Here is a 41324-nt window from a genome sequence, read left to right as displayed (position 1 = left end):
CGGCCGTCCGCAGCGGCCCGCATAGCGACTGCTCCTGCTGCGCGCGCCACCAGTCCGCGTAGGCGCTGCGCAGGGCCAGCCGGCGCTCGGCACGGCGCAGCGCGAGCTGCAGTTGCTGGCGCTGGACGGCGAAGCCGCTGGCCTTCACGGCATCGACCTGGCGCTTCAGGCTGCCCAGCAGGGGATAGCGCATACCCAGGGACAGGTTGCGCCCGTAGTAGTTGGCCACCACGTTGTCCACCACCAGCTCGTGATAGTCGCCGATCCCACCCCCGGCGAACACCTGCCATCCCTTTTCGCTCTCGCGGGCGCTGCGCTCGCTGCGCGCCGCGTCGAGGTCCGCGTATTCGGCCTTGAGCGCAGGATCGTTGTCCACGCCGTTCAGCATGTCGGCCAGCGGCAAGGGCGCCGCATGCGCCAGCGTCATGCAGAACGCCGCCATGGCAATCGATGCGGCTCGCAGCATGTCGCGTCGCAGTAGAGATGGAATCCGTTTCAAGCGATTTGCTCCCACATCCGGCAAGCTGGCACCCGGCATCAGAACCTCGTTGCCTTCTTCAATACCCACCAGGGTGCCATGCTGCTTTCTTCATGCCCGCGCCGGATCGCTTCATTGAGGATCGCCACCGCGCTCCAGCTACGCATCACCATCATGAAGAGCGGGAACAGCGGCAGCACGAGCCACAGCCGGCAATCTTGCCTGGGCCGCTCCGACACCATCAGCAGCATGCCGATGAACAGGATGGTGGTGAGCGAGAAATACAGGGCATAGATCAGGCAGAACAGCAGCAGCACGGCCTGCCACGGCAGCGTGACTGCGGCCAGGATCCAGTACCCGGTGATGATGAAGGGCAGCACCAGCTGGAAGAAGAAGCCGCTCAGCAGCGTCATCAGGAAATTGGGCCAGCCGAGCAGGCGCGGGGTGATGCTGTGCTTGTGCTTGCGGATGTAGAGGAAGAACATGTCGCCGTCCCAGCGCAGGCGCTGCTTGAGGAACTGGCGGAACGTCACCGGCGCGTCCGTATGCCCGATCGCTTCGGGCTCGAAGGGAATCCGCAGCGCGCGGCGGCCGAAATAGCTCTTGATCCGCAGCGTGATGTCCAGGTCCTCCGCCGTATGCGTGTCCCAGCCGCCGATCAGTTCGAGAAAGCTGCGGCGGAATGCCCCGAACGCGCCCGAGACATTGTTCACCACATTCCATTCGGCCAGGCCGATCTTGGCCATATGGATGGAGAGCAGGTATTCGAGCGCCTGCAATGCCGTGGTCGTCGACGCCCAGGCGTTGCGCACGCGCAGGCTGCCGGCCACCGCCGGCACGTCGGGGTCGGCGAAATGGCGCACCATGGCGCTGACCATATTGTTGTCGAAGGAGGTATCGCCATCGAGCGCCATGATGATCTCGCCGCTGGCCTTGGCGAGACCGGCGTTCAGCGACGACACCCGCCCGCCGCGCTGCCATTTCGCGATCGGCCTGACGGAGCGCCGCGGATGGAGCGTGCTGTCCAGGCGGAAATTTCGCACGGCGTCCAGCGTTTCCTGGTTCACGGCTGCACCGTCGATCACCGGGATCATTTCGATGTATCCCGGGTAGGTCTGCTCGGCAAGGCTGGACAGGGTCTTCTGGACATCCGGCCCTTCGCTGTAGCAGGTGATGATGCAGGAAACCCTGGGGTGATAGCGGCTGACTTCCGGCGTGCTGCTGCACTTGCGCGTGAACCACCGCAGCACGCCGGCCAGGACCAGCAGGTTCAGCGGCAGCTCGAGCAGCGCGAAGTACGGGAACAGCATCAGGAACAGCCCCGTCATGCCGCCTGAACGGAAGAGTTCGTTCAGGAAGTCATGCCACAGGGCGATGAACGCGGCCATGCTTCAGCTCAGGTCGCCGGCCAGGCGCGCCATCAGCAGTTCGGCGTCCTCGCGCTCCAGCAGGTCGTCGGGCGCGCTCGCCGATACCACGCGCAGTTCGATCTCGTTCGCGCCGGACTCGGCGAAGAGCTCGCGCAGCTTCAGGATGCGCTGCCTGACGCTTTCCAGCCCCTCCTTGTCGGTGCACGGCAGCAGCAGCCACAGGCACTCGTCATTGGTGCGGGTGCAGCGGTCGGTGGTACGCAGCCCGGCGATCATGCGCTTGACCAGATTGTCGACCAGCAGGTTTGCGCGCTGCTCGCCCATCTTCGCCAGCGCCTGCGGAAAGTTGACGAAGCGCAGTCCGAGCAGGGAGAAGGCGGGCTCCTTATAGCGGGCCTGCATCTGCATCAGCCATTCCAGCAGATAGCGGAAGGTGCTGATGCTGACCAGCCCGAGCGCGTTGAAGCCCGCGCTGGCCAGCATGCCGGTATTGAAGCCCTGGCGGCAGCGCAGGTGGCCGGCCTCGGTCAGCCGGTAGTTGCGCACCTCGTAGACGCGGAGTTCGTCCGGCGCATGCGTGTGGCCGCAATCCAGGCAGCGCGCCTGCACCTTGGCATCGACGAAGAAGGCGCGGCAGCTACGGCAGCGGTAATTCTCCATCGGCCGGTCGTAGTCGCTGCCAATATGCCGCAGACGGGTCAGGCAGTTCGGGCAGACCAGCACGCCGTCCTTCAGGAACTGCTCTTGCGCGCCGACATGGCCGCACACGAAGCAGTGCAGCGACGGCTCCCGGGAAATGGCGATCGACTGGCAGTCCGGGCAGACGTCGATGTAGTTCAGGCGCCCCGAGCCGCAGCTCACGCACAGGCGCAGCCGGTCCACCAGGACCTGTTCGGCGATGTACCCCTCCTGCGTCATCAACTGGAGCAGCGGCAACGGACTGCCCGCATCCGCGCCGGCCAGCGCTGCCAGCAAGGGATACTCGTAGTGCTCGGGCACCTGCGGATTGCGCACCGCCCGCAGTTGCCGCGGCGGCCGCAGCCAGAGCCAGGCCAGCACGCGCGTCTCGAACCGTTCCTGGATCTGGGCCTCCCCGAGCGCTGCATAGCGGGTGCGCCAGGTCTGCCACTCCAGCAGACCGAGATCCGCCGGCACCGGGCCGTCGCCCAGCGCTTCGCACAATGGGTCTTCGTCCTGGCAGCAGTAGGCCAGCGTGAAGCCGTAGGCCGGATGCCGCCGCATCTCGCGCAGGGCCTCGCCTGCGGCGGAGCCCGGCAGGTCCAGCAGGACCACGTCATAGCGCCGCGCATCGGTCAGCAGGTCGCCGACGGAATCGAAGCGATCGGCACGCACGTGCGCGGCATGTGTCGGAGCGGGTCCGATCAGGGCAAGGTGAAGCGATTCCTGGGCCATATTACTGGGGACATCCAATTGGGTGAGTCCGCTTCTTTTTCATTTTTACATAGGTTCGCATTTAACGGTTGGTTGCGCGTGGCTTGAACCCACCCAGTAACGGTGAGCTGGCGGATCAGGAAAATGATGCCGGCGAAGGGGTAACCAATCGTAAGGAACTGAACCCAATGCAGAAAGATTGCAAGAAGCAGGCGCATGGCTTATGTGCCAGTAGTACAAGGCCGCGGCGATACAACGCGGACGGAATTCTACGGCATCCGGGCGGCAATTCCGAGCCTCCCTTCGGCAGCTAGGGAATTTTGACTATTGACTATAGAGATCGGCGGCCGCGCTACCCCTTGTCGCCCGGAGGGCCGCCGGCGAACAGGCACTGCAGGGCATCAGAAACTGATGCCCTGCAGCTCGAGGTGGGCTGGCTGGAGGCCATGTACGTGCCGCCGGTGCTCGTCGACGACGGCTGCCGCGCGTGGCTGGCCGACACCCTGGCCACCTGGCGGGGGGCAGCGGGGGTGGCCACGCTGTCCGACCTGATCAACCGCATCAACAGCCTCGGTACCGGAGCCTGCCGGCCATTGGCGCCGAGGCCCACGCCGCGAGAGCCGACAACCCAGGCAAAATTCGCCGGATAAGTCACTAGGAACGGGAGGCAGGTAGCACTACGCAACGTATCGCCGACGCGACAGCAGAGATTGCACGCTTGTTGCGTTTGTGCACTCCCGTATCTTCGGTATCCTGCGCTAGGCAACCGATGATGGCAGCCAAGCGCCCCTGATGACCGGCTCGCTGGTTTACGCGGGCGGGTTATCGGTACAGCAGGCACTCGGCCTTGGAAGTGGACAGCTGAAGGGTTGGACCACCCGCGGGACCACGCAAGGCGTCCGCTACCGGGCATTCTTGCCTGAGACCAGCATCGCTCCGAGCAGCGCGTCGGGCGCGTATGATCATCATCCGTGGCGAAACGTTTCATCGACAGCGACCACCATGCCGAAGCCAAAGATCCTGACTTACATCGATGCTGGAACGGTCGGCGGTTCACACCTGATGCGGGCGATCGCCCAGCAACTGGTGCCCGCTGCCCACGAATTCCAGGCGGTAATGGCCGACGACCTCAGGCAGGACCCGACCCTCTTCGATGACGCGGTCCTGTTCGTCATGCCGGGCGGAGCCGATTTGCCCTACTGCGAAGCGCTGAACGGGGCGCCCAACCAGCGTATCCGGCGGTTCGTGGAGGAGGGCGGGGTCTACCTGGGCGTCTGTGCGGGCGCGTACTACGCCTGCCGGGAACTCGCATTCCATGCCGGGATGCGCGGCGCGATCTGCGGCACGCGCGAGCTGAGCTTTGTCGACGCGGTCGCCGTTGGCTCGTTGCCCGAGCTTACCGGTGGCATCCCCTACGACGCCACGCCGAGGACTGCCGCCGCGACCGGAATCCGGACTACAGATTGCCTGTCCGCGGTGCCATTGACGCCTCGCGTCCACTATCACGGCGGCTGCCGCTTCGATTTCGCCGACCCGGCAAGTCCCGCGGCACGGATCCTGGCCGTGTACACGGAGATCGAGGCCGAACCCCCGGTGATCGTGAGTGCGTCCGTGGGCCAGGGGAAGGCGATACTGAGCGGCGTCCACCTGGAAATCTCGGAGCGGGAGTGCAAGGAGGCCCTGCGCGAACACAGCGACATGGCGGCGCACGTGCACGTCTGCGACCGGCTTGCCGAGACGGGGAACGAACGGCTGGAGGTGTTCCGCCTATTGCTTGCTCATGCCGGACTCGAGCTGCGCCAGGGACGGTGGAAGACAACGCCGGGCTCCTGTTAGCGCCGCACCAGTTCCAGATTGATGCGCCGCATGTACCGGACTCGTCGTCGTTGCAGATTGTCCTGTCGCCATTTGGGGAAGCCCGGGTCTACTCCCAGTCTTCAGAATTCAGAAACTGCTCCGTCCCTCGAGGCCGGTATCGGGCGCCCTCGAACAGCGTGCGTGCCAGGGAGAGGAATTTGCCCGCCTTTGATGACCGGTTGACGGGCTAGGCGCTTCTGCCTTCCGCCTCTCTCTGGATGAATGTGCCGCTCTAGGCACTATCTGATGCAAATTGAGTGCTTCGCTGAGGGCAGGCGCTGCTTTGCTGAGCCGCCGCCGCCCCCATCTCCTGGGGCGTGCGCTACCGCAACGCGCAGGGGCAGGGCCGGGACGGCGCCGTGACTGGCTTCGGCGCGCGATCCACGCCAGGCAGACGGTGGAACATTTCCGGGCCGCGTCGATGGGGTCCCGGCTGCTATGAAATAATGTGCGGATGGCTACCCGATCTCCCCCACGCCGTGCAGCGGCCGATTCGCTTCCAAACGACTATGCGGCCTGGCTCGGCTAGTTGAAGGACGAAGTTCTGCAGGCCCGGCTGCGGACCTCGCTGGCGGTCAATCGGGAACTGCTGTTGCTGTACTGGCGCATCGGGCGCTCGATCCTGCAACGGCAGCAGGCGGCGGGGTGGGGGAAGAAGGTGGTCGAGCGGCTAGCCAACGACCTCCGTCAGGCCTTTCCGGACATGGCGGGCTTCTCGCCGCGCAATCTGATGTACATGCGGGCGTTCGCCGAGGCCTGGCCGGACGAGGCAATTGTGCAACAGCTTGTTGCACAATTGCCGTGGGGCCACAATCTCAAGCTCCTCGAGATGCTGAACGACGCGGAGAGAGCAACTGATACTCCATTCTTGCTCAGAAGTATCTATCATTGCTCGCCATGAGCAAGGTTTATCGGATCAACGAATTCGCAAAGCGCATCGGACGGGCTCCCAGTACGGTGCGCCGCTGGGAGCGCGAAGGCATCCTGGCAAAGCACGGAACCGGCTGCATGCCCTCGAAAAAGCCCATCGCAAAGCTGGTCGCATCGCCAAGGCCGAGCGCATCAGGAAGTGCAACCTCGGACGCGTGAAACTGCAGGCGCGCAGGGACCGCACGAAGCAGCGGTTGCGCACGATTGCCTACCAGTCCGCCCATACCATCGTGGACAAGGCGGCAGCGGTCGGTTCGGAAGATCTGACGTCCCCCATCAAGGGGCGGAGTCAGTGGCGGAACTACAATCGCCGCATGAGCGCATGGGCCAAGGGGGTACTGGCTCAAGCGCTCGATGAAGTTTGCACGCAGCGTGGGGCGACGCACGTCGTCGTCAACGCCGCCTACACGTCGCAAATGGACTCGTTCACGGGCTTGCTGCAAGGCAAGCGCGAGGGCGACAAGTTTTACCGTGCCAACGGGGACGTTCTTCAGGCGGATACCAATGCAGCGCGGAACGTACGGGACAGGATTCACGACCGGGAAATTACCCGGTATATGCCTCACCTCCAAGTGAAGCGGATTCTGCTCGCGCGCTCCTCCGGCGCAACTGAGCGTCAAGGGGCTTCAGTTGGGCGGCGCAAGCCGCGTCAACGAAGTGCGGATAAATCCAATGCTCAACTTTGAGTAGATTATATGGAACAGAACCGCCTGTCCGAGTACTGGAGCATCCTGGATTTCGCCAACCGGGGTTATCTGGGAAGCCTGAGTCAGTTCGTGCGGGAGTACGCGACGCCTATTCAAATCCAGCGCGATCAGCATGTCGTGCAACGCTTCAAGCGAGTGACGGCTCCCTTCCTGTTGCGGCGCCTGAAATCCGACAAGGCCATCATCAGCGACTTGCCAGACAAGAGCGAGCAGGATCAGTTCTGCACGCTGACCAAGGTGCAGACGGCTCTGTATGAATCGGTGGTGCAGGAAGGGTTGCGAACCATCGCAGGGGAATCCGACACGTTCAGGCGCCAGGGCCTGGTGCTGCAAATGATGCTGGCATTGAAGCAGATCTGCAATCATCCCGCGCTATACCTGAAAGGGGGGCAAGTCGATGCAGCGGCGTCCGGCAAGGCCGAGCGATTCCTTGAACTCCTTGAAGATATCCATGCCAGCCATGAAAAGGTGCTGGTATTCACCCAGTTCCGCGAGATGGGCGACTTGCTATGCCGTTAGGTACAACAGCGATATGGCCGAGATCCGCTATTTCTCCACGGCGGTGTCCCGCGAGCCAGGCGGGATGCGATGGTCGAGCGGTTCCAGAGCAACCGGACCGAACGGGTGTTCATCCTGTCGCTCAAGGCCGGCGGAACCGGGCTGAACCTGGCCGCGGCCTCCAATGTCATCCACTACGACCTCTGGTGGAATCCTGCCGTCGAAGCGCAGGCCACGGACCGGGCCTATCGCATTGGCCAGCAGCGCAACGTTCAGGTCCACCGCTTCATCACGCGCGCGACGTTTGAAGAACGTATCAACGACATGCTTCGCGCCAAGCGGGAGCTGGCCGACCTGGTGGTTGGTACTGGCGAACAGTGGATCGGCAATCTCAGTGGGGAGGGCCTCAAGACACTGTTCAGCTTGGCGGAGCGTTGAACGCGCATCGATTGCGTGCTTTTCGGGGCCATCGTACTTTTTGTCCAGAACCTGGTGGCCGGTGGCTGGAAAGCCTGGCGCAGCAAGGGTTAGTCGTTGCTGACCAACTGTGCAACTGCGATGGCGTTGTCACGTTGGCATAACGAGGCCGAGGCGCGTGGGGGGCGTGAACTACTGCATCATGCGGCGGACGGATTTTGGGCGGCTTCAGTGAATTCGCGCATCATCCGCTTCATGGATTCCTTGGATTTCGAGTCAAAACTGGCAATCATCAGCAACTGGCCCGGTGCCATTTGCGCTTTCTGCCGCCCCAGCCCGAGGCGGCCGATCTTGACACCGACCAATCCGCCGATCCACCAGCCGATCATCGCGCCAAGCGCGATGGCGCCAACATACGCAATGGCAGTGGCGCCCGTACCGGCGGAGACTCCGTATCTGAAAATTACCAGCGCGGCGATGATCGCTCCGACAAAAAGTCCGGTGATCGCCGCTCCTTCGCGATACGTGGTCTGGCCGATGTCAATCCTCGGCAATCCGTCAACTGGTTGATTGTCGCGCTGGATAAACCACGGTCCCGCGACGAGTGCCGATGTCCCGGCCAGCTCGCCTAATCGCGCTTGCGCCAGTCCCGCCGTGGCGACGTCATTCAGCCTGAAATACAGCAGCGTACGCATGGTGTGTTACCTCACTCAATCTCAATCTCAATCTCAATTTCGACTTCCGGCGAACCGGCGGATGCTTGCGTAACGATTCCGGCCCAAGCTCCATTGCCCCTTGACCGCGTGGCAGGATGGCGACCGCAGGTTGGGCCAGCCTTCGTTGACAGCGCGATCCCAGTCAATCAGTAGTGTGGCTGCCTGATGCCATTGGGTTGCCGCCAGGCGTATGAATCCAGTTCTCTGGATGCTTCTCTTCGGCAACTGGCCGGCCTGGCGGTCGGCATGTCGGCCGCAAAGGGTTCCAATCGCCGGACATCGATTGCATCGATCCTGGCGAACGACCGATTTCCTTGGTTACCGGGGTAGTGGACGACCGGAGGTCGCCGCGTGGCATCTTGCATGAAGTTTCCAGGAATCCCCGTGAGTGACTTCAGGAGTCACCAGTCCTAAGACGTTGTCGAGGGGGAAGGCCCGGAAACGAGTGGTGGGCAAACCAGAAGCACGCCGCTTCAGGGACGCCGCAACTATCAGTATAGGTGTCCGTTGCATCCCAGGCCAACGCCCTTACAAGATGCCCCGGCAGGCGTTGCGCCACGCACCCGCGGCGCTCGCAAACGCAAACCGGTCGTCCACCGCTGGCACTACACTGAAATGGCATGCCACAGCAATCTTCGCTGTCCGGATCTCTTTGCTTTTCTTCGGATCGTCATCAACGCAAGGCTTGAAATGAACCGTCTCCAATACTCGGTGAACCTCTCCTACGAGGTCATGGATCCCATGGCGGACTTCATGCTGAACATTGAAGCTGCCAGGACTTCGCGGCAGTTCGTCGTTGCCGAGCGACTGACGTTCCCCCCGTCAATTCAGACCACCAACTACACGGATCCGGTGCTGCACAACCGCCTGCTTAGAATGCGCGCACCCAAGGGCCGTTTTGCCATCCGTTATGAGGCAGTCGTCGATATCGATCATCGCCTGGACGACAGCGATCAGTTGTCAGAAGTGCCTGTCGCCGAGCTACCGTTCGATGTCTGGCACTACCTGGCGCCTAGCCGATATTGTGAATCTGACCGCCTGATGGAATTTGCAATGCGTGAATTCGGGGGCATGCAGCGCGGCTATGGCCGCGTCTACGCAATTCGGGAGTGGGTACGCAATCACATGCGTTTTCTCTCGCGCTCCACCAACGAGCGCACGTCGGCGGTCGATACCATCGTGGAACGCACCGGTGTCTGCCGCGACTTCGCCCACCTGATGATTGGGATCTGCCGCGCCCTGAGCATTCCGGCGCGCATGTCCAGCAGCCTGGACTATGGGGCGGATCCGACAATGGGCGCGCCGGATTTTCATGCGGTAGTGGAAGTGTACTTGTCCCACCGGTGGTACCTGCTCGATCCCTCCGGCGTATCGATCCCGACGGGCTTGCTTCGTATCGGCACCGGCCGGGATGCCGCGGACATACCATTCGCGGCGATATTCGGCTCGGTGGAATCGGAGCGGCCCTTTGTCGAAATCCATGCCGTGACCGACACAGCGGCCGGGATTGAAATGCCGGTGTTCACTGCAAAGGCCATCTCCACCTGGTAGCCGGCGCTCGTTGGTCGCTGCTACCGGCTCCGTGGTCGGTAGCGCGTCAACATTTGCTTCCCTTCATGCTCTCGGTTTCCATGGCGGCCTTCCATTCCTCATAGGCCTCGATCGGCTCCATGGACTGATCGACGAACGCGGCGGCGCGCTCTGCGGCGGCCAGCGTATCCACGGCGGAGTCGCCCTGGTTTTCGTCCTCCGTGCTGGGTGGCAGCAGCATGTCTTCGAGCATCGCCGCCAGCTCCGATGTATCCCATGACTCACCCAACTGCGTCTTCTTCTTTATATAGTGCCGGACTTCCGAGTCTTGTCCGGCGGTCAATGGCAGTCCACGGAAGGTAGGCTCTTCGTTCTGATGGATCATGATGTACCTCCGATGATGGGCTACACCTTTGAGTGTACGCGCAATACCGCACCACCACCGGAAGCACGGAAAGGGGCTGGGTCTGCGCCGCCGCTGTATTCCGCCCATTTCTGCTGCTCGGCTCGCTCCCATAGCGAGCCTGTTCGGCGCACGTACCACTACCGACCGGATAGTTTTCAGCGAAATTCATGATGATGGTGCAAACCTAATGGCACACTCCAACCTTGTCGTACATAGGAAGACACTACCTTGCCCCGAGGTTCCGCGTCCGGTGCGACAATTTGCAGAAGGTCCCATCCTCCCACCCCGATCAGGCGAAATCGTCGACCGCCAGACAGCGCTTCAATGCGCTTGACCTTGCCAGTTCCGACCACACCCAATTCGTCCGGTGCCGCAGCGTGCTGCCGGGATCCTTCCAAGCACCAGGAGATAGTCATGGAGCGCATTACCAAATATCGTGGGTTCGCGATTCACGTGGATCTGGTGAGTACATCCGAGGACATGTTCGATGCATGGTTTAGTATCAGTGGTCCGCTTCGACCCCCCGGTGTTGCAGCGATCGGGGAGCGCATCAAATTACACGGCGGGCCGTTTTCTCGTCGGTGGGCACATCTGATCGCAGAATTGGCTGGCAGAGCCGCAATCGATGTCATTCTGGGTGTCGAATAACACGCCCTCGCAGCCGGAAACGTCTGAATAAGTCTCGGCACGATTCGCGCGCCACCTGGGATTCAACGCTTGTGCTCCTGGGTCAAGGGAAGGCCTCAGAAGGTGCTTTCTGAATCAATGCCGTCCATTTCGCCGCTCCGGTATTTGTCTCCCTTAAGGGTAGCGCTACTGTGATGATGAGAGATCACTTGCTGCCAGAGGCCAACAAATAGGTCTACGATGAAGGCGTGGTCACTTTGTAACCCCACAGTCCGCAACCATGATGCTTGCAGGCACTGCGTACCCATCTGAGGCCACGAGAACGCGCCCGAGCGCGCCCCCTCTGGGCGATGGAGCGGTGCCGACCAACCTGAGGCTTGTCCCCGAAGCCACCACGTCCGTGTTGGGCGCACAAGGAGCCAACAATGAAACTGATTGAGCCCGACGAACAACGGGCATTTCTTGCTGTCCTGCAGCATAACGGTCTGGCAGAACATGATTTCGAGCTTGCCGAAACCGATACGACGGACCCAAAGGGCGATGAGAACTTTGGTCTGCAGGGCTATGTCGCCGTAACCAGACGATCAACTCGAGTTACGCGGGAATACCCTATCGGTTACGAGACAGATTGGGTGGAGCACTTCAGCAAAGATCTGGGAGCCGGCGCATTCGACAAGCTGGAATGAGCGATAGGTGCAGTTTCTCGCCGCCGAAGTTGAACTCGGCCACGTCCGATGGCGACAAGGGTATCTAGGATGACGGGGATCTAGCCTACCAGCCTGCGGCGCGACCACACCGGTAGTACGGCTCGACCGCCGCTATCAGACGCTCCCATGGCACCACGCTTTCCATCTCCGCCAGGAAGCGCTGGCGACGATTCACGCGCTTCTTGCCATGGCTTTCCGCTTCCGCAAAACCGATCTGCCGCGTCATCTCCGACTCATCTCTTGGGCATACACATGGCAACGCTTAAAAGCCACCCAACGATGACTTTCGTTCTGAATAAATCAGTCTTTCCTTCAGCCTTTTTCGCCGCCAGGCGTGTCCGATAGCGCAGATTGAAGTGCGCCGAGATTGCCCTCATGGAACTATTGACATGAACAAGTAGGCGGCGAAGATCACGAGGTGTACCACGCCTTGCAGGATGGTAGAACGGCCCATGCCGAGGGTCAGCGTCAGCACGATCAGCGTCAGAAATAGCAATACCATATCCTTGCCACCGAGCCCCAGCACAAGCGGCTGGCCGGTCCAGATGAAGACCGCGGCGACCGTCGGAATCGTCAGGCCGATACTGGCTAGCGCTGAGCCCAGTGCCAGGTTCAGGCTCGTCTGGATGCGATCGCCGCGCGCCGCGCGCAATGCCGCCAGGCATTCGGGCAGCAGCACGAGCGCGGCAATCACGATACCAACCACGGCCGCCGGAGCGCCTGCGGAAAGTATGGCGTTCTCCACCGACGGTGACAGCAACTTGGCGAGCCCCACAACCACCACCAGACAGACAATCAGCAGCATGCCACTTGCCAGCGCCACGCGCGCAGGCGGCGGGGGGAGGTGCTCGTTTTCATCCGAGCTTCCTTCCACCAGGAAGTAGTCGCGGTGGCGTACGGTCTGCACGAAGACGAAGCATCCGTACAGCACCAGCGACATCACGCCTGAAAAGCCCAGTTGTGCGGGCGTCAGCATCGGCCCTGGCATGGAGCTCGTGTAGCTCGGCAACACCATTGTCAGCACCAGCAGCGCGGCCAGCACGGCCATCGCCGCGTTGGCGCCCGGCGCCTGGAAGGCCTGTTCGCGATGATGCAGGCCGCCTACGAACAGGCACAGCCCGACGATGCCGTTGCAGATGATCATCACCGCCGCAAACACGGTGTCGCGCGCAAGGCCCGCATTTTCCGGGCCGGAAGAGAGCATGACCGAGACGATCAGCGCCACTTCGATGACCGTGATGGCAAGGGCCAACACCAACGTACCGAACGGCTCGCCGACCTTGTGGGCAACGACTTCGGCGTGATGAACGCTCGCAAAGACCGAGCCGGCTAGTGCGATGCCCATCAGCGCGATCAGCCAGCCTTGGCCGGACAGCAATGCGCCGGCAGCCAGCGTGACTAAGGCGACACACGGCACAACGATCGTCCATGCAGGCAATTTGCTGGATGTAAGCATCATCTCTGCATTCTCCTTCTGTTCGTGCTTTTTGATGCGGATATCCGCACGAGGCGAACGGAGACGATCGGCGGCTGCAGTGCACAACAAGCATACCTTGGCAATGCCCTTCCCGTTGCACAAAGGTGTTGGTAAGCGGGGCTTGACTGCCTAGAATTTCTCTGTGTGCATTGGCTTGCAGGGAATTTTATTTGGCGAAGAATTTTTCGCAAGAAGACAATGCGGAACCACGAATGTTCGAGGAGATGGAAATGACCGCGCGTAAATTGTCTGCTGTTGGCCTAGTTGCGATGGCGCTCGCTTTTACCGGTGCGAGCGCGCAGCAGATGCAGGAATCGAAAGGCCAACAAGGAGCAGAATCAACCCAGGTTCCGAAAGCGCCGTCGACCGTCGCCGAAGCTAAGGCCATGATTGCCGAGCGTTTCAAGGCGGCGGACGTCGACCATGACGGGAAACTGACCCGCGAAGAAGCCAAGGCGGGTATGCCGGAGGTGTACAAGCACTTTGACAAGATCGATGCCAGGAAGCGGGGTTACGTAACAGAACGTCAAATCGGTGCGTACTGGCAGGCGAAGACCAAGGAACAGATGCAGAAGGAGAATCCCATCTGGAACTGACCTGTTGCCCCGCTGGGATAACGGCCGAAGCCGCCCCGGATCCGGATTGGACCGTCCGACGCTCCGATCTGCGAACGGCGCCGGCGTAAATTCGCGGCTGGGCGTGTTGACCGCCCCGAAACGTGCGATGGTGCGGACGAGATGTGGGCGCGTCAGTGCTCTGCATGACTGCACATCTGGCCAGAGCCCTCTCCCTTCATCCGTGGCAGTCCCCCGGAGGTGTTCATGACACACCTTAGGCGCGTCGTTGGGATGATCTTCCCAGGTGCCTTTTCGTTGCTCGTGGCCATTGCCCTGCCGGCGGGCGCAGGGAACGGGGACACCGTGGCTCAGTTGAGGTCTCGCGGCGTATTGCGCTGTGGCGTGAGCGAAGGGAATCCGGGCTTTTCAACGAAGAACGCTGCGGGGCGCTGGTCGGGTATCGACGTGGATTTCTGTCATGCCGTCGCCGCGGCAGCACTGGGTGACGCAGAAAAGGTCACATTCGTGCCGCTTAAGGCATCGGCGCGATTTCCCGCCCTGCGCACGGGTGTGGTAGACATCCTCAGCCGGAATACGACCTGGACGCTGGCCCGCGAGAGCACGCTGGGCGTGCAGTTCGCCGGGGTTATCTTCTACGACGGCCAGGCATTCATGGTGCCCAGGCGGAGCGGCGTAAAGACCGTCGACGAGCTCGCCGGAGCCACCGTGTGTGTCGAAAAAGGTACTTCCAGCGAGACGCATCTTGTGGGGTACTTCGCCGCCAGGCGATTGCGCGTGACGCCGCTGGTCATCGACTCCGTGAGCGAAGTGGGCGATGCATTTTTCGCGGGACGCTGCCGCGCGTACACAGCGGATGCCGCGCGCCTTGCTGCCGCACGCCTGCGTGCGCCCCAGGGAACGCGGGACTACGTGATCCTGCCTGAACGGATCTCGCAGGAGCCCGTCGGACCTGTCGTGCGCGATGACGACCAGCGCTGGCTGACGCTGGTACGTTGGGTGCTCCTGTCGCTGATCGCGGCCGAGAGAAATGGGGTCACCCAGGCGAACGTGAGCATGCGCATGAGCGATCCCGTGGTGGCGAGCGCGCTGGACCCGGGGGACGATATCAGCAGGGCGATCGGTGTCGATCCCGGTTGGGTCGTGCGTGCCGTACGGAGCGTCGGCAACTACAGGGAAGCATTCGATCGCAATCTTGGGGCGCACAGCCCGCTCAATCTCGAGCCCGGCCTCAACCAGCTTTGGACCCAGGGCGGTTTGATGTACGCGCCGCCGATCCGATAGACGCCGTAGATGCGACAGGTGGACCCTCGGCATGAGCGACCTGCAGATCCATACCGTCCTCGCCGTCTTTGCGGCTGTGATCCTGGCGATCGCCTTCAACGTGATCGACATGGCGATCGCCGCGCTGATCGGAGTGTGCCTGCTGATCGCGCTCGGGATCCTCAACGAGGACGACCTGCTCAGCGCAACGCGAACTTCCGGTGGCCCGCTGAGTTTGCTGTTCGGGGGCATGGTGGTTGCCCGCGTACTGGCCACCACCGGGCTCTTTGATCTGCTGGGAGACATGCTCCTGAGGGCCACCGGTGGCAGCGGCAAGCGTTTCCTGCTGTTGCTGGTCGCGATGATCGCGCCGCTGTGCGCGGTCCTGCCCAACGCGACGACTGTCATCTTGCTGGCGCCTGTCATCATCCGGGTTGCCGTCGCCCTGGAGGCGGACATCGTCGGGCCCATGGTGCTGACCGCGATTGTGAGCAACTCCGCTGGCCTGCTGACGCTGGTGGGGGATCCGGCGACCTTTCTTGTCGGAAGCTCGATCGGCATGACCTTCGGTGAGTACCTGCGCCGCGCGAGCCTGGGTGGAATCATGGCGCTGGCTGTCGTCGTGCCATTCTTTCCGATATTGATGCGGGATATTTGGCGCCTTCGGCGGATGCTGCCGCCGCGCACGCCGTTGCCTCGGCTGGCCCGACCTGTCTACGCCATGTTCTGCGTGGCCGTGCTTGTGGTGATGGTGGCGCTCTTTGTTTTCGGCGAGGACTTGCCAACACGCGTTGTGCCACCGGCCGTCGCTGTCATCGCGGGAGCGCTGGCGCTGCTGGTGGGCTACGGCGCCAAAGTCGAACCGACCGAGAACGTGTTGCGGGACGTCGACTGGAAGACACTGATGTTCCTGGGCAGCATTTTCTGTCTGGTGCAGGCGGTGACCAAGACCGGGGTGCTTCAGCAACTGGCGATGCGGCTTTATGCGTCCTTCGGTACCGAGTTGACGCTTGTTGCCCTGGTGATGATCGCAGGAATCGGCCTGCTCTCGAGCCTGCTGGCCAATGTGCCGGTGGCAGCGGCGTCGATCCTGATCATCAAAGGCTACCTGGTGGCGGCAGAAGTGGTGCCGGAAGCGGCCCTTGGCACTCACTTCTCTCAGTGGCCGGCCTCAACGATTCCGGTCTTCATCGGCATGATGTTTGGTGCAACGCTGGGCGGAAATGCCACGCTTATCGGTGCCTCCGCCAACATCGTGTCCGCCGGCATTTGTTCGCGCCATGGCAAGCCAATCACCTTTGCCACCTTCCTGCGCTATGGCCTTCCCATCACAGCTGCCCAGTTGGCGGTGTCGGCCCTGTACGTCGTCATACTCGCGTGGTTGCTGCGCTGAAGCTGGAACGCGCCCAACCGAGCGAAGGCGCGCGCCTCGGTCCCTTCATCGGATGTGCCCGCAGGGTCTCGCCCAGAGCGCGCCGCCAGCGCCGGTTTTGCACATTTACATGCTGCCTGCCAGCGTCTACGATGCATTTACGCATTGTGCAGCAGGTAGCTGCCGGCTCGGCGCAAGCGCAATGTCCGGCCAGCATCAGGTTCCAATCACAGATCCGCTTCGGATCGTCGTTCAACCCGGAATCGCGCCTCGATGCGTTTGATGAGCCGGGGCGCTTTTACCGTCACCCGGATAGCGAAAGCCAACACTTGCGGAGTGCTAGCCGAAGGATTTCCGCTTCGGTCAGAGCATCGATTGCAACAGCGGGGGCACGTGCCGCGGGGAGGGCAGGTGATGGTTCGCTGCAACGTGATGCTTGCGCCCCGCAACCTGGGCTTCCCGACGCAGGCTATGGAGGAGCGGCGCCGATGAGTATCATCTGGCGTGCCACTGGTTTGCTCGCGGTGTCCATCACCCTCACCGCGCGCTACCTATTCCCGGGCCTGCTCAGAGACGCGCAGGCTGCGCTACGCAAACGCTTCGCCGTGTGGCGCGCTGCCACGCGGGGCACGGCAATGCGCCGCCGTGCGACACCATGCCAGACACCGATCGGCAACGAGACCCCCAGTGTCCATGGCGGCAAGGCCGTCCAGTGGTTCGAGCGGCTGCGCCGGCCGCCTCGCGCACCCTCTCTGGATGGCGACGGCAAGCGCCTGAGCCAGACCGAAGGCGAGTTCTGCAGCGCATTGGAATTCCTGCCTATAGCGATCCTTGTGCTGAATCATGATGGCAATGTCTCGCTGGCAAACGAGCAGGCGGGCAAGCTTTTTGGCTATCGTCGCGAAGCGTTGCCGGGAATGGCCGCCAGCATGCTGATTCCACGCTTTCCAATCAAGGACCATGATGCGTCGCATGATGGCGCGAACGCGGTCGATGGCGGGTATGAAGCCGGGAGGGGCGCCAGGCAGGAACTCAAACTATGCGCGCGCCGCAAGGACGGGACGGAGTTTCTCGCCGAGATCCGGTTCAATCGTCTTGGCTTCAGGAACGCCCATGCGGTGCTCGCCGTCGTCGATTCGAGCCAGCGACAGGAGCAACATCGCAAGCAGCAGGAGCTCGTGCACCTGGCCCGCATATCCACCCTGGGGGAACTCACGGCATCGCTCGCGCACGAATTGAACCAGCCGCTCACGGCGATCCTGAGCAACGTGCAGGCCGCCCTGCGGTTCATGGCGGCGGATCCGATCGATCTTGATGAGGTGCGCGAGATACTGAAGGATATCGTTCAGGACGACAAGCGGGCGAGCGAAGTGATTCGCCGCATTCGTGCACTGGTCAAGAAGAGCGAGCTCGAGATCGTGCCGCTCGAACTTGGCAGCGTCGTGCGTGACGTGATGCAGCTACTGCATAGCGATGCCATCGTGCGCGGCATCGACGTGGCACTGCGCGTTGAAGCCGGCCTGCCGATGGTGCCCGGCGACCGGGTCCAGTTGCAACAGGTGTTGCTCAATCTGCTACTGAATGCGTTTGACGCGATGGAACACTGCCTGTTGCATGATCGCAAGGTCGCCATCTGCGTAGAGAGGGACAGCCCTGGCATGGTGCGCGTGAATGTGCGTGACAACGGATGCGGACTGAGTGACGACAAGTTCGGCGAGATATTCAAGGCCTTCATGACTTCGAAGAAGGACGGCCTTGGCCTCGGGCTCTCGATCAGCAGATCGATCGTCGAGATGCATGGCGGGCGGATCTGGGCCGAGAACAATGCCGGGCAGGGGGCGACGTTCTCCTTCATCTTGCCTACGTTGGTCAGGCCCGCGGCAAGCCATGCTGGCAAAGCGCCATGAGCGGCCCCTGTCCTGTCATCTATCTGGTGGACGACGACGATTCGGTGCGGCGTGCGCTCACGCGCTTGATCCAGTCCGCGGGATACCAGGTACAGGCATACGATTCCGCACGCGCATTTCTTCAACGTGATGGCGCCGCGGACCAGCACGCCTGCCTGGTGCTGGACATGCGATTGCCCGATCTCAGCGGGCTCGAGCTGCAGCGCGAGCTGAATGCGGCGAGTCCGGTGCTTCCAATCATCTTCATCAGTGGGTATGGCGATATCCCGATGACCGTGAGCGCGCTGAGGGCCGGCGCATCCGACTTCCTGCCAAAGCCGGTGGAGGGCCGTGACCTGCTGCGCGCGATCGCACAGGCGCTTGACCGCGCGATCGAGGCAAGGGAGAGCCGGCGGGAATTCGAGTCCATCCGCAGTCGCCTGGAGCGGCTCACGCCCCGGGAGCGGGACGTCATGGCGCTGGTCGTGACAGGTTTGCTGAACAAGCAGATTGCCTGCGAACTTGGCACCGTCGAGAAGACCGTCAAGGTGCACCGGGCGCGAGTGATGGAAAAGATGGGGGCGCATTCGCTCGCCGAACTGGTCCGGATCGCCGACAAGGCCCGCCTGCCCGGTTCTGAGCTCAAAGCCCCGAAGCGCTGAGGCACGGCAGGCCGCCCGCTTGGACCAAGGTCCAATAGCCGCATTTCCCAGGCTCCCTTACTCTTCAGTTGGTAGGGCATTCCTTCGGGAGAATCGCTATCAGCGGGATCATGCACAATGAGCAAAGTCAAGCCATTCGTCGCCATCGTCGATGACGATGAATCGGTGGGCCGGGCCATCAAACGACTCTTGCGCTCCATCGGCATGCAGGCCGACGCGTTTGCTAGTGGTGAGGCGTTCCTCGAACTCGTTTCCTCACTGCCCTCGTATCGCCCGGACTGCGTGATTCTCGATATCCAGATGCCGGGCCTGAACGGGCTCGAAGTGCAGCAGCGCCTGGCGGGCAGCGGCATGCCGGTGATCTTCATCACCGCGTACGACGACATTGCCGTGCGCGAACAGGCGCTGGCGGCGGGCGCGGCGGCTTACCTGCGCAAGCCCTTCAACGACGAACTCTTCGTCAGGACCGTACGCAGCGCCCTTGGCCTGGGCTCGCCGCCCTGACCGGGGAGGGGCGATGGGACCGCTATGGGACCAAAGGCCAATTGCCTTAAGCGCAAGCCAAAGCCAATATGGAATTCACGGCAAGCGGATTCGAGGCAGGCTTGCAGTTCACTCATGCGTTGGTACTCGACAAAAGGAGCGCGCATCATGATCAAGTACGTCCGTAGCATGCTATTCATCCCCATCTTGCTCGTCGCGGCAGCGTGCTCGACCTCCGACAACACCATGTCCGGGTCCGCATCCAGCACGAGCGCCGCGTCGTCAAGCGAGAACAGCAAGCTGGACAAGGACGCGCGCGCGGCGCTACAGCAGCTGCTTTCGACCAACCCGAAGGCCACTGAAATCAACGACAAGGCTGTTGCCATCCTGGTCTTCCCGGACATCCTCAAGGCGGGCCTCATCGTGGGCGCGCAAGGCGGAAACGGCGTGCTGCTCAGCCGCGATGGGAAGACGCTCGGCTATTACAACGCCACCGCGCTTTCCTATGGTCTGCAGGCCGGTGCGCAGTCATTCGGGGAATCGCTGTTCTTCATGAGCGATTCGGCGCTGGCCTACCTGTACAAGAGTGATGGATGGTCGGTTGGTGTCGGCCCGAGCGTTGTCGTCATGGATGCGGGTACGGCGAAGTCGATGACCACGACGACGCTGAAATCCGATATCTATGCGTTTATCTTTGACCAGAAAGGCTTGATGGCCGGGCTGGGGTTGCAAGGCCAGAAGATTACGAGGCTGAATCGCTAAGACAGCAATGATGTTCGACAGGCTTGCGCATCGAGCGTGAGGGTAGTCTCTGTCCGGTCTTGCCGTGGGCGCGATCAGCCCGGGTGCCGGCCGGCGAGCCCCTCCGTCGCGGATTGGAGCGTGGCGGCGGTCGCCTGGCATGAACTGCCAGGGATGGACGTCCGGCCGCCGGCATGGCTCCCGTTCCGCCCGCCCGGCGTAAGAGCAGGGCAGGCCGACGCCTGCATGCCGATGTGGCTTCGAACAGCGGTCGCGCGGAGACTCCCATGGTGAATCCATCGTTCCAGAACAGGACGGGTTCCTCGCTCGGTGGGCATGGGCAGGCATGCCTTGCCGGTGCCCGGTGGGCGCTTGCTGCCGCGGTGGTTGTCACGCTCGCCGGATGCGGCAAGCCGGCCGGCCTGCCGCCGCGAGAGCCGCCGGAAGTCACCGTGATGACGGTGAGCGCGCACGATACGCCGATTTCGTTCGAGTTTGTCGCGCAGACCCAGAGCTCGCGCGAGGTCGAGATTCGGGCGCGGGTGGAGGGGTTTCTCGAGAAACGGCTCTACACCGAAGGCCAGCTGGTGCGGGCTGGCCAGACCATGTTCCAGATGGATCGCAAGCCATTCGAAGCCGCCCTCCAGACGGCAAAGGGGCAGCTCGCGCAACAGCAGGCGCGGTTGACCGTGGCCAGGGCGAACCTCGCGCGGGTCAAGCCGCTGGCCGAGCAACACGCAGTCAGCCTGAAGGATCTCGACGATGCGATCGGTAGCGAGCGCGAGGCGCAGGCCGCGGTGATCGCGGCGCAAGGGCAGGTCCAGACCGCGCAACTCAACCTGAGTTACACCACCATCGCCACCCCCCTCAGCGGCGTGTCAAGCTATGCGCGCAAGCAGGACGGCAGCTACGTCACGCCAGGAGAGTCCGGGCTGTTGACCTACGTGTCCCAGCTTGACCCGATGTGGGTCAACTTCAGCATCTCCGAGAACGAGGTACTGCGCTATCGCGATCAGGTCGCCAAGGGACTGCTGCGGTTTCCCGCGAGCAATGATTTCGAGGTAGAGATCATTCTCGCCGACGGTTCGATCTTGCCTATCCGGGGCCACATCAACTTTGCCGACCCGTCTTACAGCAAGGAAACCGGCACCTTTCTCGTGCGCTCGGTGCTGCCTAACGCGCAAGGAACGCTGCGTCCCGGGCAGTTCGTGCGGGCACGGGTGCTAGGGGCGAGCAAGCCCAATGCGATCCTGGTGCCGCAGCGCGCGGTGCTGCAGGGTGCCAAGAGCCATTTCGTCTGGGTGATCGACGCGGATGGCAAGCAGGCCAGGCAGCGGGTGGTGGATGTCGGCGAGTGGCACGGTGCCGACTGGTTCATCGAGCAAGGCTTGCGCGCCGGCGAGCGCATTGTGGTGGACGGCGCGATCCGTGTCGCCGCTGGCGCGCCACTCAAGATCGCCGGGGCACCTGCGGCCTCAACCGGCGGTAGCACGCAGCCAGCCCCGAAGGCGGCGGCCGCGGTGCCGGCCGAGAATCAGGTGGCTGGGTCTGCCAAGCCAGACGCGGCCCGGAAGCCGTAACCGGCCAAGTCCCATGAACATTTCCCACTTCTGCATCGAGCGTCCGATCTTTGCATCCGTCATCTCGATCGTCATCACCCTGGCGGGCTCCGTGGCGATGCTCGCCCTGCCGATCGCGCAGTACCCTGACGTTACGCCGCCACAGATTACCGTGGCGGCAAATTACCCGGGCGCAAATGCCGATGTCGTGGCCGACAATGTGGCAGCGCCGATCGAGCAGCAGGTCAATGGCTCCGACAACATGATCTACATGAACTCGTCGAGCTCCTCGACCGGGAGCTATTCGCTGAGCGTGTTCTACGAGATCGGAACCAATCCCGAGCTTGCGCAGGTGGACGTGCAGAACAGGGTGAATCTCGCGTTGCCACAATTGCCGCAGTCGGTGCAGGCCCAGGGCATCAGTGTGCAGAAGAAGTCGTCGGCATTCATGATGGTCATAGCGATCTACTCGCCCACCAATCGCTACGATCCCACCTACATCGCCAACTACGCCAATATCTATGTGCTCGACGCGCTGAAGCGCATCCCGGGCGCCAACCAGACCAGCGTGTTCGGCACTCCCGACTACGCGATGCGGATCTGGCTCAAGCCGGACCGCATGGCGCAGCTGAAGGTGACGGCCTCGGATGTACAGCGGGCGGTCGCCAACCAGAACCAGCAGTTCGCGGTGGGCCGTATCGGCCAGTCGCCGACTGGCAGGCCGGTCGAGCAATCGTTTGCCGTCACGACTTCGGGAAGGCTGACCGAGCCGCAAGAGTTCGAGAACATCATCATACGTGCCGCCAGTGGCGGTGCCGCGATCGTCCGGCTCAGGGACGTGGGCAGGGCCGAGCTGGGGCAAAAAGACTACTCGATCCGCAGCAGTTACCAGGGCAAGCCCGCTACGCTGCTGGCGGTATGGCAGCAGCCTGGCGCCAATGCGCTGGATGTCTCCAGGCAGGTGACCGAGACGCTGGCTCGGATGAAGAGCGCCTTTCCCGAAGGCATCGAATACAAGGTCGTCATGGACACGACCGAGTTTACCCGTGCATCGATCAAGGACGTGGTGAAAACCTTCGTCGAGGCGCTGGTGCTGGTCGTGGCGGTCGTGTACATCTTCCTGCAGAGCCTGCGGGCCACCTTGATTCCGGTGCTCGCGGTCCCGGTGTCGATCGTCGGCACGTTCAGCGGCATGAGCGTGCTGGGGTTCTCGATCAATATGCTGACGATGTTCGGCATGATACTGGCGATCGGCATCGTGGTCGATGACGCGATCGTGGTGATCGAGAACGTCGAGCGCAACATGATGGTGCATCACCTGAGCCCGAAAGAGGCTGCCAAGCGCGCGATGGACGAAGTGGCGGGGCCCGTGGTGGCAATCGTGCTGGTGATGAGCGCGGTCTTTGTTCCGGTGGCGTTCCTGGGCGGCATCACCGGGCAGCTCTACAAGCAGTTTGCCATCACCATCGCGATATCCGTGGCGATCTCCGGCGTGGTTGCGCTGACGCTCTCGCCGGCGCTGGCGGGCGTGGTGCTGAAAGGGGGGCATCATGAGAAGGGGCGCTTCTTCACATGGTTCGACGCTAAGTTTGCGCGGATGACGGCCGGCTACTCGCGCGCGGTCGCGCTGGTGATCAAGCGCTCCGGCATCGCCTTGCTGCTGTTTGCGGGCATGGTCGCGATCGCTGTCATGTTGATGAAGTCGACCCCGACCGGGTTCCTGCCGCCGGAGGACCAGGGCTATCTGCTCGGCGTGGTGATGATGCCGGACGCGGCGAGTCTTGATCGCACCGGCGACGTATCCAGGCGCGCGGCCGAGTATTTCATGAAGCAGGAGGCCGTGAGCGGTATCGCCGTGGTCGATGGCTACAGCCTTCTCGACGGCCAGAACAAGAACAATGCGGCAGCCTTCTTCGTCGGCCTGAAGTCTTTCGACGAGCGCTACAAATCCGCGAATATTCGCAGCCAGAACGCGAGGGCCGTCATCGTTGGGGCATACCAGGCGCTGTCGAAGGTACCCGAGGGCGTGATCCTGCCGGTGAACCCGCCGTCGATTCCGGGGCTCGGCACCACGGGCGGGATGGAGATGTGGATACAGAGCAAGGGCGACGCGAACAACAGCCAGCTTGCGGCGGTGGTCGGGGATTTTATCGCCAAGGCGAATCAACGCCCCGAGATTGCCAGTGCCACCGCCACCTTCAACGCGTCGTCGCAGCAGTTGCTGGTCGACGTGGATCGCGACAAGGCGGAAACGCTGGGCGTTCCGGTCGAGGATGTCTATAGCGCGATGCAGACGAATTTCGGTTCGCTCTATGTGTCGCAGTTCAACAAGCTGAGCCGTCTGTGGCAGGTGATCCTGCAGGCGGAGCCGAGCTACCGCTTGACGCCGGAAGATCTGGCGCAGATTTTCGTGCGCAGCAGGACCGGCGACATGGTGCCGCTCAAGGCTGTCGTGACATCCAGGTACGTGACCGGGCCGGATCTGGTGACGCGCTTCAACAACTTCCCGGCAGTCAAGATCACCGCCAACCCGGCGCCCGGCCGCAGTTCCGGTGAGGCGATCGCGGCGCTCCAGGAGGTCGCCTCGCAAGTGATGTCGTCCGATTTCGGCGTGGCGTGGAGCGGTGAGGCGTTCGAGGAGCAGCAGTCCGGCAGCACTTCAGCCCTGGTATTCGGCTTCGGCCTGGTGATGGTGTTCCTGATCCTCGCTGCCCAATACGAGAAGTGGAGCCTGCCGTTCGGGGTGCTGCTGGCGGTACCTTTCGCGCTGTTCGGCGCATTGGTGGCGATCTTGCTGCGCGGGTTGACCAACGACATCTATTTCCAGATCGGGTTGACCATGCTGGTGGCGCTGGCGGCGAAGAACGCGATCCTGATCTTCGAGTTCGCCGTGTTGAACAGGGAAGGGGGCATGTCCGTGTATGACGCGGCGATGACGGCGGCCAGCGAGCGCCTGCGCCCGATCATCATGACATCGCTTGCCTTCATCCTGGGCTGCGTGCCGCTGGCGATCGCACTGGGCGCCTCCCAGAACAGCCGGCACTCCCTCGGCACCGGTGTGATCGGCGGCATGCTCGGTGCCACGGTGATCGCGGTCTTCTTCATTCCGATGTTCTATCACGTCATCGAGTCGATGACGGACAGGCGCGGCGGCAAAAAGGCGGGCAGCGGCGGTTCGGCTGGCGCACCGGAGGTGAGCGGTGGGACAGTGGCAACCGGCCCGCTGGCTGGCGGCCATGAGGATCGCTGACATGCGTGCCCACTCCATCCTGGCGATCGCGACCCTGATGGTCTGCGCTTGCGCGCTGGGGCCGGACTATGAACGGCCTCCGATCGACACGCCGCAGGCGTTCCGCTTCGAGAGCGGCGAGGCGAAGGACGTGGCGAACACGCTATGGTGGGAGGAGTTCCACGACCCGGTGCTGAATGAACTGGTGGCGACCGCGCTCGCGGAGAACAAGGATGTGAGGATCGCCGCGGCACGGGTCGACCAGTTCATCGGCCAGTTCGCGACCACCCGCGCGCAGCTGTTTCCGCAGGTTGGCGCGTCGTTCGACGCCCAGCGCCAGCGCATCAGCCGGGCGGGAGCGACGCCCGTGCCGCAAGGTATCGGGCCCGAGTTCAGCACCTTGACCGCCGCGTTGTCGGCATCCTGGGAAATCGACGTGTTTGGCAAGCTGCGCCGCCAGACCGAGGCAGCCCGGGCCAACCTGCTTGCGAGCGAGGAAGGGCGGCGCGCAACCATCCTGACCCTGGTGGCGTCGGTTGCCACCGCATACGTCAATCTGCGGGACCTCGACAGGCAGCTCGAGATCGCCAAGGCCACGACCGCGAGCCGCGCCGATTCGCTCAAGGTCTTCACGCAACGCTATGAAGGCGGCACCGTGGCGCTGATGGAGGTGGCACAGAATCAGTCCGAGTATGAAGCCGCTCTGGCGACCATTCCGCAGATAGAAGCGCAGATCGCGCAGCAGGAGGACGCCTTGTCGGTGCTGCTTGGGCGTAACCCGGGGCCCATCCTCCGCGGCCGCGATCTGGGTCAACTGGAACTGCCGGCGGTGCCGGCGGGGCTGCCGTCCAGCCTGTTGCAGCGCCGTCCGGACCTGCTCCAGGCGGAGCAGAACCTGGTGGCCGCCAATGCGCTGATCGGCGCCGCGCGTGCGCTGTACTTTCCGTCGATCTCTCTGACCGGCCTGTTCGGCACTTCCAGCCGGGAGTTCTCGACGTTGTTTACCGGGCCGTCGCGGATCTGGACCTATGCCGGCTCCGTGGCGCAGCCGATCTTTACCGCGGGCAGCATCCGGGGCCAGGTGCAGCAGGCGCAGGCGCAGCAACAACAGGCCCTCGTTCAATACCAGAAGGCAATACAGGTTGCCTTCCAGGAAGTCGAGGATGCGCTCGTCACGGCGCAGAAGTCGCGCGAGCAGCTCGTTGTACAGGGGCGCCAGGTCGATGCCCTGCGTTCGTATTCGCACTTCGCGCGCCTGCGCTACGAGGCGGGCTACACCAGCTATATCGAGGTGCTGGATGCCGAGCGCAGCCTGTTCAACGCCGAGCTCGGCTATACGCAGACGCAGGGCCTGGTGTTTACCGCCATCGTCAACCTCTACAAGGCGATGGGCGGCGGCTGGGTGGTCGAGGCCGACCGGATGTCCGGCGTGGCCGCCCCGCCGAAGTCCACCATGGAGAGTTCGCCATGACACGGTTCGCGCTGACGGCCTGCCACGAGTGCGACTTGCTGTTGCGGGAGCCGCGCATGCCGCGCGGCGGTATTGTGCGGTGCCCGCGCTGCGGCGCAGAGTTGTATCGTTACCACCCGCAGAGCATCGACCGGGCGCTCGCCTGCACGCTGGCGGCGCTGGTCCTGTTCGTTCTCGCGAACGTGTTTCCGATCATTGGTCTGGCACTCAGCGGTCACGTGGTCTATACGACGCTGTATGGCGCGGTGCGCGTGCTGTATCTGGACGGGATGTGGCCCATGGCGGCACTGGTGCTCGTGACGACCATCCTGATGCCATTGCTGCAGTTGGCCGCGATGAGCTATCTGCTGTTGCCGATCCGGCTACGCCGGTCTCCGTGGCGGCCTGACTTGCTGTTCCGGCTCCTGTACCTGACAAAGCCCTGGGGCATGACGGAGGTGCTGATCATCGGTGTGCTGGTGGCGGTGGTCAAGCTGGCGCATATCGCCGGGGTGGTGCCGGGCATCGCGATCTGGTCGTTCGGCGCGCTCATGCTGCTGCTGGCGGCCGCAAGCGCCGCTTTCGATTCGCGTGATGTGTGGGCAAGGCTGGGAGCGCCGCGATGAACGCCAACGGTCATGTGTCTCCTGTCTCCCATGTCTCGGCGGCGCGTTATGGGCTGGCGCTGTGTCACAGTTGCGGATTGCTGGCGCGCCTGACACCCTCAGCGGAACATGCGCACTGCCCGCGCTGCGGCGCCAGCCTGCATTTGCGCAAGCCCGGCAGTCTTGCCCGCACCTGGGCGCTGCTGATTGCTGCCATCGTGATGTATATCCCGGCCAATGTCCTGCCGGTGATGGATACGAGTTCCCTGTTCGGCGCGCAGCGGGACACCATACTCAGCGGGGTGGTATACCTCTGGGTCTCGGGCTCGTGGCCGCTGGCGGTGGTGGTATTCATCGCCAGCGTCGCCGTGCCCATGCTGAAGATCCTCGCGCTGCTGTATCTCGTGATTTCGGTACAGCGCCGCTCAAGGTGGCTGCCACGCCAGCGCGCGCGCATCTACCGGATCGTCGAGTTTGTCGGGAAGTGGTCGATGCTGGATATCTACGTGATCACGATCCTGGTGGCGCTGGTGCAGTTCGACGCGCTGGCGACAGTCAAGGCGGGGCCGGCGGCGCTCGCATTCGGCGCGGTGGTCGTGCTTACCATGTTCGCCGCCATGACGTTCGACCCGCGCCTGATCTGGGACGAACCGCAGGACCATCATGGCTAGCCCTCCCGACCTGCCGGATCCCGACGCGCTTCCCGAGGCCGTGGTAGCACCGCAGGCGCGCTGGCGGCCGCAGCTGATCTGGCTGATCCCACTGATAGCGGTGTTGATCGGCGTGGGACTGGCCGTCCAGTCCGTGCTGGAGCGCGGGCCGACGATCACGATCAGCTTCAGGACCGGCGAAGGGCTGGAGGCGGGCAAGACCAAGCTCAAGTTCAAGGATGTCGACATCGGCCTGATCCGCAGCGTAACGCTATCCCCGGACCAGAAGAACGTGATCGCCAGCGCGGAAATCAGCAAGAGTGCGGAGAGACTGCTGGTGGCGGATTCGCGTTTCTGGGTGGTGCGGCCGCGTATCTCGGGCGGCACGGTCTCGGGCCTCGGCACGCTGCTGGGTGGCTCCTTTGTCGCCATGGACGTCGGCAGCGCGACGGCGAAGCGGCGCGACTATGTCGGACTCGAAACACCCCCCGTGTTCGGCAGCGACGTGCCCGGGCGTCAGTTTGTGCTGAAGAGCGAGGATGTCGGCTCGCTGGACGTTGGCTCGCCGGTCTTCTTCCGCCGCCTGCAGGTGGGGCAAATTGCCGCTTACGAACTGGATCCGGACGGCAACGGCGTGACGCTGAAGGTCTTTGTCAATGCACCGTATGACAAGTACGTGAATGAAGATACCCGCTTCTGGCAAGCCAGTGGCGTCGATGTATCGATCGATGCCGCCGGCATCAAGCTCGAGACGCAATCCGTGGTGGCGATCCTGGTCGGCGGCCTGGCCTTCCAGAGCCTGCCGGCTTCGGCCGGGCTCCCGCCTGCCCCAGCGAACGCGCAGTTCAAGTTGTTCCACACGCGCCTGGAGTCAATGGTGCGCCAGGAACGAATCGTTGAGACCTATGTATTCAACTTCACGAAATCCTCGGTGCGGGGCCTGAGCGTGGGTGCGCCGGTGGATTTCCACGGCATCGTGGTGGGCGAGGTGGCGGCCATCAATACGCGTTTCGATCCGGTCAAGAAGGAGTTCAGCATTCCGGTCGAGGTGCACTTCTATCCGGAACGGTTCACCGGACGCTATGCGTCCGGGCAGAAAGGCGGACCTATCGCGCGGAACAAGAAGGCCATGCTGGACACGATGGTCGAGCGAGGCTTCCGTGCTCAGCTGCGATCCGGGAACCTGTTGACCGGGCAACTCTATATCGCGCTCGATTTCTTCCCGAACGCACCCAAGGCTGCGGTGGACTGGAGCAAGGCCCCGGCCGAAATACCTACCGTTCCGGGTGGCTTGCAGCCGCTGCAGGAATCGGTGGAGGCGCTGCTGGCCAAGCTCAACAAGCTGCCGATCGAGGGCATGGGCCACGATATGCAGCAGACCATCCGGGATGCCCATACGCTGCTCAACCGGCTGGACGCGGAGGTGATACCGCAGGCGCGCGGCACGCTCGCGGCGGCACGCGAGGCGCTCGACTCGGCCAACCTCGCCATGCAGCCCGATTCGGCGATCCAGGAGAATGCGGGCGACGTGATGCGCGAGCTTTCACGCACGGCAGCGGCGTTCCGCAACCTGGCCGATTACCTGGAACGCCATCCGGAAGCGCTGATCCGCGGTAAATCGGATGAAGGGAAATGATGATGCGAGCCATCCTGTTGCTTGCCGTATCGATTGCGATCGGGACGCTCGCCGGTTGCGCGGCATCTCCAACGGCGAAGTTCTACACGCTCAGTCCGGCGGCCGCGTCTGAGGGCGGCAGCGCGGGCACGGTGCCCGGCGAGGCGATCAGCGTCCTGGTCGCGCCGGTGACCGTACCCGAGACGGTCGACCGGCCGCAGCTCGTGGCGCGGGTCGGCGTCAACGAGGTGCGCCTGGCAGAGTTCGCACGCTGGGCAGAACCGCTCAAGAGCGAGATCCAGCGCGCGGTCGCTGGCGACCTGGCACAACTGCTGGCGGATGCACGTGTATCCACGACCGAGCAGGGTAAAGGATCGACCGGTGGTTATCGGGTGCGGATCGACGTGCTGCGTTTCGAATCGTCGTTGGGCGAAACGGCCACGGTCGAGGCATTGTGGTCGGTGCGCCCACCCAATGGTGCGGCGGTGCTGAGCGGCCGCACATTTGCGCAGGAACGGGTTGCCGGCAAGGATTATGGCGCCATGGTGGCAGCGCATAGCCGTAACGTGGCAACGCTGAGCCGGGATATTGCCACCGCGATCCGGCAAAGCGGCGCGCCATGAATCGCGCCCATGAGCGGCTGCGGCATGGCTTGGCCGGTGTCGCGAACCGGATCACTGCGGGCGTCGGCAGCGCGGATGGCCAGGCGGGTTCAAGGCATCGCGCAGCGGTGCGCCATCACGAAGGAGTCGTCATGAACGGAATGAACAGACGCAGGGTTTATGCCGTTGCCGTCGCGACGCTGTCGCTCGGCCTCGCGCAGGCAAAGCCGATTATCTACCCCGCCAAGGGCCAGAGCGCCGAGCAGCAGCAGAAAGATGACGGCCAGTGCTATGTATGGGCAAAGAACAGCACAGGTGTCGATCCGGCCGCGGTAGCGGCGGCACCGCCATCCGGGCCGGCGGGTGGCGGCGAGCGCGTGCGAGGTGCCGCGCGGGGCGCGGCCGGCGGTGCGGCCATCGGCGCCATCGCGGGTGACGCGGGGAAGGGCGCCGCGGCGGGCGCCGTGGCCGGAACCATGGCCGGCGGGGCGCGGGCACGGAGGAACCAGCAGGCAGCGCAGCAACCTGCCCAAGGCAGCATGGATACCTACAACCGCGCATATGCCGCTTGCATGGAAGGCCGGGGCTATACGGTCAAATAGGGAACGATGGCCAGTGGGACTGGTACAACGGCATGCCGATCGAGTCGTCGATGCGTTGCTTGCGCATCTCGAAGTTTTCGTCCTGATTGGCCCCGCCGGAGCGGCGTGGCGAGGCTTTTGGGGGGCAAAGGAGAGCGACATGAAGAGCAAGATATCCCTGGTCATGGCGGCGCTGGCCCTGGCGGCGACCGCGGCGATGGCTCAGCCGGAAACCAGGGTGGACGTCATGAAAGCGCCGGGCCAGGCGACCGTGACAGGCATCACCAGGGTGACGGCTACCGTGGTGGGCATCGATGCCGCCACCCGGACCGTGTCATTGAAGGATCGGAAAGGCAGGGTGGAGCAGCTCGTAGCAGGCGAGGAGGTGCGCAATTTCGACCAGATCAAGCTTGGCGACGTGGTCTCCGCCGAGTATCGGGAGGCCATTTCGCTGAGCCTGAAAAAGGGCCACGGCCTGCGCTCCAGCGCTGAGCGCGAAGTGATCGAACGCTCGGCTCCCGGAGCAAAGCCCGGCGGCACGATCGGGAGGGAAGTGACGGTGACGGCGAACGTCGTCGCCGTGAACGCCGAGAAGAGGATGGTCACGCTGAAAGGGCCGATGGGGAACACGGTGGATCTGCTGGTAGAGGATCCTGCGCAGTTGCAAAACATCAGGAAGGGCGACCAGGTCGAGGCTGTCTACACGGAAGCCGTGGCGATCGCTGTGGATCCGGCTACCGGGAAGTAGGCGCCCGCCGGACGCTGGACGGATTCTATGGCAGGCGGCAGCGGACCTGCGCGCTGAGTTGGGGGGGGCCAGGTGGGGGTGCAGGACGCCGCCGGCGCCATCGCCTGGCACGGTGTGCTATCGCAACGCGCAAGGGCAGGGCAGGATGGTCGCGGCCCCGTGCCGGACTGGCTGCAGCGGGTGGGCAATGCCGGGCAGACGGTGGAGCATCTCCGGATGCCCATCGCGGGAAAAGCGGGGCGCGCCGTGAAGGGGCTTCCGATCTGAAATCAAACGGTTAGCTGGAGGTGCGGTAAGCTCTCAATACCCTGGGGCTGCCCCGGGGGATGAGAAGTTACAAGGCCAGTCAGGATCTTCCGGGCGCTTTGCCATTTGCGCGTCGCCGTCCTACAACTGGAAAGTGGACCGGAAGGCACCGGGCCGCACTTGTCGAGGAGAAGCATCATGTGCCGCTGGCTGGCCTACTCGGGCAAATCCGTTGCGCTGGAAACGGTACTGTTCCAGCAGGAACACTCGCTGATCGACCAGAGCCTGAATTCGCGGCTGGGTCATACCACCACCAATGGCGACGGGTTCGGCGTCGGCTGGTACGGACGTCACTCGGAGGTGCCGTTCCGCTACCGCTGCCTGCACCCGGCCTGGAACGACACCAACCTGCGCGAAACGGCACGGGCGGTGCGGGCGCCGCTGTTCGTCGCCCACGTGCGCGCGGCCACCGGCACGCCGACGCAGGAGACCAACTGCCATCCGTTCCGCTTCGGCCGCTGGCTGTTCGTCCATAACGGCCTGATCCGCGAATATCCTCTCGTGCGGCGCGACCTGATGATGGCCGTGGCGCCACACCTGTTCCGCTGGATCGAGGGATCGACCGATTCCGAGGTGATGTTCTTCCTGGCCCTGACTTTCGGCCTGGAGCGCGATCCGCGCGGCGCGCTGGAGCAGATGGCCGGGCTGATCGAGGAGGTCGGCCACCGCTACGACGTGGAGTTTCCGCTCAACATGACCGTCTGCGTGACCGATGGCCAGCAGATCGTGGCGGTGCGTTATTCGAGCGAGGCGGACTCGCGCTCGCTGTTCCACAGCACCTCGTTCAGACAGTTGCGCGCGCTCTACCCGAACGACCCGCGCATCATCGCCGCCGGCGACAATGCCTTCCTGGTGCTGTCCGAGCCGCTGATCGACGTGCAGGAGGTGTGGGAGGAGATTCCCGAGGCGACCATCCTGGTTGCCCGGGGCGGCGAAATCGAGCACAAGCGCTTCTTGCCGCGGCTCCCGGACCAGTCGATGTAGGGCGCAACGTTAGGGTCGCCGCAAGCGCAATGGTCCACCTCGATATGAGCACGTACACGGTTCCTGGCCTGCGTGGGCGCTAGGGCGGCCCGACTCGGGTGTCGCCAAGGATCCGGGCACCATGCTGTGCAATGCGCTCGCGCCACAGCGCAGACCGTTTGCTCCAGTACACAGTTCCCGCGCCATGAGCGTACTGGAGTGGCCCGCGTGGGCCCACAATGCGATTCGCGCGCGCATCGCATCTCGCTGCGCAGCCGTCTTGCGCTCGATCAGCGATAGCAGTTCCCGTCTTTCTTCGCCAGCTTCACTGGCGATGCATGGCGGCCTCAGCTCATCCCACCATGATATCGGAGGCAATTAATCATTCAATTATGTGGCGGGGCGCCGCGGCGGCATGCATGGGCGCATCGCACCGCTCGATCGCGCGAGCCGTTTCTGCGAGCCCGCGCTCACGGTCGAAGTCCGCCCGGGCGACAACCTCATGATCCACGCCGCCATGGCGCTGGCAAAGCCTGGCGATGTGATCGTGGTGGACGGCAAGGGCGATCAGTCGTGCGCACTGATGGGCAGCATCATGGCGAACCAGTGCAAGGCGCTTGGCGTGGCGGCGGTGGTGCTGGACGCAGCCTCGCGCGACGCGGACGAAATTCTCGAACTGGGCTTTCCGATGTACTCCGTGGGCACGAACCCGAACGGACCCACCAAGCTTGTGCCCGGCCGCGTGAACCATCCGATCCAATGCGGCGGCGTGACCGTGCGGCCCGGCGACCTCGTCATCGGCGACGCCGATGGCGTGGTGGTGGTCGAGCGGGAAAGGGTGGCCGGGTTGATCGGGCAGGCGGCCGGGGAGGCACGCCTGCAGGCCGTACCCCAAACGGCTTACTTCAGGTCGCCAAACTTCCTGCCCTGCGCAACCAAGTCCTCGAGCAGCCTGGCCGGCTTGAAGTCCGCGCCCAGCGTGGCCTCGAAGTTCTTCATGGCTGCCAGCACCTTGTCCAGCCCGATCGTGTCCGCGTAGAACATCGGGCCGCCACGGTACACCGGCCAGCCGTAGCCGTTCACCCACACCACGTCGATGTCGGAAGCGCGGATCGCCTTGCCTTCTTCCAGGATCTTCGCGCCTTCGTTGATCATCGTGTAGACGCAGCGCTCCAGGATCTCCTGCTCGGACACCACGCGGCTGGTCTTGCCCTGCCTGGCGGCAAAGTCGCGGATGATCTGCTCGACCACGGGCGAGGGCTTGGCGTTGCGCTTCCCGTCGTAGTCGTAGTAGCCCGCGCCGGTCTTCTGGCCGCGGCGGTCCATCTCGCACAGGATCTCGCGCAGCGTGGCGCTGCTGGATTTTTCGCGGATCCAGCCCAGGTCCAGGCCGGCCAGGTCGCTCATGGCGAACGGGCCCATCGGGAAGCCGAAGTTGTACAGCACGCGGTCGATGTCCCACGGCAGCGCGCCTTCCAGCACGAGCTTCTGCGCCTCGCGCTGGCGCTGGGCCAGCATGCGGTTGCCGACGAAACCGGGGCAAACGCCCACCAGCGCGGCGATCTTGCCGATCTTGCGGGCGAGCTCCATCGACGTGCGGATGACAGGCTTGGCGGTCTTGTCGCCGCGCACCACCTCCAGCAGCTTCATGACGTTGGCCGGCGAGAAGAAGTGCAGGCCGATCACCGCTTCGGGGCGCGACGTGGCGCAAGCGATCTCGTTGACGTCGAGCGCCGAGGTGTTGGTGGCCAGGATGGCGCCCTGCTTCACGAGCTTGTCGAGCTTGCCGAAGATGTCCTTCTTCACGTCCATGTTTTCATAGACGGCTTCGATCACCAGGTCGGCATCGGCCAGCTGGCCGAGGTCCAGCGAGGGCGTGAGCAGCGCCATGCGCTTGTCGACATCGGCGGCGGTGATGCGGCCCTTGCTGGCGGTGTTGTCGTAGTTGGCGCGGATGGTGCGCACGCCGCGGTCCAGCGCCTCCTGCGCGGTTTCCACGATGACCACGGGAACGCCGGCGTTCAGCAGGTTCATGGCGATGCCGCCGCCCATGGTGCCCGCGCCGACGATGCCGACCTTCTTCACGTCGATGGTCGGCGTGTCGGCCGGTACGTCGGGCAGGTTCCAGACCTGGCGCGAGGCGAAGAAGTAGTAGCGCTGCGCCGCGGACTGCGTGCCGTTCATCAGCTCCAGGAAGAGCTTGCGCTCCACCTTCATGCCTTCGTCGAACGGCAGGTTGACCGCGGCTTCGATGCAGCGGATGTTGTACTCCGGCGCGTCGAAGCCACGGAACCTGCGGGCGTTGGCGCGGCGGAAATCGGCGAACAGCTCCGGCTTGCCGCGCGCGGCTTCCACCTTCTCGTTGAGGTCGCGCACCTTGCGCAGCGGGCGCTGCCCGGCATTGACCTGCCTGACGAAGGCAATGGCGTCGGCGCGCAGCGCGGCGTCATCGGTCACCACGTCGAAGAGCCCCATCTCGGCGGCGGCGGCCGCGCCGATGTGGGCGCCGGAGGTCACCATGTCGAGCGCCTTGGCGGGGCCGACGATGCGGGGCAGGCGTTGCGTGCCGCCCGCGCCGGGCAGCAGGCCCAGGTTGACTTCGGGCAGGCCGCATTTGGCCGACTTTGCGGCCACGCGGTAGTGGCAGACCAGCGCGACTTCCAGCCCGCCGCCCAGGGCGGTACCGTGGATGGCGGCCACCACGGGCTTTGGCGAACCCTCGATCGCGGCCTGCACGTCGGCCAGCGACGGGCCAAGCGGCGGCTTGCCGAACTCGGTGATGTCCGCACCGGCGATGAAGGTCTTGCCCGCGCAGATCAGGACGATGCCCTTGACCTTGCTGTCGGCGATGGCGAGCGCGATGCCATCGAGGATGCCCGAGCGCACGGCGGCGGACAAGGCGTTGACCGGCGGCGAGTTGAGGGTAAGGACGGCGATGTCGCCTTCGATGGCGAGATCGGCGACTGCGTTGATAGCGGTCATGCTTGTGGACTCCAGTGTGTCGATGATCCGGTATGTCGGTATGTCGGTATGCCGATGCAGGCGCTCAGAAGATCTCGAACAACCCGGCCGCGCCCATGCCGCCGCCGATGCACATCGTTACCACGCCGAACTTCGCGCCGCGGCGCCTGCCTTCCAGTAGCAGGTGGCCGCTCATGCGCGCGCCGGACATGCCGTAAGGATGGCCGATGGAGATCGCGCCGCCGGAAACGTTCAAGTGCTCGTTGGGGATGCCGAGCGTGTCGCGGATATGCAGGACCTGGCTGGCGAACGCCTCGTTCAGTTCCCAGATGCCGATGTCGCTCATGGACAAGCCATGCTGCTTGAGCAGCTTCGGGATGGCGAACACCGGGCCGATGCCCATCTCGTCGGGATCGCAGCCGGCAACGGCCATGCCGCGGTAGGCGCCGAGAGCCTGCAGCCCGCGGCGCTGCGCTTCCCTGGCTTCCATCAGCACCATGGCGGACGCGCCGTCGGAGAGCTGCGAGGCATTTCCCGCGGTGATGAAGCCGCCCTCGGCCACGCGCTGGCCGTTCTTGAAAACCGGCTTGAGCGCCTGCAGGTCGGCCAGCGTGGTGCCGGGGCGGTTGCCTTCATCCTTGGCAAGGGTGACCTCCTTCTCGCTCACGGCGCCGCTGGCCTTGTCGGTGACCAGCATCGTGGTGGTGATCGGCACGATCTCCGCGTCGAAGCGGCCGGCTTCCTGCGCGGCGGCAGTACGTTGCTGCGATTGCAGCGAGTAGGCATCCTGGGCCTCGCGGCTTACGCCATAGCGCTGGGCCACGATCTCGGCCGTCTCCAGCATGGTCATGTAGATCTGCGGCAGCGTCTGCACCAGCCGCGGGTCCTGCGCGCGATAGCGGTTGATCTTGTCGTTCTGGACCAGCGAGATCGACTCCAGCCCGCCGCCCACCACCACCTGCATGCCGTCGACGATGATCTGCTTGGCGGCCGTGGCGATCGCCATCAGGCCGGAGGCGCACTGGCGGTCCATCGACATTCCCGGCACCGTGACCGGCAGCCCGGCGCGCAACAGCGCCTGGCGCGCGACGTTGCCGCCGGTGGAGCCTTGCTGCACCGCGCAGCCCAGGATCACGTCGGCGATCTCAAGCGGGTCGATGCCGGCACGCTGCACGGCGTGCGCGATGGCGTGGGCGCCGAGTGCCTGCGCCTGCGTATTGTTGAAGGCGCCGCGATGGGCCTTGCCGATCGGCGTACGCGCCGTGGACACGATCACTGCTTCACGCATTGGGATTCTCCTGCTGTGTTTGGATGGGTTGCCTAACCGTGGCGATGCGAAACGTCCTTGGCGATGGCCAGGAACCTGTCCAGGTCATCGCGGATCTGCTTTTTGTTGTACTTGCCTACGCTGGTCTTGGGGATGTCCCGGGTGATGGCGACGAGCTTGGGCAGCATCCACCGCGTGATCTTGCCGGTCTCGACGCCGTGCACCTTCAGGAAGTCGATCACGCTCTCCTCGGTGGCCTCGAAGCCGGTGCGCACGCTGACCAGCGCCATGGGCTTCTCGCCCCACACCGGGTCGGGCACGCCGACCACGGTTGCCTCGTGCACGAAATCCGCCATGGCGATCAGGTTCTCCAGCAGCACCGTGGGCACCATCTCCGCGCCGCTGCGGATCACGTCCTTCATGCGGTCGGCGATGGTGATGTAGCCCTCGGCATCCACCTTGGCGATGTCGCCGGTGTGCAGCCAGCCGTCCTGCCAGAGCTCGGCGCTCTTCTCGGGATTGCCGAAGTACTGCTCGGTCGCCCAGGGCGCGCGCACGACGATCTCGCCGACGGTGTGGTCGTCCTGCGGCACCGGCCTGCCCTCGTCGTCCACGACCTCCACCTCCACGCCAAGGATCGGCAGCCCGGATTTGACCAGCACCGCATCGGTCTCCTCCCGGTCCAGATGGACCATGGTCTTCTTGATGAACGAGCCCACGATGGTGGGCGCGGTCTCGGTCATGCCATAGCCCGAACTCATGCGGAAGGTGGGAATCAGCGCTTCGAGCTTGCGCTTGAGCCCGAGCGGCAGCGCGCCGCCGCCCACGCTCACGCGTACCAGGCTGCTCAGGTCGTATTGCTTCAGGTCCGGGTACTCGAGCAGCATGGCCGCGATGGTCGCCACGATGCCCACCGACGTCACCTTCTCGCGCTCCACCAGCTCGCAGAAGCCTTGCACGGTGAAGGTGCCGTGCAGCACGATCTTCTGCGCGCTGTAGACTGCGACGAAGGGCTGGCCCCAGCCGTGGATGTGGAACATCGGCGTGTTCAGCAACGGCACCGCGCCTTCGCCCAGCCGCACGCCGAGGCCGTCGGCAATATCGTGGTCCGGCGTGTTGCCGATGGCGAGCTGCGCCATTATGTGGATGGTCAGCAGGTAGAGCTGCCGATGCGTGAATGTAGCGCCCTTGGGCTGGCCCGTGGTGCCGGTGGTATAGCACAGCGTGGCGTTGACGTCCTCATGCAGCGCGGGCCATTCGATGGCCTCGGCCTGGCGGGCGATCAGCGTCTCGTACTCGATGATGTTGGGGATGCGGGTCTGCGGCAGGCCCGGCTTGTCCGACATGTAGACCACCAGCTCGACCACATCCTTGACCTGGTCGTAGATGCCCTCCAGCAGCGGCATCAACGTGTCGTCGACAAAGAGGATCCTGTCCCGCGCGTGCCGGATGGTGTAGACGATATGCTGCGGGGAAAGACGGACATTGATCGGATGGAGCGTGGCGCCGATGCCGGTCACGCCGTAATACAGCTCAAGATGGCGGTGGGTATTGAGCGCCATCGTGGCGATGCGATCGCCAGGCGCCCCGGGCTTGCCGGCATGCACCTCGAGCTCGCCGCGCAGGCCGTTGGCCAGTTGCGCCACGCGCCGGTACCACTGCATCCAGGTAAAGCGGAAGTACGCACCGGAGGCGGGGTTGCGGTAGACCACGCCGATCTGGTCGGGGTACATCCGCACCGGGCGCTTCATGATCGTGGTGAGCAACAGCGGATAGTGCGTGCTGAATTCCGGGTAGGTCCTGAATGTCATGCTGTCTCCTGGTGAGCCTGGGGTTGGCGCTATGCGTTGGCCTCGCGCTGCGGACGCGGGCGGCGACGCGGTTCTTCCACCCGCTGCGCGAGCACGAAGGCAATGCCCATCACCACGATGGCCGCGACGAACACCAGCGAGAAACGCACCCCCTGCGCCAGCATGCCGCCAAGGATCGGGCCGCACGCCATCATCGCGTAGGTTGCCGTATCGGAGACAGCCAGCAGCATGGGGCGGTCGCGGCGATTGCCGAACTCGAGCGCAAAGTTGTCCGCCGAGAGGAAGTAGCCGCCAAAGCTGGCGCCCAGCCCGCAGAACACCAGCAGGAAGGCGCCCAGGCCATCGCACAGCAGCAGCGCGGCGGTGGACAGGATCCACAGCCCGATGCTGCACAGGAACACCAGCCGGTAGCCGCAACGGTCCGCAAGGCGGCCCCACAGCAGGTTGCTGGTGGTCTGCGCGAGCAGGTAGGCAATGCTCAGGTAGCCCAGCGTGGCACCCGAGAGCGGCAGGTGGCTGCCGACGTAGATCGCGTAGAACGGCACCGCCATCATGCTGAACGCCACCAGCGCGCGGGCCACGAAGAAGCGCACGTAGTGCTTGTCCGCGCGCAGCAGCGCCGGCACCTCGCGCAGGCGCTGGCGAAAGCCCGATTGCATGCGCACATCGTGCAGTACCGGCTCGCGCATGCGGGTCAGCGCGGAGATGCCCAGGCTGGTGAGGACGAAGGCGGCGAGGAAGGTGGTGGCGTAGCCGTTGCCGAACACATTGCCGCCCACCAGAAAGCGGCCGCCGAGATAGGCCACGGCGGCAGCGATGAGCCCTCCGAGGAAATTGCGGAACGCGCTCAGCGCGCCCCGCCGCTCCAGCGGGATGATCTTGGACGTGAGGTAGTTGAAGGTGACGTTCTGCACGCCATTGAACAGGCCGAACAGCAGCAGGAACACGGCGGCGGCGGCCAGCGCGCCGTCGCCCGAGAGCAGGAAGGCGGACAAGCCCAGGCCGAGGATCTGCAGCCGCACCAGCCAGCCCACCAGGTAGATCAGCGGCATCACGCGCTGGCGATGCTCGATCTGCGTGGCGCCCCAGATCGAGGACATCGCCATGCCCGCGTACTGCGCGGATAGCACGCATCCCACCACCAGCTTGGAGCCGGACAGCAGGTAGATGTAGGCGGGTACGAAGGTTGGGGCTGTCACCAGCCGGAAGCCGGTCATGCCAAGCATGCCGTGGATCAGGTAGGCCTGCGCATTGCGCGGCAGGTGCTGCTGTACGTGGGCGCGGAAGTCGTCCTCCGCCAGCGCGTGCGCGTCGCCATGTCCCGCGTGGCCTGCACTGGCGCCCAGGGCGACGTCTGCGGCGAGTTCCACTTTCATGTCCGCGAGCCTCGGCGCGCCGTGGCTTGCGCCGCGTAGTGTTGCAGCGCGTGCTCCAGTTCCACCTTCTCCAGCGAGAGCAGTTCCGTCACCGCTTTGAGCCAGTCCGGGCGCTCGCGGGTGCAGACGGAGATCGGCTGCGGCGTGTCCGAGTGCTGCGCGGCCAGCATCGCGTAGTTGGCCGCGTAGCTCGGCGGGCGCACATCGGTTGCCAGGTCGGCGATGGCGTAGGGGTCGGGCGGCCCGCTGCGCGTGGTGTCGACCACCGGGATATACGGATTGCGCGCGGCAGTGCCGCCGCCGGCCAGGCCGGGACCGTCGCGCAGGATGGCGCCGCGTACCTGCTCCGGCCGCGCGCCGGCCAGCAGCAAGGCGATGTAGCCGCCAAGCCCGCGCCCCGCGACCGTTGCCTGGCCCAGGTGCGCCAGCGCGATATCCGCGTCGGCCATCAGGAACTCGCAGCTGTAGCCGCCGCCGCGGGGAATGTCCGAGCGCCCATGCCCGGTGAAATCCAGTGCGTGCACAGTGCCGGGCCAGCCGGCGTACTCCGCCGGCAAGGTGTCCGGCGAGCGCTCGCCCAGCCCGTGCAGCAAGAGCAGCGCGGGCCCGCCGCCCGTCTTGAGCGGATGCAGCGCCAGGCGCAGGCGATTGTGGCGCAGGTAGGCGGTCATGAACGGAGGAAGGGCAGGATGAACGCCGCGGTCTCGCGCGGCCGCTCGATATGGATGAAGTGCCCGGTGTCGGCCATCACCTGCACCTGGGTGGAGGGCGGGAAGTACGGCGCGAGGTCGGCCGCGGTGGCATCCCAGCCCATGGGCTCGCGCTCGGTGCCGAAGATGGCCAGCATCGGAATGGGAAAGCCCGGCAGGCGGTCGGTCATCCAGCGCGCGCGCATGGGGCCAAAGCCGGAGGAGCCGATCACGGGGTCGAGCTTCCAGCGCCAGCCGTCCGCATCCTGGCGCGCGCCGAGCGCGGCAAGGTAGCACAGCCATGCATGGCTCAGGCGCGGGTTCATCCGCGCGCGCCGCTGGGCGAGTTCTTCAAGAGTGCCGGGCTTGCGCGTGAGGCCCGGGCTCTGCCGGCGCGTATCCAGCCAGCGCGTGATGATGGGCGCGGTCATCGACTTCCTGTCGCGCACCGCGCTGTCCGCATGCGGATTGCGAAAGGGCAGGCCGTCGATGGCGACGAAGCGGGTGAACCGGTGCGGCAGCGCCTGGATGGCGTGCACCAGCAGTGAGCCGCCCTTGCTATGGCCGATCGCGATGAGCGGCTCGCGCGTGATCGAGTCGGCCACGGCCAGCAGGTCCCGCTCGTCCGCCACCCAGCTGTACAGGTCGGCATGCTCCGAGTCGCCGTGGCCGCGCTGGTCGTAGGACACCACGCGGTAGCCGGCATCGGCCAGCAGCGGCGCAAAGGCATCGAAGGTGCGCGCGAAATCCATGGCGCCGTGCACCAGCAGGACTGGCGTGGCGTCGGCCTGGCCCCATTCGTGGACGGCAATGCGGAT

At 64.2% G+C, this 41324-nt stretch carries 35 protein-coding genes and 5 pseudogenes; 27 read left to right on the top strand and 13 right to left on the bottom strand.

Translation table 11 applies throughout. The features are described 5' to 3' along the window. The 3 genes from P3W85_RS05185 to P3W85_RS05175 all read right to left on the bottom strand — a co-directional run. On the bottom strand, nt 1-466 hold a 466-nt coding region (locus P3W85_RS05185; RefSeq protein ID WP_276263977.1), incomplete at its 3' end, for a TolC family protein. A gap of 71 nt (nt 467-537) precedes the next feature. Further along, nucleotides 538-1866, bottom strand: coding sequence for a glycosyltransferase family 2 protein (locus P3W85_RS05180; RefSeq protein ID WP_276263976.1), 1329 nt, complete (start codon nt 1864-1866; stop codon nt 538-540). Between the two features lie 3 nt (nt 1867-1869). Further along, the gene (locus P3W85_RS05175; protein WP_017225681.1) at nt 1870-3261 is read right to left on the bottom strand and encodes a diguanylate cyclase; all 1392 of its coding nucleotides are present in this window, start codon (nt 3259-3261) and stop codon (nt 1870-1872) included. 407 nt (nt 3262-3668) lie between these two features. Between P3W85_RS05175 and P3W85_RS05165 the strand changes: the two genes are divergently transcribed. The 7 genes and pseudogenes from P3W85_RS05165 to P3W85_RS05135 all read left to right on the top strand — a co-directional run. Further along, complete coding sequence (locus tag P3W85_RS05165; protein WP_276263975.1) at nt 3669-3890, top strand: hypothetical protein; 222 nt, start codon at nt 3669-3671, stop codon at nt 3888-3890. A gap of 142 nt (nt 3891-4032) precedes the next feature. After that, on the top strand, nt 4033-5076 hold the full coding sequence (locus P3W85_RS05160) for a BPL-N domain-containing protein (protein WP_276263974.1): 1044 nt from the start codon (nt 4033-4035) through the stop codon (nt 5074-5076). A 550-nt stretch (nt 5077-5626) separates the two neighbouring features. Further along, nucleotides 5627-5998, top strand: a complete 372-nt coding sequence (locus tag P3W85_RS05155; RefSeq protein WP_430869498.1) for a DUF1016 N-terminal domain-containing protein — start codon at nt 5627-5629, stop codon at nt 5996-5998. Next, a pseudogene (locus tag P3W85_RS05150) lies at nt 5995-6084 on the top strand (MerR family transcriptional regulator); the annotation flags it as partial. The gene P3W85_RS05155 and the pseudogene P3W85_RS05150, both read left to right, overlap by 4 nt. A gap of 98 nt (nt 6085-6182) precedes the next feature. Then, nucleotides 6183-6713: a hypothetical protein gene (locus P3W85_RS05145; RefSeq protein WP_276263973.1), complete on the top strand. Its 531-nt coding sequence runs from the start codon at nt 6183-6185 to the stop codon at nt 6711-6713. Between the two features lie 9 nt (nt 6714-6722). After that, a complete protein-coding gene (locus P3W85_RS05140) occupies nt 6723-7253 on the top strand; it encodes a DEAD/DEAH box helicase (RefSeq protein ID WP_276263972.1) in 531 nt (176 codons plus the stop codon). A gap of 33 nt (nt 7254-7286) precedes the next feature. Continuing rightward, nucleotides 7287-7670 (top strand): annotated as a pseudogene (locus P3W85_RS05135) (helicase-related protein); the annotation flags it as partial. A 179-nt stretch (nt 7671-7849) separates the two neighbouring features. Here the strand turns inward: P3W85_RS05135 and P3W85_RS05130 are convergent. After that, nucleotides 7850-8344, bottom strand: coding sequence for a hypothetical protein (locus P3W85_RS05130; RefSeq protein WP_276263971.1), 495 nt, complete (start codon nt 8342-8344; stop codon nt 7850-7852). Nucleotides 8345-9055: 711 nt separating this feature from the next. On the opposite strand from P3W85_RS05130, the gene P3W85_RS05125 reads away from it, so the two are divergent. Continuing rightward, a complete protein-coding gene (locus P3W85_RS05125; protein ID WP_017225674.1) occupies nt 9056-9916 on the top strand; it encodes a transglutaminase-like domain-containing protein in 861 nt (286 codons plus the stop codon). Between the two features lie 46 nt (nt 9917-9962). Here P3W85_RS05125 and P3W85_RS05120 read toward each other — a convergent pair whose 3' ends face one another. Then, the gene (locus P3W85_RS05120) at nt 9963-10280 is read right to left on the bottom strand and encodes a hypothetical protein (RefSeq protein ID WP_276263970.1); all 318 of its coding nucleotides are present in this window, start codon (nt 10278-10280) and stop codon (nt 9963-9965) included. Nucleotides 10281-10715: 435 nt separating this feature from the next. Between P3W85_RS05120 and P3W85_RS05115 the strand changes: the two genes are divergently transcribed. Both P3W85_RS05115 and P3W85_RS05110 read left to right on the top strand, forming a co-directional pair. Next, entirely contained in the window at nt 10716-10949 is a 234-nt protein-coding gene (locus P3W85_RS05115) for a hypothetical protein (protein WP_017225672.1), read from the top strand. Between the two features lie 404 nt (nt 10950-11353). After that, nucleotides 11354-11614 (top strand): hypothetical protein, encoded by a 261-nt coding sequence (locus tag P3W85_RS05110; protein WP_017225671.1) that lies wholly within the window; start codon nt 11354-11356, stop codon nt 11612-11614. Nucleotides 11615-11717: 103 nt separating this feature from the next. On the opposite strand, the pseudogene P3W85_RS05105 reads toward P3W85_RS05110, so the two are convergent. Further along, a pseudogene (locus P3W85_RS05105) lies at nt 11718-11861 on the bottom strand (IS5/IS1182 family transposase); the annotation flags it as partial. 147 nt (nt 11862-12008) lie between these two features. Beyond that, nucleotides 12009-13094: a calcium:proton antiporter gene (locus P3W85_RS05100; RefSeq protein WP_276263969.1), complete on the bottom strand. Its 1086-nt coding sequence runs from the start codon at nt 13092-13094 to the stop codon at nt 12009-12011. Between the two features lie 248 nt (nt 13095-13342). Here P3W85_RS05100 and P3W85_RS05095 point away from each other — a divergent pair, with 248 nt between their 5' ends. From P3W85_RS05095 to P3W85_RS05015, 17 genes and pseudogenes are all read left to right on the top strand, one after another. Next, a complete protein-coding gene (locus P3W85_RS05095; RefSeq protein ID WP_035808936.1) occupies nt 13343-13708 on the top strand; it encodes a calcium-binding protein in 366 nt (121 codons plus the stop codon). A gap of 252 nt (nt 13709-13960) precedes the next feature. Beyond that, nucleotides 13961-14971 (top strand): amino acid ABC transporter substrate-binding protein, encoded by a 1011-nt coding sequence (locus P3W85_RS05090; RefSeq protein ID WP_276263968.1) that lies wholly within the window; start codon nt 13961-13963, stop codon nt 14969-14971. Nucleotides 14972-15002: 31 nt separating this feature from the next. Beyond that, nucleotides 15003-16343 carry an SLC13 family permease gene (locus tag P3W85_RS05085; protein ID WP_276263967.1) on the top strand — a complete coding sequence of 447 codons (1341 nt, stop codon included), beginning with the start codon at nt 15003-15005 and terminating at the stop codon, nt 16341-16343. 467 nt (nt 16344-16810) lie between these two features. Next, a complete protein-coding gene (locus tag P3W85_RS05080; protein WP_276263966.1) occupies nt 16811-18229 on the top strand; it encodes a PAS domain-containing sensor histidine kinase in 1419 nt (472 codons plus the stop codon). Continuing rightward, complete coding sequence (locus P3W85_RS05075; RefSeq protein ID WP_276263965.1) at nt 18226-18870, top strand: response regulator transcription factor; 645 nt, start codon at nt 18226-18228, stop codon at nt 18868-18870. The genes P3W85_RS05080 and P3W85_RS05075 overlap by 4 nt, the downstream gene beginning before the upstream one ends. Before the next feature lie 117 nt (nt 18871-18987). After that, a complete protein-coding gene (locus P3W85_RS05070) occupies nt 18988-19374 on the top strand; it encodes a response regulator transcription factor (protein WP_276263964.1) in 387 nt (128 codons plus the stop codon). Between the two features lie 147 nt (nt 19375-19521). Then, nucleotides 19522-20115, top strand: a complete 594-nt coding sequence (locus tag P3W85_RS05065; RefSeq protein WP_017225662.1) for a YSC84-related protein — start codon at nt 19522-19524, stop codon at nt 20113-20115. Between the two features lie 266 nt (nt 20116-20381). Beyond that, nucleotides 20382-21674, top strand: a complete 1293-nt coding sequence (locus P3W85_RS05060) for an efflux RND transporter periplasmic adaptor subunit (RefSeq protein WP_346430241.1) — start codon at nt 20382-20384, stop codon at nt 21672-21674. A 13-nt stretch (nt 21675-21687) separates the two neighbouring features. Then, on the top strand, nt 21688-24903 hold the full coding sequence (locus P3W85_RS05055; RefSeq protein WP_276263962.1) for an efflux RND transporter permease subunit: 3216 nt from the start codon (nt 21688-21690) through the stop codon (nt 24901-24903). Between the two features lies 1 nt (nt 24904). Beyond that, complete coding sequence (locus tag P3W85_RS05050) at nt 24905-26353, top strand: efflux transporter outer membrane subunit (RefSeq protein WP_276263961.1); 1449 nt, start codon at nt 24905-24907, stop codon at nt 26351-26353. Next, a pseudogene (locus P3W85_RS05045) lies at nt 26350-27608 on the top strand (paraquat-inducible protein A). The gene P3W85_RS05050 and the pseudogene P3W85_RS05045 overlap by 4 nt, the downstream one beginning before the upstream one ends. Beyond that, the gene (locus P3W85_RS05040) at nt 27601-29223 is read left to right on the top strand and encodes an intermembrane transport protein PqiB (RefSeq protein WP_276263960.1); all 1623 of its coding nucleotides are present in this window, start codon (nt 27601-27603) and stop codon (nt 29221-29223) included. The pseudogene P3W85_RS05045 and the gene P3W85_RS05040 overlap by 8 nt, the downstream one beginning before the upstream one ends. Nucleotides 29224-29225: 2 nt before the next feature. Further along, nucleotides 29226-29825, top strand: a complete 600-nt coding sequence (locus P3W85_RS05035) for a PqiC family protein (RefSeq protein WP_346430240.1) — start codon at nt 29226-29228, stop codon at nt 29823-29825. Between the two features lie 131 nt (nt 29826-29956). Continuing rightward, nucleotides 29957-30406 carry a YMGG-like glycine zipper-containing protein gene (locus P3W85_RS05030; protein WP_430869497.1) on the top strand — a complete coding sequence of 150 codons (450 nt, stop codon included), beginning with the start codon at nt 29957-29959 and terminating at the stop codon, nt 30404-30406. Nucleotides 30407-30545: 139 nt separating this feature from the next. Then, nucleotides 30546-31133 (top strand): hypothetical protein, encoded by a 588-nt coding sequence (locus P3W85_RS05025; RefSeq protein WP_276263959.1) that lies wholly within the window; start codon nt 30546-30548, stop codon nt 31131-31133. A 444-nt stretch (nt 31134-31577) separates the two neighbouring features. Continuing rightward, a complete protein-coding gene (locus P3W85_RS05020; RefSeq protein ID WP_276263958.1) occupies nt 31578-32423 on the top strand; it encodes a class II glutamine amidotransferase in 846 nt (281 codons plus the stop codon). 373 nt (nt 32424-32796) lie between these two features. Next, nucleotides 32797-33267, top strand: a pseudogene (locus tag P3W85_RS05015) (RraA family protein); the annotation flags it as partial. 35 nt (nt 33268-33302) lie between these two features. On the opposite strand, the gene P3W85_RS05010 reads toward P3W85_RS05015, so the two are convergent. The 6 genes from P3W85_RS05010 to P3W85_RS04985 form a co-directional block, all read right to left on the bottom strand. Further along, the gene (locus P3W85_RS05010) at nt 33303-35384 is read right to left on the bottom strand and encodes a 3-hydroxyacyl-CoA dehydrogenase NAD-binding domain-containing protein (RefSeq protein ID WP_276263957.1); all 2082 of its coding nucleotides are present in this window, start codon (nt 35382-35384) and stop codon (nt 33303-33305) included. Nucleotides 35385-35448: 64 nt separating this feature from the next. Next, a complete protein-coding gene (locus P3W85_RS05005; RefSeq protein WP_276263956.1) occupies nt 35449-36651 on the bottom strand; it encodes an acetyl-CoA C-acyltransferase in 1203 nt (400 codons plus the stop codon). A gap of 32 nt (nt 36652-36683) precedes the next feature. Then, the gene (locus tag P3W85_RS05000; RefSeq protein WP_276263955.1) at nt 36684-38441 is read right to left on the bottom strand and encodes a long-chain-fatty-acid--CoA ligase; all 1758 of its coding nucleotides are present in this window, start codon (nt 38439-38441) and stop codon (nt 36684-36686) included. Between the two features lie 29 nt (nt 38442-38470). Then, nucleotides 38471-39817: an MFS transporter gene (locus P3W85_RS04995; protein WP_276263954.1), complete on the bottom strand. Its 1347-nt coding sequence runs from the start codon at nt 39815-39817 to the stop codon at nt 38471-38473. Continuing rightward, nucleotides 39814-40488, bottom strand: a complete 675-nt coding sequence (locus P3W85_RS04990; RefSeq protein ID WP_276263953.1) for an alpha/beta fold hydrolase — start codon at nt 40486-40488, stop codon at nt 39814-39816. The genes P3W85_RS04995 and P3W85_RS04990 overlap by 4 nt, the downstream gene beginning before the upstream one ends. Continuing rightward, nucleotides 40485-41324: alpha/beta fold hydrolase (locus P3W85_RS04985; protein WP_276263952.1), on the bottom strand; the 840-nt coding region annotated here is incomplete at its 5' end. The genes P3W85_RS04985 and P3W85_RS04990, both read right to left, overlap by 4 nt.

The sequence above is a fragment of the Cupriavidus basilensis genome, assembly GCF_029335485.1.
Lineage (GTDB): Bacteria > Pseudomonadota > Gammaproteobacteria > Burkholderiales > Burkholderiaceae > Cupriavidus > Cupriavidus basilensis_E.
The sequence above is the reverse complement of the archived record's forward strand: the minus strand, read 5'-3'. Positions and strand labels throughout refer to the sequence as shown.

Bases quoted from the DNA above. Each gene is read 5' to 3' on its own strand.
- P3W85_RS05180 (WP_276263976.1), bottom strand. From the start codon at position 1,866: ATGGCCGCGTTCATCGCCCTGTGGCATGACTTCCTGAACGAACTCTTC.
- P3W85_RS05175 (WP_017225681.1), bottom strand. From the start codon at position 3,261: ATGGCCCAGGAATCGCTTCACCTTGCCCTGATCGGACCCGCTCCGACA.
- P3W85_RS05160 (WP_276263974.1), top strand. From the start codon at position 4,033: ATGACCGGCTCGCTGGTTTACGCGGGCGGGTTATCGGTACAGCAGGCA.
- P3W85_RS05140 (WP_276263972.1), top strand. From the start codon at position 6,723: ATGGAACAGAACCGCCTGTCCGAGTACTGGAGCATCCTGGATTTCGCC.
- P3W85_RS05130 (WP_276263971.1), bottom strand. From the start codon at position 8,344: ATGCGTACGCTGCTGTATTTCAGGCTGAATGACGTCGCCACGGCGGGA.
- P3W85_RS05125 (WP_017225674.1), top strand. From the start codon at position 9,056: ATGAACCGTCTCCAATACTCGGTGAACCTCTCCTACGAGGTCATGGAT.
- P3W85_RS05120 (WP_276263970.1), bottom strand. From the start codon at position 10,280: ATGATCCATCAGAACGAAGAGCCTACCTTCCGTGGACTGCCATTGACC.
- P3W85_RS05115 (WP_017225672.1), top strand. From the start codon at position 10,716: ATGGAGCGCATTACCAAATATCGTGGGTTCGCGATTCACGTGGATCTG.
- P3W85_RS05110 (WP_017225671.1), top strand. From the start codon at position 11,354: ATGAAACTGATTGAGCCCGACGAACAACGGGCATTTCTTGCTGTCCTG.
- P3W85_RS05100 (WP_276263969.1), bottom strand. From the start codon at position 13,094: ATGATGCTTACATCCAGCAAATTGCCTGCATGGACGATCGTTGTGCCG.
- P3W85_RS05095 (WP_035808936.1), top strand. From the start codon at position 13,343: ATGACCGCGCGTAAATTGTCTGCTGTTGGCCTAGTTGCGATGGCGCTC.
- P3W85_RS05090 (WP_276263968.1), top strand. From the start codon at position 13,961: ATGATCTTCCCAGGTGCCTTTTCGTTGCTCGTGGCCATTGCCCTGCCG.
- P3W85_RS05085 (WP_276263967.1), top strand. From the start codon at position 15,003: ATGAGCGACCTGCAGATCCATACCGTCCTCGCCGTCTTTGCGGCTGTG.
- P3W85_RS05080 (WP_276263966.1), top strand. From the start codon at position 16,811: ATGAGTATCATCTGGCGTGCCACTGGTTTGCTCGCGGTGTCCATCACC.
- P3W85_RS05075 (WP_276263965.1), top strand. From the start codon at position 18,226: ATGAGCGGCCCCTGTCCTGTCATCTATCTGGTGGACGACGACGATTCG.
- P3W85_RS05070 (WP_276263964.1), top strand. From the start codon at position 18,988: ATGAGCAAAGTCAAGCCATTCGTCGCCATCGTCGATGACGATGAATCG.
- P3W85_RS05065 (WP_017225662.1), top strand. From the start codon at position 19,522: ATGATCAAGTACGTCCGTAGCATGCTATTCATCCCCATCTTGCTCGTC.
- P3W85_RS05060 (WP_346430241.1), top strand. From the start codon at position 20,382: ATGGTGAATCCATCGTTCCAGAACAGGACGGGTTCCTCGCTCGGTGGG.
- P3W85_RS05055 (WP_276263962.1), top strand. From the start codon at position 21,688: ATGAACATTTCCCACTTCTGCATCGAGCGTCCGATCTTTGCATCCGTC.
- P3W85_RS05050 (WP_276263961.1), top strand. From the start codon at position 24,905: ATGCGTGCCCACTCCATCCTGGCGATCGCGACCCTGATGGTCTGCGCT.
- P3W85_RS05040 (WP_276263960.1), top strand. From the start codon at position 27,601: ATGGCTAGCCCTCCCGACCTGCCGGATCCCGACGCGCTTCCCGAGGCC.
- P3W85_RS05035 (WP_346430240.1), top strand. From the start codon at position 29,226: ATGCGAGCCATCCTGTTGCTTGCCGTATCGATTGCGATCGGGACGCTC.
- P3W85_RS05030 (WP_430869497.1), top strand. From the start codon at position 29,957: ATGAACGGAATGAACAGACGCAGGGTTTATGCCGTTGCCGTCGCGACG.
- P3W85_RS05025 (WP_276263959.1), top strand. From the start codon at position 30,546: ATGAAGAGCAAGATATCCCTGGTCATGGCGGCGCTGGCCCTGGCGGCG.
- P3W85_RS05020 (WP_276263958.1), top strand. From the start codon at position 31,578: ATGTGCCGCTGGCTGGCCTACTCGGGCAAATCCGTTGCGCTGGAAACG.
- P3W85_RS05010 (WP_276263957.1), bottom strand. From the start codon at position 35,384: ATGACCGCTATCAACGCAGTCGCCGATCTCGCCATCGAAGGCGACATC.
- P3W85_RS05005 (WP_276263956.1), bottom strand. From the start codon at position 36,651: ATGCGTGAAGCAGTGATCGTGTCCACGGCGCGTACGCCGATCGGCAAG.
- P3W85_RS05000 (WP_276263955.1), bottom strand. From the start codon at position 38,441: ATGACATTCAGGACCTACCCGGAATTCAGCACGCACTATCCGCTGTTG.
- P3W85_RS04995 (WP_276263954.1), bottom strand. From the start codon at position 39,817: ATGAAAGTGGAACTCGCCGCAGACGTCGCCCTGGGCGCCAGTGCAGGC.
- P3W85_RS04990 (WP_276263953.1), bottom strand. From the start codon at position 40,488: ATGACCGCCTACCTGCGCCACAATCGCCTGCGCCTGGCGCTGCATCCG.